Genomic DNA, 57,671 nt, shown 5'->3' on the forward strand with positions numbered 1-57,671 from the left:
AATCTCTCTTTCGTTTGTATGGCATCAATTAGAAAGGCAGGTACATATCGAAGGTACGGCTGAAAAAGTCCCCCCGGATGAATCGGATCAATATTTCAAAAAACGCCCGTATAAAAGCCGGGTCGGAGCTCGTATATCCCCACAAAGTCAACCCATCGGCAGCCGTATGCAACTTATACGAGCTTTCATTAGAGAGGCAGCTCGTTGGATTGGAAAAGAAGTGGAGCGTCCGGATCATTGGGGCGGGTATGCCGTCATTCCCGAACGTATCGAGTTCTGGCAAGGTAGGCCCAACCGGCTTCATGATCGCATAGTATATACCCTTCAACCGGACAGCCATTGGAAAAAAGAAAGGCTCGCCCCATAAAATCAGGTACAAGTCCGATACCAAAGGATAAGAGATAGATAATTCATCGAAAACGATTATCTTTGTCTGTCAAAATACGTAAGACCTATGAATATTAGATCCATATATCTAGCCGGTCTATTTGCGATCATCGGCTCCCACATAATCAACACAAACGCCCAGCAACTTAGGAATCCTTTCGATTTCCCGATCTTACTGAGCGGAAACTTCGGTGAGTTAAGAAGTAATCATTTCCATTCCGGAATAGACTTCAAGACACAAGGGGTAGAAGGTAAACCCGTACATACGGTACAAGAAGGATACGTATCACGTATATCCGTAAGTCCATGGGGCTACGGTAACGGGCTTTACATCACACACCCGGATGGAACGACCACCGTATACGGCCATCTACAAAAATTCTCGAAGAAAATAGCGAATTATGTAAAAGAGCAACAATACGCACAAGAAAGTTTCAATGTAAATCTCTTCCTTACGCCGGATTTGCTTCCTGTCGAGAAAAATGAAGTCGTAGCGTTAAGCGGCAATACCGGAAGCTCTGGTGGACCTCATCTCCATTTTGAGGTACGAGACACCGAGACCGAGGAAGTCATGGACCCCTTGGATTATTTCTCGGATCGGATAACCGATACCCGTCCTCCTAAAATCCAAGGAATACAGATCGTCCCCATCGAAGGAAAAGGCGTAGTAAACGGCAAAAGCAAGAAGCTTGAGATAAAACCCGTCACGGCGAAAAACGGGAAACAGACAATCACTGGAAAAATCGAGGTATGGGGAGAAATAGGGCTCGCTGTAAAAGCCTATGATTATATGGATAATACGACTAACATTTATGGCGTACGAGAAATCACGCTCACGGCAGACAGCCAAGTGATTTTCCATAGTAATCTCGATAAGTTCGCATTTGACGAGACCCGTTATCTGAACACATTCACAGATTACGAAGAATGGAAAGATCATCGCTCTTTCTATATGCGTAGTTTCATCGAGCCGGGAAACCGTCTACGCTTCCTTGAAAGCGTAAACCGGGGAATCTTGCGTATAGATGAACCTCGTACCTATCATTTGACGTATACACTTGCTGACGCTTTCGGCAATGCCACCCGTTTATCCATCTGGATCGAGGGAAAGAAACAAGAGATCCCCCAGATCGATACGACTCATACAGAATTATTCCATTGGGGTGGCGAGAATAGGTTCGGCGCTAAAGGTATCCGTCTCGTCCTGCCTAAAGGTAATCTATATAATGACCTCTACTTCCGCTATTCGGTGAAAGAAGATAGTACCTCATTATCAGCCACCCACATATTGCACGATAAGCCAATCCCTTTGCATGGAACGGCCCAGTTATCACTATTCTTGCAAAGCGATACGCTTGAGAATAAACAACAATATGGTGTGGTTCGCTTACAAAACGGACGTGCCTCTTGGATGGGCGGTACATACCGTAATGGCTGGATCGACGCAAATATCAAGGAATTGGGCAGTTATAAGATACAACAAGATACAAAGGCTCCGGTTATCACGCCGATCAACCAACAGACGTGGATCAACAAACAGAACTTCATATTCCGTTTGTCCGATAACTTAAGCGGGGTACAAACCTACCGGGGAGAAATAGACGGGCAGTTTGTCTTATTCGAGATGAATAATAAATCGGTTATTACCTATCGCTTCGATAAAGAGAGGTTGCAAAGAGGCAAGCATGAACTTAAATTAATCGTAACGGATGCTTGTGGAAATGAGTCGATTTATACACATCCGTTTACTTGGTAGGACGATTTATCGTATTTTTTAGGCAAAATATAAGTCCTTTGATTGCTTTACTTTAAGAAATTCGTATATTTGTTTCTTGTATATTTATCGTATTGAGTAGATTGCTCAACAATAAACACAATAATATTATAAACATGGAAAACAACGACTTATTAGAAATGGTAAGAAGTAAGGCACAAGGATGGCTTACGAAAAGTTATGATGCGGAAACTCGTGCTCAAGTTCAAGCGTTACTTGACAACGAAGATCCTACTGAGTTAATCGAGTGTTTTTATAAAGACCTAGAATTCGGCACAGGCGGATTGCGGGGAATCATGGGAGTAGGTTCAAATCGTATGAATATATATACGGTTGGTGCGGCTACCCAAGGTTTATCCAACTATCTGAAAAAGGAATTCGCAGATCTTGAGCAGATAAAGGTTGTCATCGGTCACGATTGCCGTAACAACAGCCGTAAATTCGCTGAAATATCAGCCGATATCTTCTCCGCTAACGGTATCAAGGTTTATTTATTCGAAGACCTGCGTCCGACTCCAGAAATGTCATTCGCTATCCGTAAACTGGGATGCCAGAGCGGTATCATCTTGACGGCTTCTCACAATCCGAAAGAATACAACGGATACAAGGCTTATTGGGATGATGGCGCACAAATGATCGCCCCGCACGATAAGAATACGATCGCCGAGGTTAACAAGATCCGTAACGCTAGCGAGATTAAATTCAAAGGAAATAAAGAATTGATCGAGATCATCGGACAAGCGATCGATGATGAATATATCAAGGAATTAACAACGATTTCTTTGTCTCCGGAGGCTATTTCCCGCCATAAGGACATGAAGATCGTGTATACTCCAATTCACGGAACAGGTGTTAAATTGGTTCCTGCCGCTTTGAAAGCTTACGGATTCACGAACATTATCCATGTACCGGAACAAGATGTTGTTAGCGGTGATTTCCCGACGGTTATCTCTCCGAACCCGGAAGAGCCGGCTGCTTTAGCTATGGCTGTAGAGAAAGCAAAAGAGACTGACGCTGAATTGGTAATGGCTTCCGATCCGGACGCAGACCGTGTAGGTGCCGCCGTTAAGAATAACGAAGGCGAATGGGTACTTTTGAATGGTAACCAAACCGCTTTGATGTTCGTTTACTATTTAATCACTCGCTGGAAAGAGTTAGGTAAGATCAATGGTAAAGAATATATCGTAAAGACAATCGTTACGACAGAGACGATCAAGACGATCGCCGAGCGTAATGGCGTAGAAATGTACGATGTTTATACAGGCTTCAAATGGATCGCTAACGTTATGCGTGAGAACGAAGGCAAGAAAAACTATATCGGTGGTGGCGAGGAAAGCTACGGATTCCTTTGCGAGGACTTCGTTCGCGATAAAGACGCTGTTTCCGCTTGCGTTATCTTAGCCGAGATCGCAGCTTGGGCAAAAGATCAAGGTTTGAGTTTGTATCAATTGCTTCAGAAGATTTACGTGGAATACGGCTTCTCTAAGGAGAAAGGTATCTCTGTCGTGAAGAAAGGCAAGAGTGGAGCGGAGGAGATCGAGGCTATGATGAAAAAGTTCCGTGAGAACCCGTTGACAGAGATCGCAGGCTCTAAGGTAACTTATTTCTACGATTACTCTACATTGAAAGGTAAGGACTATGCAGAGAACGAAACCGTTACATTAGATATGCCTACTACCTCTAATGTGCTTCAATACTTCACGGAAGATAATACAAAAGTATCTATCCGTCCTTCCGGAACAGAACCGAAGATCAAATTCTATTGCGAGGTTCACTCCAAGGTAAAGAATATCGATGAATTGCCGGAGGCAGAGAAAGCGGCAGAAGAAAAGATCAATCAGATCAAGGCTTCTTTAGGGATCTAATCGAACATAATTATTACATATAGAGGCAAGGGCGAGAATCGTTCTTGCCTCTTTTTATTCTATCAGATCAAATCAGACTTACTGAAACAAAACGGCAACAAGGCCGTCGCGCTCGGAACGAGATACGCTTCTTCTTTTCCACAAAGAAGGACTTTCATTGGTTTGTTATAACGTTGCTCGGTTTCCAACATCACCTGCCGGCAGGCACCACAAGGCGTGATAAGATCCACACGTTCCCCATCCTTCATAGCCGCGATCGCCAAAATCTGAACTGCCGCATCCGGATAACGTGCTCCCGCATAGAATAAGGTGGTCCGCTCCGCGCAAAGCCCAGACGGATAGGCTGCGTTTTCCTGATTATTTCCGGAAAGTATCTCCCCATTCTCCAATAGAACCGCCGCTCCCACATGAAACTTGGAATAAGGAGCATAAGCTTTTTTCGAGGCTTGAAAAGCGGCCTCGTACAATTGCCTATATATATTGTCCAATTCTCCTACCGCATAGACCTCTACCCGGGTCTCTAATTTCAATTCTTTCATTTTCTTGATTGTTTTAATGTTTTGAAAGAAACCTAACTATAATTCTTATTAGGCTATAAATATAAAAAGAATATACCAGAAGCATTCACGCTCCGCACATTTAATTAGATACAGCGAATATGTTTTCTTGATTTACCTCGACATGATTATTGGAAGATAATTATTATATTTGTGTATTGATAAATAAAATGAGGTATGACAAGAGTAAATAATCCTTTTATAACTAGCGGATATATATCTGCTGATTACTTCTGTGACAGGGAGATCGAGAGTAAGCAGCTAATTCGTGAGATCGTGAATGGAAATAACCTCGCTATTATCTCGACACGTAGAATGGGTAAGACAGGACTGATCCAACACTGTTTCCACTCAAAAGAACTCTCAAAGGAGTATTATACATTCTTCGTTGATATTTATGCGACCAAGTCGCTACGTGATTTTATCTTCTCGCTGAGCAAGGTGATTCTCGAAAGTCTCAAGCCATTCGGCAAAAAGGCTGTTGAGATCTTTATCAATAGCGTCTTATCGCTTCAAGCAGGCATAAGTTATGACTTCACAGGTACCCCTTCGTTCAACATTCAGTTGGGAGATATTCAAAATTCGATGGCGACGCTTGAAGAGATTTTCAAGTACCTCGCAAAAGCCGACAAACCTTGTATTGTTGCCATAGACGAATTTCAGCAGATAACGAACTATTCCGAAAAGAATGTAGAAGCTCTGCTTCGAACACACATCCAGCACTGCAACAATGCCCAATTTATTTTCGCGGGAAGCCAACGTCATACAATGGGGAATATGTTCCTGAGCGCATCCCGCCCGTTCTATCAGAGTGTCTCCATGATGCACCTAGAGAGTATCGCTATAGAAAAATACATTGATTTCGTGCGCAACCATTTCAAGAAAGCCGACCGAACAATTACACCCGAGACGATTCGGATCGTGTATGAGAAATTCGATGGTGTGACGTGGTATGTGCAAAAGACGCTCAATGTGCTTTTCGCGTTTACACCCGTCGGAGCTACGTGTGACGAATCGATAGTAGAGCCCGCTATCGCGTCGGTGGTCGATTCATACCGATTCAACTACCAAGAGACACTGTTCCGTCTTCCCGAAAGGCAAAAAGAGCTGCTTGTCGCCATCGCTAAAGAGGGCAACGCTAAATCTATCACCTCCGGAGAGTTTGTAAAACGCTATTCATTAACCTCTCCCAGTTCTGTCCAAGCCGCCGCAAAAGGGCTATTAGAGAAAGACTTTATCACTCTCTTCAACGGCAGTTACAGCATATACGACAAGTTTTTTGAGATTTGGTTACGAGAGAATTATTAATCCTTATACATTTATATAGAACAAAGACATATGCATTCAATGCTTCTTACACCAGATAAAGACCCGATGGGCGCCGCTATCATCGATTATCTCGCACATGGGAAAGCGAGCAAACTCCGTGTATTCTCCTCCATGTTCGATGAGGATGAGATTCCCGTGAATCAATTATTCCGGACTTTCCAAGAAATGCCCTCCTTGGAACAGAAAGCCCTTCAACTCTGTACAGGCAAGATACTGGATGTAGGTGCCGGAAGTGGATGCCACACCTTGGCCTTGCAGGAAATGGGTAAAGAGGTTACCGCTATCGACATATCCCCTCTTTCCGTAGAAGCGATGAACAAACGTGGTGTGAAAGACGCTCGCTTGCAGAATTTTTTTGACAAAAGCTTAACCGGACCATTCGATACCATTCTTCTCTTGATGAACGGTTCCGGGATTATCGGAAAACAGGAAAATCTCCCGGCTTTCTTTCACCGCCTAAAAGAGGTTCTAGCCCGAGACGGACAACTTTTACTCGACTCTAGCGACTTAAGTTATTTATTTGAGGATGAGGATGGGAATCTGGATATCGCCCCCGAAAATGATTATTTCGGAGAGATCGACTTCCGTATGCAATATAAGAGTATCAAGGGGGATTCATTTGATTGGTTATACATCGATTTCAACACGCTCAATCTATACGCAAGGCAAGCCGGCTTCAAAGCCGAGAAGATAGAGGAAGGAGAACATTATGACTATTTGGCACGTATCACCCACCTTTAAGAATATAAAGGTACCGAAAACCCTCTTTCGGTACCACTCTAGCAAACACCTAATTACGATTTATTGCCTTTATTGCATCAACCCTCCTTCTATGAAGAAAAGCACCTCATTTAATCGGCTTTTATTCGCTTCTTCATTCTTAAAAATGGAAGGAATAGCTATTATCTGGTCTTGAATCAATTTGTCTACCAAGTTCCACATCACCTCATGGTATAAGATCACCATCGCCACTTTTTCATCTTTAATTCCGTATCGGGTAGCCAAAGAGTTACAATTGCTCTTTAGTTCCGCACTAATAGCATCCACCAGTTTATCTGTTATTTGATGAAAACGGTCTTGTTGTCTCTTGATGATAGGAATTAATACATCTCCCTTGTCATCTACCAACCCATAGGGTTTTAACCTTGAGACAAGTTGGGTATCCGTTATTTTTCCGAATTCAGCTATTTCCTCCGCATACCGCTCCATTATTGAGTCATTAGGGACGATATCACTATTGACGTAAGTCAGAATCAGATCCTGTTCTCCATAGCTATTCGTACCACAGGCAAGGTCAGTTCTTGGCTCATACAATACCCAATAACAACCACTCCACCCGAAATGACTGTCTATATCATCAAACAAGACAAGTTTTGTCCACATCCTTCCATCCAATAGATATGAAAAGATAAGCGAAAGCGCATTGTCTTTGAATCCCATCTCATCATGGATCGTTTGGGTTAGCGAGATAAAATCGGATTTTGTCTTTGCGTACATAGATCCGGCGACCTCTTCGCTGAAACTCCTTAAAGAACGGGTTTGTTCTTGATCGAGAATCGGTATTGTTGTCTGCCATTTACCTTTAGCTTTACTGATGAGTCCACCAACTTTCAATAACAGCAATTGGCTATCAGAGCACTTGACACCCATCCCTCGTAATTCGCCCAAGGTATGCGGAGTCCGCAAATTGTATAATATTTCCCAGTTATTATCCAGCGTCACATAGTCCTCAGGCTGATGTACGCTTACCGCAACAAACTGAGTAGCTTCCCATTGCCCATAAGGACGTACTGGGATTTGCGCTTTCGCTACAGTAAAAACAGACGATAGGGCTAAGACAAGAAATAGATTCAGCCAGTATTTCATAACATTGATTTTTAGTCGTAAAGATAAGGTAAAAGTTGGATCAATCCTAATAAAAACATTCATCCCTGCGCATATAAAGTCTCCTGCGATCCTATATATTCCATATTCGCCGCCACCGAACGATCATTCAATGACGGCGAATGAAGAATACAGGCTAATCTTACGAAAAATAAGATGGTTACAAAAGAGGAATATAAACAAGTACGGATTACTTTCATGCAAGGCTTTGACCATGTACGTTCTTTTCCTTATATTTGCCTCCCAATCGAATCAATACATTTATATATATAAGATATGCGGTTATCTTTTCATATCCTAAGCATACTGCTTATATCCCTCCTCTGTTTAAGCGCGGGGGCGGAAAGCCAGCGCAAGCTGACTTCCTATCAAAAATACATCAGTAAGTACAGCGATTTGGCGGTTCAGCACCAAAAGAAATATCGCATTCCGGCAAGTATCACCTTAGCGCAGGGATTACTGGAATCTGGAGCCGGGCAAAGCGACCTTGCCAAGCGTTCCAACAATCACTTCGGTATCAAATGCCATTCGGACTGGCGGGGCGGCAGGGTCTATCACGATGACGACCTGCGGGGAGAGTGCTTCCGGAAATACAAACGAGTAGAGGATTCTTATGATGACCATTCTCGCTTCCTCGCCGAACGCTCCCGCTACGAACGCCTGTTCAAATTAAACATCAAGGATTACAAAGGCTGGGCCAAAGGACTACAAAAATGCGGTTACGCCACCGATCGTGCTTATGCGAATAAATTAATCAAGGTTATCGAAGATTATGAGTTATACCGCTTTGACTCCGGTAAGGGAACAAAGAAGACCTCTACCAAGAAGCAAAATCTTCCGGTGTTCAATTATCAAGTCTATCGTACCCACGGTTTGATCTATGTATACGCTAAGGACAACGACAGTTTCGACCAGATCGCCCGAAGCATGGGATTCAAGGCCAAGCAGTTGATGAAATTCAACGAGGTGCCTGAGGACTTCCCGTTGCAGGCAGGCGATATCGTATATCTGGAAAAGAAAAAGAAGAAAGCGGACAAGCCGAATTACGACCATGTGGTACAAGTCGGAGAGTCTATGCACAGTATTGCGCAGATGTACGGAATCCAGATCAAGAGTCTGTATAAAATGAATAAAAAAGACAAAGATTACATCCCGGAGGAAGGAGATGTCTTAAAACTTAGATAAGTAACATAAAAAAGTATTACCTTTGCGGTTCAAATAATATAGTACAATGAGTGATCAACGTTATAACCTGCGAGGCGTTTCCGCTTCAAAAGAAGATGTTCACAATGCGATAAAGAACATCGATAAGGGAATTTTTCCGAAAGCGTTCTGTAAGATCATCCCCGATATCTTAGGCGGTGATCCTGAATATTGTAATATTATGCACGCGGATGGCGCCGGTACCAAATCGTCCTTGGCGTATATGTACTGGAAAGAGACCGGAGATCTTTCGGTGTGGAAAGGTATCGCCCAAGACGCTCTTATCATGAATATCGACGACCTGCTTTGCGTAGGTGCCGTAGACAATATCTTGGTCTCTTCCACGATTGGACGTAACAAGCTGTTGGTTCCGGGCGAGGTGATCTCAGCGATCATCAACGGAACGGACGAATTATTAGCGGAATTACGCGAGATGGGCGTTGGTTGCTACGCGACAGGTGGCGAGACCGCAGACGTTGGCGACTTAGTTCGTACCATCATCGTAGATAGTACGGTCACTTGCCGCATGAAACGTTCGGACGTAATCGATAATAAGAATATTCAAGGAGGAGACGTGATCGTAGGTCTGGCATCTTCCGGACAAGCCACTTACGAGAAAGAATACAATGGAGGTATGGGTAGCAACGGCTTGACCTCTGCCCGCCATGATGTTTTCTCTAAGTATTTAGCGAAAAAATATCCGGAAAGCTACGATGCCGCCGTTCCCGAAGAATTGGTTTACTCCGGAGGATTGAAACTTACGGATAAGATCGAGGAATTAGGGATCGATGCCGGAAAGATGGTGCTTTCGCCTACACGTACCTATGCGCCGGTAATTAAGGTATTGCTTGATAAACTACGCTCTCAAATCCATGGCATGGTACATTGTTCGGGAGGGGCTCAGACAAAAGTTATGCACTTCGTAGAGAACAAGCGTGTAACCAAGGACAATCTCTTCCCTATCCCACCGTTATTCCGCACGATTCAGGAACAGAGCGGTACGGACTGGAGCGAGATGTACAAGGTATTCAATATGGGACACCGGATGGAGATATACATCGCTCCCGAGCATGCGGAAGAAGTAATCGGCATCTCAAAAAGCTTTGGTATTGATGCGCAAATCGTGGGCTTCGTAGAGGAAGCCGATAAAAATGAATTGATTATCGAAAGCGAGAAAGGTCGCTTCACCTATTAATAAAGATAAATGGCCGAAAATAGTTTACTTGGTAAATTAGACGGATTAGTGAGCCGTTTTGAGGAAGTCGGTACCCTTATTACCGACCCGGCGGTGATCGCCGACATGAAACGGTTCGTAAAACTGAACAAAGAGTACCGTGATTTGGAGAAAATTGTGGGAGCTCGTTCGGAATACGTGAAAGTATTGAACGGGATCGAGGAAGCGAAAGCCTTGCTTGAGTCCGAGCAAGATCCGGAAATGCGGGAAATGGCCCGTGAGGAGCTGGATACCTGCAACGAACGTATTCCCGCTTTGGAAGAAGAGATAAAATTATTGCTCGTTCCCGCTGATCCGCAAGACGACAAGAACGCGATCGTTGAGATACGAGGAGGAACGGGAGGTGACGAAGCCGCCCTTTTCGCCGGTGATCTATATCGTATGTACGTGAAGTATTGCGAACTGAAGGGATGGAAAATAAGCGTGTCTAGCTTTAGCGAAGGCTCGTCCGGCGGTTTTAAGGAAATCATCTTCACGGTATCGGGCGAGAAAGTATACGGAACGTTGAAGTATGAGTCCGGTGTACACCGTGTACAGCGTGTACCGGCTACGGAGACGCAAGGACGTGTACATACCTCCGCCGCTACAGTTGCCGTATTGCCTGAGGCGGATGAATTTGATGTTGAGATTAATGAAGGGGAGATTAAATGGGATACCTTCCGCTCCGGTGGGGCCGGTGGTCAGAACGTAAACAAGGTGGAATCAGGTGTCCGTCTGCGTTATGTCTGGAAGAACCCCATTACAGGTGTGAGTGAGGAAATCTTGATCGAATGTACGGAGACACGAGACCAACCGAAGAACAAAGAAAGGGCGCTTACCCGTCTTCGTTCGTTTATTTATGACAAGGAACACCAGAAATACTTGGACGATATCGCCAGCAAGCGTAAGACCATGGTATCTACCGGTGACCGCTCCGCGAAGATCCGTACGTACAATTACCCGCAAGGGCGTATCACGGATCACCGTATCAATTACACGATCTATAATCTTTCAGCCTTTATGGACGGTGAAATTCAAGATTGCTTGGATCACCTGATCGTAGCGGAGAACGCTGAGCGACTGAAAGAGTCTGAATTGTAAACACATCCAATCATTTCATACTGAATAAGAAAATGAACAAACAACAGCTATTCGAGAATATTAAAAAGAAACAATCCTTCCTTTGTGTCGGATTAGATACAGATATAAAAAAGATCCCGCAGCATCTATTGTCGGAAGAAGATCCTATTTTCGCATTCAATAAAGCGATCATCGACGCTACCGCCGATTATTGTGTCGCTTACAAGCCGAATCTGGCTTTTTACGAGAGCCTCGGCACAAAGGGTATGATGGCTTTTGAGAAGACTGTGGCTTACTTACGGGAGAATTATCCCGATCAATTTATCATCGCCGACGCGAAACGTGGTGATATCGGAAATACCTCCGAGATGTATGCCCGTTCTTTCTTCGATCATATCAAGGTAGATGCCGTAACGGTCGCTCCCTATATGGGCGAGGATAGCGTAAAACCATTCTTGATCTACCCGGAGGCTTGGGTAATCTTATTGGCCTTGACCTCCAATAAAGGCTCACATGATTTTCAAATGACGGAAGACGCAAATGGTGAACGTCTTTTCGAGAAAGTACTAAAGAAATCGCAAGAATGGGCTAACGATGAGCAAATGATGTATGTAGTGGGCGCTACCCAAGGCAAGATGTTCCTTGATATCCGTAAACAGGCCCCGAATCATTTCTTGTTAGTTCCGGGCGTAGGCGCTCAAGGTGGAAGCTTGGCGGAAGTAGCTCAATACGGGATGAACGACCAATGCGGTCTTTTGGTAAATTCTTCCCGTGCGATTATTTACGCGGATAAGACGGAGGCTTTCGCCAACGTAGCCCGTGAGGCGGCACATGCCGTACAGAAAGAAATGGCCGGTTATCTACATGATAAGGGAATTATTCCCTGCAAAGCATAGGCTATATAAAGAATTTTCACCATTTTTGCAAACTAACTGTCTATAAACAGCGGACAGTCAACGAAGATACATATATAATTGAATAAGTAATGGAGTTTTCAGCCCAACAAATTGCCGGCTTCCTGAACGGAACGATTGAAGGAGATCCGAACGTTAAAGTCAGCAACTTCTCTAAAATAGAAGAAGGAAAGCCAGGTACATTGACCTTTTTGGCGAATCTTAAATATGCGCATCATATTTATAATACCGAGGCAAGCATTGTTTTGGTGAATAATGATTTCAAACCGGAACAACCGATAAGAGCCACACTTGTAAAAGTAGAGAACGCTTATGCGGCGCTCGCGATGTTATTAAATTTGGTAGAGCAATCGAAGAGCAAAAAGAAGGGGGTTGATTCTACCGCTTTTATCGCCGCTTCCGCGATCGTGAGCGACGATTGTTATGTCGGTAACTTCGCCTACATCGGAGAAGGCGTAAAAATGGGTAAGAACTGTATGGTATACCCGCACGCTTATATCGGTGATCACGTGACGGTAGGAGATAACTGCGTATTCTATCCGCATGCCACCGTTTACGAGAATTGTATAATCGGCAATAATTGTATCCTTCATGCCGGTAGCGTAGTCGGGGCTGACGGTTTCGGATTCGCTCCCGAAGGTGAGACTTACAAGAAAATCCCGCAATTAGGCAACGTTATTATCGAGGATGATGTAGAGATCGGAGCCAATACGACAATTGACCGTGCGGTGATGGATTCTACGATCATTCACCGAGGCGTTAAGCTGGACAATCTCGTACAAATCGCTCATAACGTGGAGGTAGGCGAGAATACCGTGATGGCGGCGCAAGTCGGCATCGCCGGTTCCGTAAAAGTAGGAAAGCATTGTATGTTTGGCGGACAAGTTGGTTTGGCCGGACATATCCATGTGGCGGACCACGTCGTATTCGGAGCTCAGGCTGGCGTTATCAGCGACGTGAAGGAAGCGACGACATTGCTCGGGGCGCCGGCGATCAACGCTAAGAACTTCATGCGTTCCAGCGCGATCTTCAACCGTCTTCCGGATATATACCGCTCGCTGGGGCAAATGCAACGGGAGATCGAACAACTCAAGAAAGAAATTAATAAACAATAAAGACCTATGCAAAAACAGAAAACGCTTGCGGCAAGTTTCTCCTTGAAAGGAAAAGGGTTGCATACCGGATTAGATATAGAGATTACGTTTAATCCCGCACCCGAGAACCATGGATACAAGATCAAACGTGTCGATATGGAAGGCCAACCGACGATTGACGCCTTGGCCGAGAACGTGGTTAATACACAACGGGGTACGGTGCTTAGCAAGAATGGCGTTCAAGTAAGTACGATCGAGCACGCGATGGCGGCTTTATACGCTTATGAGATCGATAACTGCTTGATCGAGGTAAACGCACCCGAGTTTCCGATCCTAGACGGAAGTTCTCGCTTCTTCTCCGAGGAAATCCAAAAGACAGGGGTTGTTGAGCAAAACGCTCCGAAGGATTATTATATCGTAAAGCACAAGATCGAGGTAAAAGATGAGGAAACCGGTTCTTCGTTGATCATCCTTCCGGATGATAAGTTCAGCGTGAACGTATTGATCTCATTCGATTCGCCCGTGCTTTCCAACCAATTCGCCACGTTGAACGATCTCAGCGAATTCCCGACAGAATTGGCGGCTTCACGTACGTTCGTATTCGTACGCGAAGTGGAGATGTTGCTCAACAATAACTTGATCAAGGGTGGCGATTTAGACAATGCGATCGTTATCTACGACCAGAAGATACCGCAAGAATCTTTGGACAAATTGGCGGATATGCTGAACATCCCTCACAAGAACGTGCAGGAATTAGGTTATATCAATAACAAGCCGCTTGTATTCGATAACGAACCGGCACGTCATAAATTGATCGACGTGATCGGAGATATCGCCTTGATCGGTAAGCCGATCCGCGGACGTGTGATCGCTACCCGTCCGGGACATAAGATCAATAACCAGTTAGCTCGTATGATCCGCAAGGATATCAAGATGAACGAGGTGCAAGCCCCGGTATACGATCCGAACCGTGAGCCGGTGATGGATATCAACCGTATCCGTGAATTATTGCCGCACCGCTATCCGTTCTTATTGGTTGACAAGATCATCGAGGTTGGCGGGAACTATATCGTAGGCGTAAAGAACATCACGACCAACGAACCGTTCTTCCAAGGGCATTTCCCTCAGGAGCCGGTCATGCCGGGAGTCCTGCAGGTTGAGGCTATGGCACAAACAGGTGGTTTGCTAGTCTTGAATTCCGTAGATGAGCCAGAGCGCTATTCTACCTACTTCATGAAAATAGATGGCGTGAAATTCCGCCAAAAAGTCGTTCCGGGCGATACGTTGATCTTACGTCTGGAATTATTGGCACCGATCCGTCGCGGGATCTCTACCATGAAAGGGTATGTATTCGTTGGTGATAAATTGGTTAGTGAAGCCGAGTTCATGGCTCAGATTGTAAAAAACAAATAATAAGATAAAGTACGATAATGAATATATCTCCTCTAGCAGTCGTTCATCCAGAGGCCCAGATCGGCCAGAATGTAACTATCGATCCGTTTGCCGTGATTGAGAAAGATGTCGTAATCGGTGATAATTGCCATATATATTCTCACGCCGTTATCTTGGATGGCGCACGGATTGGTAAAAATTGCAATATTTTCCCGGGAGCGGTCGTTGCCGGTATCCCTCAAGACATGAAATTCGCGGGGGAAACCACGACGGCGGAAATCGGAGATAACACGACGCTTCGCGAATGCGTGACGATCAACCGGGGTACCGCTTCCAAAGGTAAGACCGTGGTAGGTCGCAATTGCTTAATCATGGCTTATTCGCACGTGGCCCATGATTGCGTCTTAAAAGACCATATTATCATCGGTAACGCTTCGCAAATCGCCGGGGAGGTAGAGATTGATGATTTCGCTATCGTAAGCGGAGGTTCCTTGGTGCATCAGTTCACGCGTATATCCAAGCACGTGATGGTACAAGGCGGTTCTCGTATCGGAAAAGATATCCCTCCTTATACCTTGATCGGCCGTGATCCGATCGTTTATTGCGGTATCAATATCGTAGGTTTACGTCGCCGGGGATTCACGAATCAGCAGGTATTCTTGATTCAAGACATCTATCGCACGCTGTATACCCGAGGCTTGAATAATACGGAGGCGCTGAAAGCGATCGAGACCGAGTACGAGCCTAGCGAGGAACGGGATTTGATCCTCAATTTCATCAAGTCTTCCAGCCGGGGTATCGTAAGAGGTTCGATCGACGAATAAGCGACACAAACATCCGGACAACCAAAAACAAATCAGCGCAAATCCACATCTTACAATGAGGGGTTTGCGCCGATTCGCTATTTATGTCACCAAAAGGTTATTTATAGGGTAATTCCCGTGATCTGCCGGATCATTTCAAGATCGATCCCCATGGCTTTCATCTTCTTGGCGTTTTCGAGGTTCGCTTCTGTCTCGCCTTTTGCCAGTCCTTTCGCCTTACCTTTCTCCTTATTTTCCGCTCTACTTTCCGCTAGTCCTTCCAGGTATCCTTCAAGCTTCGCCGAATCCAATACGTCATTTTGTATCATGACCGCATTCAGGTGTTCGTCGTAAGCGTATCTATCCTCGGGGGGCATGGAGTAGTATCTCAATTTTTCTCGAGCCTCGCCTAATCCCGGAGTCATGGTGTCAGGACGAATTGTTCCTCTTTTAAGGTAGTCCATCCATTCTTCTAGGGAAGTGACGGCTATCTTATCGAACTTATTGGTCCGTATGAGTATATATTCGGGGAAAATCTCGGGGGATAGCTTGGAGACAATTACGCTCCTCTCTTTCGTGTTGACTACCAATTGATCCTTGGTATGTACGCCGATGAAATGATTCTGCCCGTGATAAAGGTAGTCCTCGCCCAGTGATATGTACTCGGTTATGGTTTTCGCCACGCCATAGAGTACCTGTTCGAGATAATATAGCTTGCGAATATTTTGTATTTTCACGATGATGATCTCTCCCTTGTCGTTAAGCGCCTTGATGTCCACCCGGTTGAACTTGTCATCCTCATGACAGTTGATTACCCTCGCTCTCCAGTAGCTCCACGATGGTAATCTTCTCTCCAAGAAAAACCGTGAGAAAACCCTCCAGCACACCGAAGTTGGCTTTTTGCCGGAGCAGTCTCTTGATCGCCCAATCGAAACGTATGTATCGGTCTTTTAATTCTTTCATGCGTTGATCCTCCTCTTTTTTATCCATAGTTGATAGGTTTTAAGTTACGGCCCAATAGCGGGCGGTGTCGTAAAGATATGTCTTTTCGGGCGAAATGCAAAAGATTGATATCTGATACTGTGATTTTTATTATTTACCCATATTACAATTACCTATTCAAGGTGACAACTGCCACTAATATCTCAGCCGCAGGTTCCGTCTCTTTGACGAAGGTTGAAGACGAAGCTACGACGGTCGCCTCAGATACAGGGATCAGACGCGCACCCTCTTTCATTATTTATAGCGACGTATATTGGGTATATCCATATTTTTACTACTTTTGAGGCAATAATAAAACTAAACGACTATGCTATTTAGATTTCTAATCCTATCAGATGAAGCAGATGACTTCAAGCGCGAGATCAAGATTGATTCCGAGTCTACTTTCTTGGATTTGCAAAACGCCATTCTCGACTCTGTAGGTTATACAAAGGATCAAATGACCTCTTTCTTCATATGTGACGATGACTGGAGTAAAAAGACAGAGATCACATTAGTGGAGATGGATACCTCTTCCGAGGAAGACAGCTATGTCATGGCCGATACTCAACTGGAAGAATTGTTGGAAGACGAGCACCAAAAACTACTTTTCGTTTTCGATTATATGACCGAACGTGCCTTCTTCATGGAACTTCGTGAGATCGTTCCGGGAAAAGACTTGGATGCTCCTATTTGCAGCAAATCGGTAGGTACGCCTCCCGCCCAAATAGTTTCTTTCGATGAGTTCGAGGCTAAGAACGGCAGTACGGACGTAGGAGAAGATTTTTACGGGGATTCCGAATACGATATGGACGAATTAGACAAAAGCGGCTTCGACGGTTTAGGCGAAGGCCCGATGGATAATCCTTACGACGACGAGCGCTTTTGATGAATTCCCTCGTTATATTACTTGGGCCGACAGGAGTCGGAAAGACCGAGTTAAGCCTCCAAGTGGCGGAACGTTTCGGCTCTCCGATTATCTCTTCCGACTCCCGTCAGCTCTATAAAGACCTTCCGATCGGCACGGCTGCCCCAACACCGGAACAAATGGCTCGTGTCAAGCATTATATGGTAGGCACTCTCTCGCTTACCGATTATTACAGCGCCAGCAACTTCGAGGAAGACGTGGTCTCCCTCCTATCCGAATTACATAAAACGATCCCGACCGTCGTAATGACCGGAGGCTCTATGATGTACATCGATGCCGTATGTAAAGGTATTGACGATATCCCGACAGTTACACCGGAGATCCGGGATGCCCTATACATGCAATTTGAAACCGAGGGACTAGCCCCTATCCTCGCTGAATTAAAAGAAGCAGACCCTGTCCATTATGAGGAAGTGGACCGGAATAATTATAAACGAGTGATCCATGCCGTAGAGATTTGCCGGATGACAGGCAAGCCTTACTCCTCCTTCCGCACGAACATTAAGAAAGAGCGTCCGTTCCGGATCATCAAAGTAGGGCTTAATAGAGATCGCGACGAATTATGCGACCGCATCAACCAACGTGTAGATCTAATGATGAGCGAAGGATTATTGGAAGAGGCTCGCCGGGCTTATCCCTTCCGTCATTTGAATTCCTTGAACACGGTAGGTTATAAAGAATTATTCAATTACTTCAGCGGAGAATGGACATTAGACCTCGCCGTGGAGAAAATCAAACGAAACTCCCGGGTCTACGCCCGGAAGCAAATGACTTGGTTTAAACGGGACCCAGAAATAACATGGTTCCATCCGGATGAGACCGAAGCTATATTTACACATCTGAGCCAACAGATCATATAGCGTTTTAACAATGCCCATTATAAGGTGCTTACAATGGGCATTATAAACATGCTTGAATAGGCATTGTAAGCATCTTAAAATAGGCATCAAGGTTTTCCGCTGATTATCAAAGCCAAACGCAACGACTTTATTTCTTGAAAACCAGATAAACCGCCGCTACCAAGAATACGAAAGCAAGCGCATGGTTCCATTTAAACGACTCCCCCTTAAAAGCGATGGTACTGAAGGCCACGAATACCACCAACGTAATCACCTCTTGGATCACTTTCAATTGAATCAAGTTGAACGGTCCCCCGTTATCCCGGAAACCGATGCGATTCGCCGGTACTTGGAAACAATACTCACTTAACTAAATAGACTTGCCCAAGTGAAATTTTATACCTATATTTACTTCATAATCAACATATTACATTATGATAAAAATTATAGGATACGCACGAGTTTCTACTACAAAACAAGACTTATCTCGACAAAAGCTAAAGATTAAGGAGTTCTGTGAGAACAACAATTATGAGTTAATTGAAATTATTGAGGACTTTGGAATATCTGGTGTGGTTGCAGACAGAAAAGGTTATATCGAATTACAAAGTAAAACCTACAAAGATGCAGACATGATAGTAATCTCTGAGTTATCACGTTTGAGCAGGCAAGAAGATGTAACAGAGACAGTTTACAACATTCAACAGATTATTAATAAAGGATTATCTGTAATACTCTTAGATAGTCCCAGTAAAATTTATGAAGCTAATAAACTTTTAGACATTACAGAAATACTTATCCTCACTATCAAAGCATGGGCAGCAGCACAAGAAAGATTGGATATTAAAAAGAAGAACCAAGATGGGAAGCAAGCTCTCTTCCAAGCTTATCCTTATGCAGTTGTAGACCAAAAAATACCTTATGGATATAAAGCAGTTCCTAACCCCAATGGGAAACGTCCTAAATATATTTTAGAAGAAGTACCAGAAGAAGTAGAGAATATAAAAAGACTCTTCGCTTTAGTAAACTCTGGTAAGACACTGGGAGCAGTAGCCAGATATTTCAATGAAAGGAATATTACTTTTAGAGGATATTACAGCACTGTTGCCATTCTAAGCAACTATATCCATAGTGATATTTATAGAGGAATCAGAAGAAGAACACAGAGATTAGGTAGAGAAGAACCTTATACCATCGAGGTTAGAATAAAACCTATTATCAGTGAAGAGGATTTTATGAAAGCACAAGAACTGATTAAAAACAACTATAAAAATACTCCAACTGGAAAAGTCAATCATAATCCATTAAAAGGAATCATCAGATGTAGATGTGGGAGAGCCATGACTGTAAAAGACAAAAAGCCAGCAGCAGGAATTTCAAAACTAACATATAGATGTAGCTGTGTTGATAGGAAATCTCATCCAGACTTCTGTAAATATAATATTGATGAAGTTTCTTACGACCTTACGAATGAAATATTATATAGTCTTTTCAAATCTATGCACACAGCAGAATATATCAACTTCTTTAGGAACCAAACAGACAATAGAGTTACAGAGCTACAAGAGGAAATAGCTGGAATTGAGAAACGTTTATCTACCCTATATCTTGATAAAGAGAACTTATCTAATGAAAGTCAAGAAAATGCCAACAAGTTTCTACTAACCACCAATCCTACCCTTTTAAACATTATCCAAGAGAAACAGAACCAGTTAGATGAGAAGATAAAATCTATTGATAAAGAAATTATAAGATATAAAAAATCACAAAGTAAAAAGATAGCAGACATCGAAAGGATTAAAGATAATAATGGTAAAGAGAAGCTTCAAAACCTCAGCATCGAAGAACAAGGAGAACTATATCATAAATATTTGGAGAGAGTGAATTATATTCCTGTCACTACTATGCAGGGATATTATATTGTACAGTTCCTTAATGGAATTAAATTCTATATAGCTATTACGAAAGTCAGAAGCATTGCAATGGCTTCTCTCCTATTAGACAACTGGACGATTGATGAAAAAGGAATTATAACAGCGAACTATGATACTTTAAAGTCCAGTGATATGAAGAACTTTAGCATAGAAATGATTAGGAAAACAAAGACTATGACTTTACAAGAATATCTTAAATCAGACCTTGCAAAAGAAAGAGCCTTGCATCTTGACCTTAGTTATAGAGAAAGATATTTAGAAGAACTACATAAAGCAGGGTTGGATGGTAGGCTCAGACCATTAAAAAAGGAATAACTTCATCCTTTTTAATTATCTTTGCTTCCAAACCATATAAGCAAAGATATGAGACCAATTGAAAGACTTGAAGAAACTTATTTCCCTAAAGGCATAGAGTTACTTGAATACATGGAGGAGGTAGCAGTACTTTATGTACCAGATTATGATATAGACCATGAAACAGGAGAACAATATATTTATGGTACAACCGCCTTGCCCTTATTCATAAGAAGATACAATCAGAATAAACTATATGGTAACTTCACATACGAAGATTATATAGCCAATGAGGACATACAAAATACGCTGAAAGGCTTGGGTGTTGATATAGATAAGTTTTGGTTTCTGCTTCTATTCATCTTTGACTATACTTGTGGAACGTGCTTAGATGGAATGAAAGCAACAGGCATTGGAATAGAACTGCTTACCAAATTTGCCAAAGCCATAGCTGACAACCATAAGGAGATTAACCAATTTGGAGTAAGTTTTAAGAAGCCTATTACAGTCTCTGTAAAGGTTGAAGGCAAGCATCAGATAGTAATTGACAATGCCAATGCCATAGGCTACTTGGCTACTACCATCATCAATAACCTAAAGGAGATAGAGGAACATCCTTGGATGCAGAGCCAACAAGTCAGCATGGACACCCATGCAGAAGAAAAGGAATCCGTTCAGATATGGCTGTTCTATAAGATGTTCAATGACTTCTTCAATTTATCCCCATACAATAAGCAGTTTAATGTCAGACAAAAGAAAGGAGGCACCATATCACTCAGTAAGACATTGCTCATATCAAGGCTTATCTACTTTACCAAGCTATCTAAACATAGTAAATTCTCAGATGATGAAGATGTCCTAAAAGGCTACATCAAGCAATATAAAGACAAGAGAATTAATACTGTGAATAGCATATACTTCTAATAACACACTGATAACCAATCAAGTCCTGCTCCGTACCATTAAGAGGGTACATAAAAGCAGGACTTTTTTTCTCTCTTTTAATCCTACCATTATATCCCATCTTTGCATCGTCAAAACGATAGCGGACGAGCTACCAATTTAGAGGGGAAATAAAACCACTCATTAATTTCTCTCTTTTAATCAGCCCAGAAGCCAGTAGCTTTGCAATATCAAAATTAACAAAAGCTGGAGCGCACCAGTCTAAAAACTGCAAAGAAGATATGATGACTATTTATTTTTATGGCAGCAATCGTGAAATCGTAGCAGAGAATGTAAAGAAGTGCTATTCAATGATTGAGAAATATGGCTTTAATGCTGCAATGGGTAAGATTAAGTTAGTTGGCAGCGAGGATTTAACAGGAGAGAAATTATTAAAGGTTTCCATTGTTCCTAAGTCCAATGCCAAACCTCTTTCAATAGACAACTGGATGCTGAATACAGAAGAGGTTACAGATGCCACTGAAAGAGCAGCAGCTAAAGCCCCAGTGGATGGACAACACAGGATGATAGCCATGTTCATACTGGAGGTAGAAGGCTATATTGATTTTAATGAAGAAGAAATGACTGAAACCATTAAGAAACCAGAGAATATGAGTTTGGCATTATTTACAGCCTCTATCAATAACGGCAGACCTTGGAATTACAAAGACTTTAGCAAATCAAAGTTCCAAACAGGAGACGAGAGAATTGATTATATTGAAGCACAAATTCAAGAAACAGGATTGAAGTCTGACGTAATCTATAGCTTTTATACATTAGGGCAACCAGAGGTTAAAGCTAATGTCGCCAAAGACCTTAAATTGGGCATAAATAGACTACCCAAATCTTTAAAGTTAAATGCAACCACCCAAGAGTTAGGCGATAAAGTTCTAAAGGCTTTTAAAAGCAGTAAAATCTCTGAATCTACATACGATAATGGAAGATTAGCAAAAGGATTTAAGCTGTTCTACAATGAATACAAACCAGAGATTAGCCAACTCCAGCAGTTAATCGCCATGATTAGCAAAGATGTGTGGTTTGGTAGTCAGAAGCCAGACGGTAGTGCAGAAGCCAAACAATATTACAAGAATTTTGAAAAATGGTTCCAATATATGAATGAGAGTAACAACAAGTCTGTAGAAACTGCATAACCAACTAACAATAAAGCCCATGTGACAGGTGGGCTTAATTCTTAACCAACTAAATAATAAAACAATGAACCCATATATCATACAATCCAGTTTATATTTAAGCACTATCTACGAAGCAATAATTGCTAAGCAAGAAATACTAAGAGCTAAAATGCAGCAATACAATGATGTCAAGCTCTACTTGTTCAGTTTCATTCTCCCAGAATATAGTTCTAATGAATATATTGCAAATAGCCTCAAACTTTATAATGAAAATGAACTGTTCCCCATTATTATAACTTCCATTACATATAAGGAAGTTAATAATCCAAGAATAGCTTTCAAGAATGAGAATGGAATTATACACTTAGTCCTATGTTTTGAACATAACAAGGAGGATTGACAAGGAGCAGGGAAATGTGAGAGGTTTCCCTGCCTACTTAATACTTCTGAATTGTGGTCTTATCATTAGTTCCCCACTTGTGGAATTACTACTTTTACAGTAGCACAGACAGATAATCCCACCACACAGATTGACGGACTACAAACTATTCAGAATATCAAAATGGAAGAATTTACCTATGAGCAGATAAGGGCTAAGGCTCTTAAACAGGGAATAAAAGATAATAAGGTTCATATTGGATTATGGGCTAATTTTAATAACTATCTAAAGACAAGGAGAAAGAAGAATGGAAAGGTTACTACCTATTATATCTCATTGCAAAAATTGGCTTATTGACAAGATAAAAATTGAAGCAGAGAGATTCATATTGTTAAATCTTTGGGGTGTGCTTATTCACTTTTTACTGCGTGTCTAAACACCCCCTCTCTACACTCCTACGCTACATTCCAATAAGACCCATGCAATGTCCTTACGGACACCGCAAAGGTAATCTGTAAGCTGGGAGTGACTAAAATCAATGATATGTGGATTTATAACAATCATTTCTATAACAAGCTGAGCGAACTTAGAAAATCCAACAGGTTAAGTTCCTCTAAAGTGAGATTCTTATTAAAGACCAACCAAATCATTTTAATTAAACATATTGAGCGATTGCCTTATGAGTTACGAGAAATTACCATTCAAGGAATATACAGTAATGAGCAACAATCTGATTCAGAAGTTAGGTTGTGCTGATGTTTACAGGACATATGTGTTACTATTGACAGCAGACAAATATACATTGACCACTGACACTACAATAGACCAACTTGCATCATTCGTTGGTGATAAACCTGCCAACTATAAAGGTGGTAAGAGTTCCAAATCATTCAATGACAAGTTAAGAGCCACAGGAGAAGTCAGCATACAGGATAAGGACAGTGGTAAGAAAGATAGGACTTGGACTGATTATATATTCTTTCCTGTCAGCTTTGGACATTACAGAAGAATCAACAGGGAGTTTTACGATTCATACAACAATACTCTGGATTTAAAGCTCAGAGGATTTATACTTAAACTGTTCAGTGCAGCAGAGCCATACAGTCATACTATTACCTTATCTGTAAGAATACTGAAAGAACTAATCCACATGGGACATGGCACTATCTCCAGCTACATAGACCAACTAAGGGAGATGGACTTATTGGATGAAGTTGGAGATTCAATCATTTTAAAGGCTAAAGGTTTGCTTATAGACCTACCCAAAGATAAATATGTGGAGGAAGTGAAAGCAGACTTTGAACACATGATAGCATTTAATGAGAGCAGAGGAAACCCCATTTCAAGGGAGTGCATGATTTACAAGAAGTACAAGGAGAATAATTTTGAGGAAGTAAAGGATATGCACGCTCTTATGAAATCATTATCAAGTGGGTTGGTAGGCAGAAAGCAGGAGGTAAAAGACAAGGAAGAACTGCCAGATTTAACCTTATAAAGATATGGCAATAAAAGCTCCAGACTACTAAAAAGATTTAGAGTTCTTTCTTTTAAAGGCATATTAGTTATATATTTGCAATATAACCTTATACATCAATTCAATGGCACAAATTTATCCTGACTTCTATACAATCCAGCATCTCCGCCAACCAGCAACAGAAGGAGAACTAATCCTATTAGACTTTTTACAAAAGAATCTAAATATGGAGTTTGAGATATATTACCATCCTTTCATAAATGGTGACAGACCCAATATTGTTATTCTTAAAAAGGGATGTGGAGCTATAATCATATCTGTAAATGATTGGGATTTAACTGACTATGCTATTAATGATGATTTGGATTGGTGGAATAATTCAACTTCAACAAAGGTTCAATCACCTTTCTCTCAAATAAATTACTATAAAGAGAATCTTGTCTCATTACACATAAGTACTTTCTTAGAGAAGAAAATGAATAAGTGGTACTATTCAAATATTATATATACACTTGTTTACTTCCATAAGATGTCCCAAGATAATATTGAGAAGTTTATACATGAGAATATATCCAAGGAAGATAATAAGACCAAATTTTTAAAAGACATAAAATATATACAATATTGGGGATATGATTCTCTTACACTGCAAAACTTAGAAGAATATTTCAGCAAGATAAGAATAGAACAACCTTCTTTCTTATTTGATGAAGATATTTACAATAATTTCAAACGCTACCTCAAGCCACCTTTTCATCAATTAGAAGAAGGGATTGATATTAAGTACACTAAAGCACAAGCAGAACTTATTAGAAGTGAAAGCAGACCCAGACGTAAAATAAAAGGGATTGCAGGAAGTGGTAAAACTCTTGTCCTTGCAAAGAGAGCTGTCAATGCATATCTAAGAACTAATAGTGAAATATTAATTCTAACATTTAATCTATCCCTTAAGAATTACATTCGCGACAAAATCAATGATGTAAGAGAGAGTTATCCTTGGGAGAAATTCTATATCACCAACTATCATCAGTTTATTAAATCAGAAGCAAACAACTATAACCTACCCATAAAAGGATTAAAATCTTATACGGATATTAATTTCTTTGAGCCTGTAAAGAATCACATTAAGAAGTACAAGGCTATATTCATAGATGAGGTACAAGACTACCAAACTGAATGGCTGGAAATAATTACCAAATATTTCTTATACGAGGATAGTGAATTTGTTGTGTTTGGAGATGAGAAACAAAATATTTACAGAAGACCGTTAGATGAGAACAAAGAACCAATAATTAAAACAATCGCAGGAAACTGGAACAAGTCTCTCAACGCTTCCAAAAGATTCACAAGTGAAATAGGGAAGTTAGCGATGAAGTTCCAGCACCATTTCTTAGAGAATAAATACACCATTGACAATATGATTGTGTTAGATAACCCTATGCTTGATTTTGAACAAAGGAATATTAAATATGCCAATATTGGAGCGAAAGCCAGCACAGAAAGGATATTCAATATCTATAAAGGGACTTGTAAGAAATATTGCCTTAACCCAGCAGACATTACTATTCTATCTGGTACTGCTGATATTTTAAGAGAAATAGAATACTCTATAAGGACTCAATTAAAAGAGAATACAACCACTACATTTGAAACTAAAGAAGAATATGATAAAAGCGAATTAGAGACCAAATCTAAAAACAACTTTGAAGAGAGGATAAATACAATCAGACGATACAGAAGAAATCATTTCTCAATAAAAACAGGAACTGTAAAGCTATCTTCTATACACAGCTTTAAGGGCTGGGAATCACACACAATCTTTTTAATCATTGAGCCACATAAAAGTGATTCTATACAAGATTTTGAATCTGTTGAGCTTATATATACTGCGATAACAAGGGCACAAGTTAATTTATTCATTCTCAATATAGGTAATGAAAAGTACGATTCATTCTTTAATGACAATATCCAAAATTAATCTAACAGAACCACAAGCGAGACACCCCTACCCACATAAACACCCCCTTATAGCTCTTAAATAAAAAAGAATGCTTTAACAATGCAGTCTGACTGCTGACAGAAATAAGCATTCTTTTTAATCTGAGAGGGGGCACGATGTACTATTGCCACAGCCTACCAATAATTTACTAATGCTCCTCATTCCCTTTGAAAGAATCTTTAGGGAAAGACATAGAACAGCCTAAGATGCAAACGAAGTAATTCACTTGTGTTTTAGGTTTGTTCTTGTTAAATCCATTCAATCAATAACCATTTAATTCAATTTCATTATGAGAGATTTAGTAATTATGCCAGCTATGGCACAGCGTAGAGAATCATTAAACATGGGTGAGTTTGCAGAAGAAGCAATTATTGTGGAAGAAGTTGCAGCACCCAAAAGAGTAAATCATTTCATTGAAGCCAATACACAGGAAGTAACCTTGCAGCATCTACAACAAGACTGCATCATTCCAAGTTTTGCATCAATGGAAGAAACCATTAGTCACCAATCCTTTATAGGTGCAGTAGTGGATGCAGCTAAGGATTACTTTCATGGAGAACAGTTTGATATGCCAGAGATTAGAATCTCACACCCTATCAATGGTAGAATACCAAGTGCATTAGGTAAGAAGGCTTCTGAACTGACTGATGAAGAGAAAACTTTGTTCTATCAGAGAATGTGCTTCTGCTTTGAAATTCCATCCATTGTACACGATGAATACGGTAATCGTTTAGCATTATCCATTGGTGGAGTGAGAGCATATAACGAGATTAACCTGTACAGTAAGAAATCTGTGGAGAGATTTAAAATCTTCATAGGCTTTCGTAATCGTGTGTGCTCGAATTTAATGCTTACTACTGACGGTTTACAGGATAAGATAGAAGTCCTAAGCGTACAGGAACTATATGCAGCAGCATTGAATCTGTTCCACGCTTACAACCCATCCAAAGACCTGCACCTGTTAAGAACACTTGGACAGATGTCAATCTCAACAAGCGAGTTTTGTCAGATAATAGGTAGGATGAGATTATATCAAGCTCTTACACCCAACCAACAGAAACGCTTACCTCGTCTATTGTTGGGTGACAGTCAGATTAATGCTGCTTGCAGAGCATTCGTTTCTGATGTGAATTTCAAGAGTACAGGGGACAGCATTACAGGCTGGCAGCTCTTAAACCTGCTCAATGGTTCTGTAAAGTCAAGTTACATTGATAACTTCTTGGAAAGGAATCTTAACTGTACAGAGTTTGTACAAGGCATTCAACGTGCCAAATTAGGAGATAGTGAATACGCTTGGTTCTTAGGCTGAGTGGATTGTTGATTGAGAGAGGAAAGGGCAGCTATTCAATTAGTTGTCCTTTCTTTATATCTACCAGCTTATTAAGACATCAAATTATGGATATAGATTATACTGTGGGAGAAGTGGAACTGTCCTACAAACCCAAATTTAAAAGTCTGCATCAAGTAAGTTGTTCAGAGGATGTTTATAAATACTTACTTCCTACCTATAAGGAAGGAACTATCTGTTACAAGGAATATTTTAAAGTCTTGTTTCTAAACCAAGCCAAACAAATTTTAGGTTACACTCTCATATCAGAGGGAGGAATAACAGATACGACCGTAGATGTCAGAGTAATTCTACAAGCTGCATTACTCACCAATTCAGTAGCTATCATTCTTGCACATAACCATCCAAGCGGTAACACGAAACCAAGCAGGCAGGATATGGAGATTACTAAGCAGGTCAAAGAAGCTGCAAGACTTATAAGGATTACAGTAACAGACCACCTCATATTAACAGATACAGGATATTACAGTTTTGCTGACGAGGGATTGATATAATAAGGTAAAGGGCACTCAATTTCTAAGTTGGGTGTCCTTATCATATTCACTTTTGCTATTAGTGAATGTTCCTTTAGTAATCAGTGAGTTAGCAAATCCAACTCAGAATTAATATTCACTTCTATTCATTAACTTATAAAACAGAATATTATGTCACTTAAATATTCAAGCACAACGGCAGACTATCTTGTTTGGTCTGATGCAATGAACCTCATAAGGAAGTTAGCCAAAGACGAGAATTATAAAATCTCACTCCTTATAGCTTTAGGATGCTTCACAGGATTAAGAATATCTGATATTCTATCTCTAAGATGGAAGCAGATATTAAATGCTGACGAGTTTACAGTAATTGAGCAAAAGACAGGCAAGGTAAGAACTATCAGACTGAATCCCCAATTACAGCAGCATATTAAAGAGTGCTACGAGCATATAAATCCTGTTGGAATCAATGCGCCTATCTTAGTAAGTCAGAAAGGCACTATCTTCACAGTTCAGAGAATCAATATCATTCTTAAAGAGGTGAAGAAGAAGTACAGGTTAAAGATTAAGAACTTTAGCTGCCATTCGCTTAGAAAGACTTTTGGTAGGCAGGTCTATAACATGAACAGTGATAATGCTGAACTTGCCTTAGTAAAGCTGATGGAACTATTCAACCATAGTTCTGTTGCCATTACTAAAAGATACTTGGGGTTAAGACAGGAGGAAATATTGCAGACTTATGACTGTTTGAGCTTCTGATAATTGGGACAGGATTATTAAGATTCACCTTATATGGTGGTCTGAATGGTTCTGTCCCCAATCCATGAAATATTGAGCTTAGATACATCTAAAGTCCAATCTTGGTAGTTTGGCATTTCAGCCTTATAGAAGTAAGTCAATTCCATTAATTTACAGAGTTTAGAACGATTTCAACTCTTATTAGTTAAGCCACAGGTAGCACTTCTTGAATATCCAACAATATGCTGACTTAAAGATAGTAATTCAAGGCAGGTTAGAATATTCAGAATTCAGTCTTTATATAGGGAGAAGTGAATTTGATACCCACATGGATTTACAGAGTTCAGATGCAACTCTGCTTAAATACCCTATTAATTCCCTGTTTAGTAACACAATAATTACTATTAATCTTCACTCCATGCTGATTGATTTAAAACCTTTTGTTATCTTTGCACCAATTCCAATGAACTAATGAGATAGGGAGTTGGAAGGACATATTTAACGAAAGGTGTTATTGAAATTATCTTCTACTGACAAATTCTCGCAAAATTTGAAATGGAGTGAAGATGGTAGCAATAGCACCCACATCATTTGTTATATACCTACCTTTTATAAGGTTTCTATATCTCAAACTGGTGTGGGGCTATTGTTTTATCCACTCCAAAGGCAATGCGAGAAGCCAGTCAGTAGGGTAAAACATATATAGTTCCCACACCTTTTTTATTTTAAATAGCTTATCCATAGGGAACAGGTAGGCATAATATCATTATTATGGAATTAGTTAATAGTTTAAGTGCCAAAAGTCCTCTATGCTATGATACAGGGTGTAGATTATATATGCCTTCATCATTCTTAGAGAAATCCTTTAAGTTACCATATATCGAATACACTACTAAAGGCAGAATAAGTAAGAAAGAACGAGAAGAAAAATATATTCTAAAAGAATGGGATAAACTTAGATTCTTATATAACTGCATGAGTCAATGTACAGACTTTTGCATATCTCAAGATGAAGTAGATTACTTATTATCTGATTCCTTCAAGACTTTATGTAACATATTTCAAAAAGCATACCCACCTGTTATTGATGAAGATGGATGCTTAATCATTAAATCTTTTGATGAGCCACCTAGAACTTATGTCCCTATAGCTAATCATGTGGGAGAATATTGTAGATATAAAATAGAATATTTTCCAGAAGAGGGTACATTATATGTTCAAACCACTAAGAAAGGAGATACTAAGAGTGAAATTAGAAATCTTAAAGTTGAATGCTCATTCGAGTTTTATAAATATCTACAAATATATTGGGGCATAGCATATATTGAATACCTGTCTGAAGGGGGTGAATATAATTGTTGCCCTAAATATGAAACACGCAGAATTTATGACGCTATAGATAGAGGCATGATTAGAACAATGAAATCAATATAATAACAATGAAATCAATTAGATTATTGGCAACCTCACTATTGGTTGCATTAAGCATGGGAGTTTGTTCCTGTGGGGACGATGAATTGGAGGTAAATCCACCTTTAACCAATGTAGAACAAATGTGCTTGGAATATGGAATTACAGACTATAAGAATATCGAATTGCTAAGTCTGTTTGAACATGGAAATAATACTATTATCAATTTAGGTCAAGCAAACTTCTCTGGACTAAAGGATGATAAGCTATGGCTTGCATCATTCAACGTAGAGAACAAATCACCTATTATTAATTGGACTGACGAGTTGCCATTTAACAGGAATCGCAGAATTTACAAAGGCTATGGAGAATATGAAGATGTTACGATTCAACAGATAACTCTGTTACAAGTAATGCCATTCAATCAAGACTTTGTCGCATCATTAAGTTACAGCTTTGGAAAAGACTATAGCTACTATGCCTTACTTTTCAAACAGAGTTCACAAACTAAAGAAGTTCAAATTAAAGAGGGTGGTTTCGGCATAGGCTTATGGTACGAAAACTCTATCATAAACAACAGATGTTGCTACTCGCTGTTTGGAGATACTATCTATGTAGCAGAGAAAGGTTTTGGATTTTCCAATAATGTAGGAACTCTCTATACTTCTGAACTTTTATCTTATGAAGAAGCAATCTACAGTCATAGAGATAATAAAGGCTTCTTCGTGGGTAAAAGAAGTTTTAAATTGGGAGAGGATTTATGGCATATCCAAGTACCACAGCTTAACGATGAACCTGCTGATGCCAAGATTGAGGTCAGTGTAGAAGATAAATCTACGCCAGTTTGGAAGTTCAATGTCAATATTACACATTATGATGGGGCTAAGAAGAATGTAACATTTGAAGTAGATACTGATAATGGTACAATCAAAGGACAGGATGATTATGCTTCCCTCATTATAGGTAAATGGAAGATGACAAGTGGTAATGCTGTTGCCACCCATGTAACTTATAAGAATGATGGTACATTTGAATACACAAGTACAGAAGATGGCTCTTATAACGAAGTGGGCAAGTACAAGATAGACGGTAAGAAACTCTATGAAATGTACAGTGATGAAGATGAATGGATTATCAATGATATCCTGTTACTTAATTCAATGACCTTATCAGTGCAGGAATTGGAAGCTGATGGAGTTACCCCCACAGGTCAGAAGTACTCTTATCAGAGAGTGGAATAAAGGGCTTATTCATACTAAAAGTGAGCAGCATTTGAGAAAACTCTTATGCTGCTCTCTTCTATAACTATTTCATAAATACAAAATAGACAGCCAATATTAAGCAAACAAAGGCAGCTACATGATTCCAGTGCAAAGCTTCACCTTTAAAGAATACAGTTGTAAAAACTGTGAATATAATAAGAGTTATTACTTCTTGAAGAACCTTCAACTGCATCAAGGAAAATGGTCCTCCATTACCAATATATCCAATGCGATTCGCTGGAATTTGACAAGAATACTCAAGAAAAGCAATTGACCAACTAAAGGCTATTACCCCTATCAATGGAAGACCAGCAAACCAAGAATATTCCTGTTTCATCTTTAAATGACCATACCAAGCAAAAGTCATGAAGACATTCGATACTATAAGCAATAAAATTGTGTAGAGAGCTTTCATATTATTCTAATTCTACTATACATTATTATATATCAACGTAAAGTGTTAAATACCCAGTTGGGTTTTTCTATTTTATTATACTCAAAAAAAGCGAGAAACCAACTAAACAGGATTACGCCAAACAAAGGAAGATGCTCAAACCAACTGAATTGTTGCTTCATCTTCAAATGACCATACCAAGCGCATGTCATAAAAATATTAGACACGATCAACAATAAAATCGTATAAACACTTTGCATATTATCTTATTTTTCGAGGTAAATAATCTTCTTGTATATTCGTCATGCTCCCCCAAAGACTGTAACGAGCCTCCGGATTGATCGCTTCCAGACTTCTCAGCAGCTCTTTCATATCCGAACGACTGGAACCCGACTCATAAGGACAGTTCTTCAATTGTTTCCGGTACCCTTTCCATGCGGCGACCTGAATCAACTCCCTCTCTTCCACCAGACACATCGGACGGATAATCTCCATATCAAACTTATCCATTTTCAACCGGGGAGGCATTGTTCCGAAAGCCCCTTGGTGGGTCAGGTTCATCAACAGTGTCTCTAGGATATCATCTTGATGATGCCCTAGCGCAATCTTATTGCATTTATGAGCCTTAGCGATCTCAAACAAAGCTTTCCGGCGAGTCCAAGAGCATAAAAAGCAGGGGGATTTGCGAGTGTCCGTAGAAGGATCGAAACTTGTCTCATGGACAATGAAAGGCAAATCATGCTCCTCCGCGCAACTTCTAAGATATTCCCGATCCGAACAATAAGGGATATTCGTCATCACGATATGCGCTACCACGACCTCAAACCGAGGACAATAGATTTTCGACCTGCGCCCCAGTAAATCCACCAAGGCCAAGGAATCTTTTCCTCCGGACAACCCGACCAAGATCCGGTCGCCATCATTGATCAAGCCATAGTCGAAAATCGCTCTCTTTACCTTATCCTCTATCTTGCGAAACAAACGTTCGTCCTCTGTCAATTTTGCCATATACTTCCTTTACGGGCGCAAAATTATATATTTATCTTTTCGATTTGTATGCCTCTACAAAAATATTCTTATCTTTGAAACTGCATAACTATATAATCTAGAATAGACAAAATGAAACGGTTATCCAAAAAGCTGCTTTATACGCTAGGAGTTACACTCCTATGCGGAGGAATGCAACTACATGCGCAAAGTCTTGATCAGGCAAAAAAATTATATAACGACGGGAAATACGCGGAAGCCAAACCTGTGTTCGAGAAACTAGTGAAACAAGCGCCAAGCAATGCCTCTTATAATCAATGGTATGGTGTTTGCTGTTTCGAGACCGGAGATTTAGCAGGAGCGGAGAAACATCTTAAGGTTGCCGTAAAGCGTAGGGTACAAGACGCTTATCGATACCTTGGAGAAGTATACTACCAGACCTATCGTTTTGACGAAGCCGAGGAGATGTTCGACGAATACATCACCCTCCTAACAAAAAAGAAACAAGATGTGGAACCTTACCAGATCCGTATGGACTTGGCGAACAAAGCAAGCCGTATGCTTGATAAGGTAGAGAATGTCCAGATTATCGATAGCTTGGTCGTTGATAAAGATGATTTCTTATCAGCCTATACCTTAAGCGAGGAAAGCGGTACGTTGACCACTTACCAAGATTTCTTCCAGACAAACGATCCGGGCAACTCATCGGTATACATGAACCAGAAGGGGGATAAGATTTATTACGCCCACTCGACAGACGGTAACCACAATTGTCTTTTTACCCAATCCAAGCTCATGGATCAATGGGGAGACGAGAAACAGTTACCGATGAATATCAATAGTGACGCCGACGATGGGTATCCATTCGTGCTATCCGATGGCGTAACGATTTATTACGCATCCAAAGGGAACGGCTCTCTGGGCGGATATGATTTATTCGTCACTCGTTACAACATCAATTCCGATACTTATCTTACACCGGAGCAATTGGGCATGCCCTATAACTCCCCGTTTAACGATTATATGATGGTGATCGACGAAGCCAAGCAATTGGGATGGTTCGTTTCCGATCGTTATCAACCGGAAGGAAAAGTCTGCGTATACTTATTCATCCCGAACGACAACCGCGAGCGAGTAGATAGCGAGGATGTCGAACTAAAACGTGCCCGGGCCTCTATTGCCTCGATCAAGGATTCATGGAAACCCGGATCGAATTACGAAGAGCTTATTCATTTAGCTCATACCGAGATTCCTTATGGACGTATAGAAATAAAGAAAGATTTCACGTTCCCGATCCATGATGATATCGTTTATTACACCTTAGACGATATCCAAAGTCCGGAAGCGAAGAACTACTACGAGAAAGTAGTTTCCATCCATAGACAGATCAAGGAGCTAAATGAGAAACTAGAGAGTTTACGAGCCAGCTACATCAAAGGGAATAAGGCGAAGCGAGAACAACTGAAGCCTACGATTCTTGATGCGGAAGAAAAGTTAAACAACCTGCTCGCTCAACCGGACGAATGGGAGAAAAAGGCACGTAACGCAGAGATCGTATACCTAAGAAACAACCATAAATAAGAAGAACTATGCTACTGGACATAGCCATCATCGTCTTCCTCATGGTAGCGGCCATCCTACTGATACTGGCAGAGATATTCCTTCTTCCGGGAATAACACTCGCGGGTATAGGCGGGGCTATTTTCGCTATCGGCGGAGTCGTTTTCGCTTATACGGTAGGTATATGGGTAGGGCATCTGACTTTATCCTTATCAATCATTACATTCGGAATAATCTTCGCTTGGTTATTGCGTTCCCGGTCTTTTAACAAGATCGCTTTAAAGACAGATATCGATTCCAAGCTGACATCCAGCAGGGATCTCGGAATAGAACCCGGAGACGAGGGGATCACGCTCTCACGCTTAGCCCCTATCGGCAAGGCCCGGATTAAAGGTATTAACGTGGAAGCGAAATCTCAAGACGAATTAATCGATGAGAACACGCCGATCGTAGTGATCAGGGTAGACAGTTACAACGTAATTGTCCGTCCTAAAGAAGAAACAAATATTCACGCTTAATTTTTTATATATGGAAATAACCTTTTTGCCACTTATCCTATTGGGGGCCGCAGTACTTCTGCTGGCAATCTTTTTCTATTATGTGCCGTTCCTGTTATGGATCTCGGCCAAAGTATCAGGAGTCAATATCTCCTTGATCCAGTTATTCTTGATGCGTATCCGAAAAGTTCCTCCCTACATCATCACTCGTGCGATGATCGAAGCGCATAAGGCAGGAATAAAGACGCTTACACGCGACGAGCTGGAAGCGCACTATTTAGCGGGTGGACATGTCGAGAAAGTAGTGCATGCGCTGGTTTCCGCGTCAAAAGCGAATATCGACCTTCCTTTCCAGATGGCTACCGCTATCGACTTGGCCGGACGTGACGTATTCGAGGCTGTACAAATGTCGGTAAATCCGAAAGTGATCGATACCCCTCCGGTAACAGCGGTAGCGAAAGACGGAATCCAGTTAATCGCCAAGGCACGTGTCACCGTTCGTGCGAATATCAAGCAATTAGTGGGTGGTGCCGGAGAAGAGACGATCTTAGCCCGTGTAGGTGAAGGTATCGTATCTTCCATTGGTTCATCCGAAAGCCATAAGACTGTATTGGAAAATCCGGATTCCATCTCGAAATTAGTGCTTCGCAAAGGGCTTGACGCCGGAACAGCTTTCGAAATCCTTTCCATCGATATCGCCGATATCGATATAGGTAAGAACATCGGCGCTTTCTTGCAAATGGATCAAGCTCAAGCGGATAAGAATATCGCTCAGGCGAAAGCCGAGGAACGCCGTGCGATGGCTGTCGCCCTCGAGCAAGAGATGAAGGCGAAAGCACAAGAAGCCCGTGCCAAGGTGATCGAGGCAGAAGCGGAAGTTCCCAAGGCAATGGCAGACGCTTTCCGCACAGGAAACCTAGGCGTAATGGACTATTACAAGATGAAGAACATCGAGGCGGACACTTCTATGCGTGAAGCGATAGCTAAACCGACCGGTACTCCATCAAAACCATTAAAGGACTAAAATAGTTATATACATGGAACTATCTCCAAGGGCAGGGTCGCACCTTGCCCTTTTATGATTAAAAGTAAACTTAATTAGCTGATCGAATATGAGAACAATCCCCGCTTCAGAATTAGCGATCCATTCAGATGGTAGTGTTTTCCACCTGCATTTAAAACCAGAACAACTCGCGGATCGTGTGGTACTTGTTGGTGATCCCGCACGGGTTACAACCGTCGCTTCCTATTTTGAGTCTCAGGAATGTGAGGTTTCCAGCCGGGAGTTTCATACCATCACGGGCCAATACAAGGGAAAACGTATCACGGTTGTATCCCATGGCATCGGTACAGATAATATTGATATCGTATTAAATGAGTTGGACGCTCTCGCTAATATTGACTTCTCAACCCGTACGATCAAGCCGGAATTCAAGCAACTTTCCCTAGTTCGTATCGGGACTTCCGGAGGGTTACAGCCATTTGTCCCGATTGGGACTTATGTAGCTGCGGAGAAATCGATCGGATTCGATGGAGTCATTTATTTCTACGCAAATAGTAATTCCGTTCGTGACGCAGACTTGGAATCTGAATTAATAAAACAGCTTGATTGGCGGCTTAGCGGCATATGGCCTTATGTCGTATCGGCAGATCCATCGTTGATCGAGCAAATCACCCGTAATGATATTATCCGGGGAACGACTATCGCGGCCAATGGCTTCTATGGGCCGCAAGGACGTGAGCTCCGATTGCCCTTGACCGATCCAGAATTGAACCGGAAAATAGAAGCTTTCGATTATAACGGGCGAAAGATTACGAACTTCGAGATGGAGAGCTCCTCTTTAGCTGGTCTGGCCGCTCTCATGGGACACCGGGCAATGACCGTATGTTGTATTATCGCCGGACGTGTGGATAATCATATGAATACGGATTATAAAGGTTCTTTGGAGGAACTGATTGAAACTGTATTAGACCGTATATAATAATATCAAGACTATGAAGTGGGATCATTCACTAATCGATACGTTGGAATGGGGGAATCAGATCTCCCATAAGGAAGATAAAATAAAGATAGCGGACCTTATCGCATCTAAAGTCGAAAACGGACAAGTCATAGGTGTTGGCTCCGGTTCTACCTCCTATCTAGCGTTAATTCGCATAGCGGAACGTATCCGGACGGAACGTCTTTCCATCTTGGCGATCCCCACTTCATTAGAAATCCGGATGACTTGCGCCCAGCTAGGCATTCCGGTTACCAGCCTGTTTTCCCACAAGCCGGACTGGACCTTCGATGGGGCTGATGAAGTAGATTCCCACTTTAACTTGATCAAAGGGCGTGGAGGCGCCATGTTCAAGGAAAAGCTATTAATCAGCTCCAGTCCGCAGACCTATATACTGGTCGATCCTTCCAAGAAAGTGGAGAGGCTGGGAGCTAAATTCCCGATCCCGATAGAGATTTTCCCGGAAGCTCTCACCTATGTAGAGGACAGACTCCAGCGTTTGAATCCCGGTGAGATAAAACTTCGTATGGGGCAAGGTAAGGATGGACCGATCATTACCGAGAATGGCAATATGATCCTAGACGTATGGATGGACTATATCCCTGAAAATACAGAATCCACTCTCAAGTCGATTACGGGCGTACTCGAGAGTGGACTCTTTATGAACTATAAGGTAGAAGTATTAGGGCTTACTTCATGAATCCTTGTTGTTTCAATACCTTCAAGAGCACCTCGGAGAAATGTTCACTATTTTTCTTCGTATAGCGTACGTCCGTAAAGACCTGCGCCAGTGTTTCCTTATTATTCTCCCTTACAAACTGCTTATTCACCTCTAATGCCTCTTTCTCACTATACAAGGCATCGATGGAAGCCGGAGTAAAGTCCGTATAAGTCTCGTTTTGTACCACAGCCGCCAATGGTAAACGTTCTACTTGAGCGGGTATAGGCTCTGCCGGATAACCCACCGTAACCGTAACGATCGGGACAACCAGACGGGGAAGAGAAAGTGCCTCAATGATCTGGTCCGCATTATAAGCCGTCGTACCCAGATAGCAAATGCCTAAGCCTTTTTCCTCAGCGGCATTGCAGAAACTCTGGGCGAACAACATCGCATCTATCGTCGAAGCGATAAACGTTTGTAAATTATCGAATCCGGCCTCCGCTTTCCTGCACTCCGCCCATTTCACGAAACGGTTCGCATCCGCACAAAAAGTAAGTACCACCGGGGCTCCCGTAATCATTGGTTGGTTAAAATGAGCCGGAGCCAGTTTCTCCTTGTTCGCAGGGTCGCGGGTAACCACGACACTATACAATTGCATATTTCCTGTATTCGAGGCACGAGTAGCCACTTCCAATAATTCATTCAGCAAAGACTCCGGGATATCCTGATCCGTATATTTACGGATACTTCTTCTATTCTTCATGCATTCTAACATAGCAATCCTATTTTTAAATTCTCAATAACTAAATCCTAATATCCATGCCGGCATACGGTTAAACACGCTTTTCGGTAACCCGTAGATAGCCGCATAAGCGTCGGGTACGAAGCGGAGACGATCATATCCCCTTAAGGGATCACCTACGGCGAAGATATATTTACCGCCAATCAAGAAATCTCCGTTCTCCATGAATTCCACGTTCGCCACGGAACGCATCTGGCTTAAGAAATAGGTTTCACACATCAATTGCCGATTCTCCTTATCTCCGAAAAAAGAGATCAGCAAGTTGGTATCCCCCATAAAGACTTTCTGCTTGGCCGGAGTGGTTCCCAGTTGGTCTGCCGAGTAATAAATAAGCCTCACATCATGAAAGAAACGCAACAGGCTATCGCTTTGCTGACGAAGCATATTTGTCTTACGGGTTACATCAATCGATTTCGGACGTAAAGGAGCCGACTCAGCCACCATCATAAAATATTTTTGAGCTCGTTCCAGATTACTCATCGAAATAGAAACCACCGAAGGCAAATCCCGGCAAATCTCTTTTCTCACTAATTCTTGCAGACGGAAATAATACATATCCGGGTCTTGCCAATAAAAAGGATAACATCCATGTTCCAGATAGTTCCGGTAAATCGGCACAATATTCATCTCCGCATTGATCTCCTTCACCAAATCATGATGGTTCGCTAAGATATCCTCCAACGGAATGGGATCTTTATCCAGAATGCTTTCGTAAGAAAGGAATTCACGGAACGACATCGGATGCATGGTATAAAAAGCAGCCTCATGCCTTAACCCGTTCCGCACCTCTGTCTGCGAGTACAAAGAAGTGGTAGCGAAAACAATCTTTAAGGCGGGGTTGGCATCCAATAAAGTTGAGACCTCTTCCATCCAGCCCGAATAGAAATGGATCTCATCCAAAAACAAATAATGCCCCCCGGCTTGCAGGAACTCCTTAACCGCATCGGTCAATGAATGTGTCTCAAACCAGAAATCATCCAGATTCACATACAGGGCTTCCCGCGAATCTTCAAATTTCAACTTAATATGCTGTAACAACAAGGTAGTCTTACCAACCCCTCGAGAGCCGAAGATGCCGATTAACCGATCCTCCCACTCTATCCGTGCATGCAAATAACGCAGGAATGTACAATTTATTCCTTTCAACAATAGCTGATGATTCCGCTGAAGCAAGTCCATATACAAATCTGTTTTACGCGAATATAAAAAATGTTCCGTGTTTTTCGTACCTTTGTCAACACTAAACCAATAAAAAGATGAATACATCCAAAGTCTACTTTACTAATTTACGCACGACCCCCAGCAGCAACCTGCTGGATAAGATGGAACGTCTGGTAAAACGTGCCGGTATCGCCAATATCGACTTCAAAAATCAATTTGTAGCCATTAAGATCCACTTTGGCGAACCGGGGAATTTGGCATACATTCGTCCTAATTACGCCGCTCGCTTGGTAAGCCTGTTACGTGAATTAGGCGCGAAACCGTTCCTTACCGATTGTAACACCTTATACTCGGGCCGTCGCTCCAACGCTGTCGATCATCTTCAAAGCGCCATGGAAAATGGGTTCAATCCCATGTCCGCCGGTTGCAACGTTATCATCGCCGATGGCGTGAAAGGTACGGACTACCGGGAAATCGAGATCGACGGGCAATATTGCAAGGCCCCGAAAATAGGTGCCGCTATCGCCGATGCCGATATCATCATTTCCATGAACCATTTCAAAGGTCACGAGCAAGCCGGTTTCGGCGGTGCGCTGAAAAACCTCGGGATGGGATGCGCCAGCGTAGGCGGTAAACTGGAATTACATTGCGCCTCACAACCCCGTATCGATACGGAGGCTTGTAAAGGCTGTAACATCTGTGTAAAGCACTGTGCTCACGATGCCATCCATTTGAATAACAACCGAAAGGCCGAAATTGATTACGAGCGTTGTGTAGGTTGCGGGCAATGTGTGGCTCTTTGCCAATACGACGGTGCCGTAATGGGCGAAGGTGATACTTCCGAGCGATTGAATTACAAGATCGACGAGTACACCAAAGCCGTATTATCAGACAAGCCCCATTTCCATGTTAGTTTTATCATGAACGTATCTCCGGAGTGCGATTGCTGGAATCATAACGATGCCGCCATCATCCCTGATTTGGGGATCGCCGCGTCTTTCGATCCGGTGGCCTTGGATAAGGCTTGCGCCGATATGGTTATCAACGCTCCTATCATCGGAGGTAATAAATTAGCCGAGGCTCATCCTCACGAACACCTTGAGGGAGAGGATAAATTCCATTTGATTCATCCGGATACGAACTGGCAAGCCGGCCTACATTATGCGGAAGAAATCGGACTGGGTTCTCAAGCGTATGAATTAATAACGGTTTAATAGACGGAATGAGTACAATTTGCGCTATATCTACAGCTCCGGGAGTAGGAGGAATCGCAGTGATTCGTGTCTCCGGACCGGATACTTTCAAGATTTGTGATCGGATATTCCGGCCGAAGAAGGCAGGTAAAAGTTTATCTACCCAAAAGGCTTATACCTTAACGTATGGTTCCATCGTCGGTAACAATGACGAAACCATAGATGAGGTGATCGCCGCTGTTTTCTGTGCCCCCCATTCTTTCACGGGGGAAGATACGGTGGAAATCACCTGCCACGGCTCGACGTATATCCAACAACAAATCCTGCAATCCCTTATCTCCAGCGGATGCCGTATAGCGCAACCGGGTGAATATACGCAACGTGCTTTCATGAATGGCAAGATGGACCTTAGCCAAGCGGAGGCCGTTGCGGATTTAATCGCCTCCACTTCGGCTGGCCAACATCGTTTGGCTCTAAGCCAGATGCGAGGTGGTTTCAGCAAGGAACTTGCCGAACTTCGGAACCAGCTGCTCCATTTCACCTCTCTCATGGAGCTGGAACTGGATTTCAGTGACCATGAGGAATTAGAGTTCGCTGATCGTAGCGAGCTTCGCACGCTTGCGGATCATATCGAACAGGTCATCTCCAAACTCGCCCAATCTTTCAGCGTAGGTAACGCTATCAAAAACGGTATTCCCGTCGCCATCATCGGTGAGACGAATGCCGGCAAATCTACTTTACTAAACGCCTTGTTGAACGAGGATAAAGCGATCGTCAGCGACATCCACGGAACGACCCGTGACGTTATCGAGGATACGATCAATATCAACGGCCAGCTCTTCCGTTTCATCGACACCGCCGGTATCCGTGAAACAAGCGATACGATCGAAGCTCTCGGTATTGAACGTAGTTTCAAGGCTCTAGACCAAGCGCAAATCGTCATCCTCATGTACGACTTAACCCGTGACCTCAAAGATTTCGAGGCTTTCTATCAAGAAATAGCTCCGAGATTAACGAATAAGTCTGTTATCTTAGCGATGAACAAATGCGATGTATTACCCGCATCCTCTCTCCCAACCTTCTCTTTCCCCACCGAAGGCTGGCATCAAATCGCTATTTCCGCCAAAGGCAAGCTGCATATCGCAGAGCTACAACAACTCCTCACGGAAGTCTCTTCCATCCCCACCCTCCACCAAAGCGACATCATCGTAACGAATGCCCGCCACTTCGAGGCACTTACGCATGCGCTGGAAGCTATACATAGGGTACAAGAAGGTTTGAACTCCAGCCTTTCCGGGGATTTCATCTCGCAAGATTTACGGGAGTGTATATTCCATTTATCGGATATCGTAGGAGAGGTTACGACGGATCAGGTGTTGGGGAATATATTTCAGCATTTTTGCATCGGCAAATGATAGCTTGTAAACAGCCGTAACCAACTATAATCATTTAGAATAAAGTCACTGTGTATCAGTGACTTTTCTGTTTTAACACTTTCCAGTCCGTATTTGGAGATAACGGTTTTTATCCATATTTTTCTATCATATTTCTACCGCGACAGAAATTCACGGTTAGCCCGAATGTCACAATGACGCATTAGTTGACGTGTGTTGACAATGGTTTACATGTGTAGACAAAAAGGGAAATTAAAAAACAGAGAAAATGATATAGGAAATATGGAAGTAAAGAGAATTTGTCAATGGTGTGGAAAACCGTTCATTGCACAGAAAACAACGACCTGTTATTGTAGCCCTCAATGCTCGAAGCGAGGTTACAAACATCGTATCAAGGAGCGCAAAATGGAACTGCGCCACATTCAGGAAATGCAGGAGTTGCGCTCCAGTTTGGAGAAGCAGGAATATTTCACTTTTTCGCAGGCTGCCCGATTGATGGGCGTGAGCCGTCAGTACATTTATAAATTAGTCAAAGAGGATAAACTTAGAGCATCCCGAATTAGCGGAAGAATGGCTTTGGTAAGGCGTGCAGACATAGAGTTAATGCTCAAAAGCAAACCTTACGAACGACTGGTTGCGAAAAACGACTTCAACATCTCCGAGTATTACACAGCCGAAGAGATTGCGGAAAAATATAAGGTCAACGCCAAATGGGTGTGGACTTACACTCGGCAACATAAAGTGCCGAAAGTGAGAATCCGCCAGTTCAACTATTACAGCAAGAAACATATCGATGCTGCCTTTGCCAAATACGAGGTAGATTCCGACCTTACTGAATGGTACACACCGGAAGAGATTCAGGAGAAGTACGGTATGACACGTGTCGCCATCCGTTCGCAAGTGTATCGGAACAACATTCCCTCCAAGAAAGAGCATGGGCAGATATTCTACTCAAAGCTCCACTTCGACCTCTCGAAGAGTTCCGAACAGGAGAGCAAGGCGGAATACTACACCGTCAAGGAGGCGATGGAGAAATTCAAACTCTCTCGTGATTCGGTTTACGGTATTCTGCAATTCCATCAGATCAACCGGGAGAAGAACGGACGGTTCGTCAGATTCCTGAAAGTGGAGTTTGACCGGGTAATGGGTGTCCGCAAATAGTCTAATTTATGGCTATCCGCAAATTATTCAAAAATTAATCCCTGCTGTAGGTAATCTGCATGACTACATTATAGAGTTTCGCCGACGAATTAATAATAACCATAAAAATATAACATTATGCATGAATGCAAGACTGTGACATTAAGGACACGTCCGCTAAAAGGCAGGATGATGTCTTTCTATCTGGATTATTATCCGGGGTATCGAGACAAAGAGACAATGAAAGTTATCCGTCATGAATCGCTTGGTATTTATATCTATGCCAATCCGAGGAACAAACGTGAACAGAATTTCAACGAGGTAATGACCGAGAAAGCCGAAGCCATCCGTTGCCGCAGGTTCGAGTCGGTAGTCAATGAACGGTATGACTTCTTTGACAAGTACAAACTCAAGGCAGACTTTCTGGAGTATTATCGCAAGCAGCTCCGTAAGCATGACCAGAAATGGGAGTTTGTCTATCTGCATTTCAATAACTTCGTACATGGCAAATGCACCTTTGAAGAGATTGACATCGACCTCTGTAACAAGTTTCGGGAATATCTGCTGAGTGCCAAGAAGCTAAGGCGTAACGGACGTATCACACGGAACTCCGCATCAGGATATTGGTCTACTTTCAGAGGTTTCCTGAAAATACTCTACCGTAATGGGATGATAAAGACCAATGTCAATGACTTCTTGGAAAAGATAGAGACAGAAGATGTAATGAAAGAGGCCCTGTCTGTTGAGGAACTGTACAAATTGGCCGAGACACCTTGTAAGAAGCCTATTCTGAAAACGGCATCGCTGTTTTCCTGTATGACCAGCTTGCGTATCAGTGACATTCTCTCGCTATGTTGGGAAGACATCGTGGACTATTCTGCTGGTGGGAAATGCGTACACATCATTACGCAGAAGAACAAAGCGGAAGACATCATTCCCATCAGCGAAGAAGCATTGGGATTGATAGGCTATAGTTCTGAAAAGAAAGGTTTGGTATTCAAGGGACTTATGCGTAGTTGGACACAAATACCGATGAAAGAATGGATTCGTTCTGCCGGAATTACCAAGAACATAACATTTCACTCGTACCGGAGAACATTTGCAACGCTACAAGCAGCTGCCGGGACGGACATCCGTACCATACAGAGCATCATGGCGCACAAGAGTATCACCACCACGCAAAGGTATATCAAAGTCGTGGATGCCAACAAACGTGAAGCCAGCAAAAAGATTACTTTGACAAGGAAAGACTGACAGCCGTTTCGTCCTCGATTTCTGCGGTCAGAGTATGATTTTATGTGAAAAATCATACTCTGACCGTGATATTTAGCATGATACGTGGTAACTATCAGTCTTTTTATTGCAACTATCTGGAACATCGATTATATCTTTAGCGCAAAACGATTCCAAATACTTGCAGACCATGACGAATAAAAAACAAATTCAGACTAAAAAGATAAGTTTTATCCTCGCACTGTCCGTTATCATTTATGCGGCCATAGATACTTATCTTTTCCTTTGCCATGACATCAATATCATGCGCATAACGACTCCTGTCATCCTTGGACTGGTAATAGCTATCATATTGTGCGGGCTCCTGCACAATTTTTTCTATAAATGGCTGACAAAAAATCCTATCAACTTCTCTTTGGGCGAGCCATCTACCCCTATTGTAGAATCAGAGAACGCCATAGAATCTATAGATGCCACTGAAATACTGACCATCGAGCAACCGATGGATTTGCCTGAACAGGAGTCTTTTCCGTCCCAACTGTCGAATCCAAATACAGTAAACTCTGATTGTCCACAAGATTCTCATTTGAATAAATATGATTCCATATTGGTGGAACTAAAAAAGAAAGAGATTGAAAGGCAAGTGGAAATTATGGATGCGATTCGGGAATATGTAACCGTCAAGACTGCCCCCTATCTCTCCAAAGAGGATATTGCCACCCTTATTTTCAATATAGAGTATATGGCTTACGATCAACCTGAATCATATAAACCGATTCGTTCCAATATAGACAATCCGCTGAGGTCGCCTGGGCTTCGCCATTTGGCATGGAATGTCGGTGAACGCTTGGGAGTGCCCTTAGCGAAAAGAGCCGTTTTTATCAAGAAATCATTTCCATACGAACTCGTAAACGCGACCCTTGAATATCTCAGACTCAATTTACGGGATAATGTTCCAAGCCAGATTCCCATTGATGTACCAGATAAAGGCGACTATCGCTTCCATTTAGATGTAGATAATGATGACTCGCAATAAAAAAAAGTATGCAGACGAAATAATTAATCCGGTCTGTATTGTTCTGCAAGGTTTCATTGAGTTGGTTCGCAGCATGTTAAACGATTAAAATAGTCATAATATGGAAAAAGACCAACTGACATTCAACGACCTGCCGACTGTGGTAGGCGAACTATGCGACAGAATCGCAAGTATGGAAAGCCTGCTTACGGAGAAACTTTCCAAGCAGTACGAAACCAAAGAGAACACGCACGTCCCCATGACCGTACAGGAGGCTTGCAACTATCTTAAAATGCCGTTGTCGACCTTTTATTACAAGGTCAAGAAGGACGATATTCCGGTTATAAAACAAGGAAAGCATCTCTACATCTATCGTGACGAACTGGATAGATGGCTGGAATCTTCCCGGAAGAATCCGGTTCCGCAAAGTTTCGAGGACGAGAATGAGTCCTTGCTCGCCTCCCATCGCCGTAAACCGAACTCTAAAAACTGGTAGCGATGGAAAAGACGGACACTATTATTCTTTCTCCGGAAGAATTGGTCGCTTATATGGCGGAGTCAACAATAAGCGTAACAAGTACATACGAACACTCCCCGGTGGTTCTGATGGTGGACGATACTGTTATCGGAACATTGGGAAACTTCAGCGCTTCCATCGGGAAAGCCAAAAGCAAGAAAACTTTCAACGTTTCAGCCATTGTCGCATCGGCATTGAGTGGCAGCACCGTTCTTCATTACCGGTCTATGTTCCCTGAGAATAAGCGGAAGATTCTATATATAGACACAGAGCAGGGGCGGTATCATTGCCAACAGGTATTGAAACGCATCTTACGTTTGGCCGACTTGCCGGAATACAAGAATCCGGATAATCTGATTATGCTGGCTCTGCGCAAGTTTTCCCCTAAACTACGTCTGGCGATAGTCGAACAGGCCATTGGCACAATACCGGATTTGGGATTGGTCATCATAGATGGCATTCGTGATTTCCTTTACGACATCAACTCCTCCAGCGAATCTACCGACATCATCTCCAAATTCATGCAGTGGACGGATGACAGGCAAATCCATATCCATACCGTCTTGCATCAGAACAAGAATGATGAACATGCCCGTGGTCACATCGGCACGGAACTCAACAACAAAGCGGAAACCATCATGCAGATCGAAGTGGACAAAGAGGACAAGACTGTAAGCGTGGTCGAAGCCGTCCATATCCGTGACCATGAGTTTGAACCTTTCGCTTTCCGCATAAACGAGGAAGCCATGCCCGAATCGGTAGAGTCCTATCTGCCCAAAAAGAAGAAGACCGGACGACCAACCAAAGGACCGTTCGATCCGGACAAGGAGATTCCAAAGAATGTACATCGTCCAGCATTGGATGCCGTTTTTGCCAATGGAAACATCAGCAATTACGATGATTATATAGAACGCTTGAAAGAGGGTTACGGATTACAGGGTATAAAACTCGGTTATAACAAGGCGGTAAAGGTCGCAACATTGCTAAGCGACAAACAAATGGTTATAAAAGAAGGGAAAGATTATGCCTTCAATCCAGAATACCATTATTGAGTTCAACTTTACTTTATTGTCGGGGCGTATATATAAGAATAAAGCAAAGTCGGCAGGAAGACATCATGTGAGATATTCATATTCTCCCCTCTTTTAGAGGCTCATATCATCCTATGTTTCCGATCCGAGTGCCAGTTCACTATACGCATCCGATATGGCTTGCCGTGAAGCATCAACAGGTAACTGTTGCGAGATATGCCAATGTATAACCTCACTGCGTTACGGTTGTACATTGGCACTCTCGCTTGCTCAGTTCCCTCGCCGGTGTGGTACTCGCAAGCTCGCACCTATTCAACCATTATAAAACGATTCAAATGAAAGAAAATATTGTAAATACATCGGACTCTTCGAAAGAAACCAGAAACGTCTTCATCGGAGCGAAAGTCACTCCTACTCAGAAGGAACATATAAAATCACTGGCCGGACAATGTGGCATGACTGTAAGCGATTACCTATTGTCGTGTGCCTATAACTTCAAACCCAAAGCGAGGCTTACGAAAGAAGAAGCAGCACTGTTGCAGAATCTGGACGATTGTCGGTCAGACCTCGTAAAATACACCTCCGCCCTACACGGAATGTCCACAAAGCAGCGCATGGCAATGTTCAATCAGATTCCGTTTATGGTGGGCTGGCTGAAAGAATTAGGCAATGTAGCCGAAAGTGTCTGCCAGTTCCTGAGTGCAGTAAAAGAGAAGAATAAAATTCCGTCTAACCCAAAATCCGAAGAAGAATGATTGCAAAAGCCAAAGCCATATCGCACGGTATAAACGACATCCGTTACATTACCGGCGAATCACAGCATAAAAAGCATCCGGAGAAAATCTATCGGGTATTGGACAATCTGTTACCCTCAGAACCGGACGCTATGGGAATATGGAACTCCATGCAGTTGACCCTATCCCAATATCGGCCTATAAAGAATTCCATAATCAGAATAGAGTTGAGTCCATCGCCTGAGCATACCCAATTCTATGACATCGAAGATTGGCAAAATCTTTGGCAGGAATTCGCCGAGGAGTTCGACAAACTGGTGATTACCGGCAAGGATGGAAAAGTCCGTTCCCGTCCGACCAATTTGGCGGGTAGCAAATACTCGGTTTGGCTTCATACGGAATCTAAAGGCGAAGTTCCCCACCTTCATGCCGCGGTTTGCCGTTTGGATGAAGACGGCAATATCAACAACGACCACAACATTCATCTTCGTGCGCAACGTGCTGCCGAGCGAGTGGCAAAAAAACGAGGCTGGACGACTGCGGCACAAGTCCGAAATCGCAACATGCCACAAGTGAACCGAGACTGCATGAATGTATTGAAAGCAATGCCATCGTGGTCATGGGATGAGTACAAGAATGCTCTTATACGGAAAGGTTATACCGTCCATGAAAGAGAGGACAAGAAAGGTATTCTTCGTGGATATGCCCTCATGAATGGAAACACCAAATACAAGGCTTCAGAATTGGGAATCGGCAGGAACCTGATGGTCTCGAAACTTCCTGCGACATGGAAGAAACTGCACCATCAGCCAGCTACCGTCATTAGAAATAATACTCCCCAAACCGTTCAACAGGCAGCGATACATAAGGTTGCTCCTATTGACTATACCCAATATCTCACAGATTGTCAGGATATGATTTCCTATACCCTCAGTCATGAAGGAAAGGATTACAAATTCTATATCCCGGAAAAAGTACTTGACTGTTTCAATGACGAGTTTGATTACAGGTTTATTGCCAACTGTCAAGAACTTACCGATATGGCTGTAGCTATATTTGTCGGACTGCTTGATACGCCAAATGTAGCGACTGGAGGTAGTGGCGGAGGTTCGCAAAGCGATCTTCCGTGGAGAGACAAGGACGAAGACGATTTACAATGGGCTCGCAGATGCGCTCGTGCTGCCAGCCGCTTAATAGGAAAAAAGCCGAAAACAAGATTAAAACGCTAAGCCCATGAAAAAGAAATTTGATTTTTCCGCAGAAATGAGTGAAGTGGAATCCATAAAAACCACTCCCAAGAATGAATATCTGGAAGAAGAAAAACGACTACTCGATGTAAATGCCAAGGAACTTGCCAGCCTGAATAACAATGTATATAAGCTGAGAACAGAAGTTGAAAATCTGTCCGGTTCTATACGTGAGTGCAAACCTATTATTTCTGAAGAAATGCATAAGTTGGCAGTTGAATTTGGAGCCACACTTCTCTGCAATTTTCTTGGTCAGATTGAGAGCAAATGCAAGGAAGCCGAGCGAAGAATGAAGAAAGCCGACAATGCCATCCATATCCCGGCTACCGCATTCTACATCACAATTATAATACTGGTTGCCCTCTCTTCTTTTTTCGCCAGCATCATAATAGCAAATGTCGAGATTTTACACTCGGCATTGATTTGGAAGGCTGCTTTATGGACTATTCTGATTGCTACGGCTGGAATTACCATAATGATACTTCTTTCGAAAGTATTGAACAAGCCCAAATAGCAGATTACTACAAAGCGACGAGTCTTAAACCTGAAAATCAGGATTGAAACTCGTTGCTTTTTACTCTATATCATTCAATCAATATCCAAAGGGGGAGAATTACCATCGCTGAATCGGTCAAAGTCGGATTGAAACAGTTGGTCTTGAATAACCCTGTACTTTTCAAACTCTGTTTCTGCGAACTCTTTGGCAAATTCGGCTGACACGTTTCCGTTATCTTGTAATATCGGGAGGTCTGCCACATCAATGAATTTGTCAATACGCTTTGCCCAATCTTCCATTGTCATTGGAATGTGACGTTTAGCCATATTTTCTGCTATATCAAGAAACGCATTCACAATCCTGCCCATTGCTTCCAATTCGTTTTCTCGCAAATAGTTTTTGGCAATGGACACATCCGTTTTTACTATCTTCCCCTGCGGACCTTTCTCCCATGTAGTCAGTCCCATGTGTTCTCGTTCCGCATTGGCTCTATCAACAATCAGCTCGGCAGCCGTATGACCGTGCACCGCATAATGCATCTTGTTCTGAACCTTTTTGAAAAATGCACGCGTAGTTGGTGCATTGACATTATAATCAATACTGGTGGCATATATATCAGTGAGTTTCTGATAAAAGCGTCGTTCACTCAACCTTATCTCCCTAATTTCGGCAAGCAAATGTTCAAAATAATCCTCTCCGATAAACGAGCCATTCTCCATTCGTTTCTTGTCTATCACATATCCACGAATAGCAAACTGGCGAAGCACATATGTACACCATTGCCGGAACTGTGTGGCACGAGTACTATTAACCCGATAGCCAACACTAATGATAGCATCAAGATTATAGAATTTCAACTTACGATTTACTTGACGTTCACCTTCCACCTGAACAACCGAGAAATACTCGGTTGTTACCACTTGTACCAACTCTCCACTTTCATATATATTTTTCAAGTGAAGTCCGACATTATCTGTGGAGCAGTCAAATAATTGCGCCATAGCTTTCTGTGTACACCAGATAGTTTCATTTTGATACATTACCTGCACTCCATTTTCTTTTCCCTCAATTTGAAAAATCAGGAACTCTGCTGTACTATTTCGTATTTCTATATTTTTTGCCATAGCTCTCTTATTCTTTTAAGGTGACCTTTATTCCGAGATGTAAAACTTCAGAAACATTCTCGATAAAAGCCTTTTTCATACGATTGTTGCTATGGGTAATCAATAACCATCCTCCACCCAATTCTTTCTGACTTTTACCGTACTTTGCATCCCTTCGGTTTGAAATTACGGGTACTTTGCAGAATTTGAGATTATACTCTTCCACCACCTTGCGAACCTCAGCCACTCCTATTTTTTTGACAACATTTATAAGTGTTTCAACAGCAGTTTTCTCCGCTATTATAGTTCCGTCAGGAAAAACAACCGTCATATCTCTTGTCGGACCTCTTTCTATCTTTTCATCCAGACGAGAACCATTATTCCGATGTGTTACCTCCGGATCGAGCACCATCTCCTTGGCATCCGTCAACTCCGCTGCAAAGTTACGCTTACGGCTAAGATGAACGCTCAGGGGCTGTTCCGGCACATAATCCACAACTAAAACAAGTTCACGCTTTACAGGTTGCAAAGCCGGCTCTATTGTTTTGCTTAACACCGGAAGAATCTCTTTCTTGATAATTTCTTCTTCTAACTCATTTGCCTCTTGAATAAGATCTTCATTAATAGACAAACCTAATTCCTTTAGGTTTTCCATTGTCTGATATAGTTTGCTTAATCTGCTCATAACTTTGATTTTTAACTACTGATTAAAATGATTTTCTTTATCGTTTCCACATTCACCGTTTCTGTAGTGGAAATACGATGCGGACAAAGACCAAACTTTGTGAGCAATCGGTCTTTGAGGGCATCCCGTGATTGCTGTACATCGCTATTCTGGTGAAAATGCCAACCATCAACCTCAATCGTTTGAAGTGGTTGTTTAGTGAGCGAATTGTAAATAAGGAAATCTATATGAGAAAACGGACTTTTTGCAAAAGCCTTTTCTTCTTCACTAAGCAAACTCCAATCGCTAATCAATCGAGAGAGCGGATAATGACATAATATTTCAGCGTTAATCAAATTCAAATCAGCAATAGCTTTTACCAAAACCGTATAAACAAGGTTTTCAGATAGATGGTTCGATACCGAAGGATGGGCAGCTTCATACGCCAAACGTTCTGCAGTGTATTGCTTATAGAGCAAATCAAACACAGAGTGGAGTTTGCTTTCCTTGACCTCGAAATTATTGTATTGTATATAGGCTATAAGCTGGGCAAGATTCGATTCTTTCGGCAGCTCATTGCCATTGGTCACGATGCACAAACGAGTCTTGGCACGTGATATGGCGACATTGAGCAAGTTGGCATCGTCGGAAAACTCCGTTGGTTCGTTGTCTACTGTGCTTATGATGATGCTATCGCACTCCCGACCTTGATATTTATGTACCGTACTGGCAATATCATGCCCTAATGCCTTATTTGTTTCTTCCGCTTGGTTGCGATAGGGAGTAATGATGCCCACGCTATCCATATACTTATATTCAGGCATTACCTCCTGTATGATGACATCAATCTCTCGCTGATTGAAATGCTCTCTCGCATGATTGCCTTTAGTGGTACGGACTACCTGCAACACATTCTCTTCGCCGTTGTCAGTGGTCATGGCCACCAGCTCACCATTATAAAACCGTTGATTGCAGAACTCAATAATCTTGGGATGGCAACGATAGTGCTCCCGCAGCAACGTGACAGGAGCTTCCGTGAATACCTCCACACATGATTGCAGAAAGCTATGCGTCATAGCGTTGTATCTGTCATCTACATTATAGGTTGTCTGAATTGCATTTAGAGCAAGTGCTTCTTCACGGCTCACTACATTAGGTAATTGTTTGTCGTCACCAACAATCACGGCATTCATCGCACACGAGAGTGCCAATGCTCCGGTCTTAATGTCTACTTGTGACGCTTCGTCCATAATCACATAATCAAATACCATATCCTTACTGATACAACTTTTGGCAGAATAAGTGGTGCTGAGTACGACAGGATATTCTTTCAAGAACTCCTCTGTTTTGGGCTTGATGTCCCTAATAGAGAACCTTTTCCTTTCGCTGGTTCCATATCGTTTGGCAATCTTATTCTTCAAAATTTGCAAGGAAGAGGAACGCAGATCTTTTACAGACTGGTTAATATCAATGGATTGAAGCGTATGGACTATGAAGCCCAATTCTTGCTCGATTTCAGCCTTACGAGAGAAATAGTAGGCTTCTTCCAATCCAGCTATCACTTCGGTAACTTTACCGTTAAGGAACGAGAATATCTTCATTCCCATAGCAAATGACCACTTCAAACGAAACCAAAAACTGAGCTTTTGCTCCTTCTCTACCTTCATTTGGTAAAGGTTGAGCAGCGTTATCAGTTTGGCAGATGGTTTACCATGAAGCCAGTTGTTATCAGTACTGTTTGCGCCTAATAGCGCATTATATTTGCTCTCTTTCAGCAACGCATCATATTCCGTCTTTAGTTGAGCTTGACGTAACTGCCCGTCAAATCCTTGTGACACGTTTTGGAGAGAATCTTTCGCCAATTGATATATTGTTGATTTGTCCTCAATATTCCAATCTGTCATATCAGGATAACCTACTTGATTGGCAATAAACACCTCTTTATTTTTCGTACGACCGAGTTTGGCTACTATAAAACCAAGTCCTTCGCTCTCCAATTTTTCTGCTACATTCTCTACGGCAGAATTGTTGTTAGACACAACAAGCACTGTTTTTCCTACCATAAGCAAATTGGCTATGATGTTGAGAATCGTTTGCGTTTTACCTGTTCCCGGAGGTCCTTGTATGATGCTTACTTGATGCGTCAATGCCTTCTCCACCGCAGACTTTTGGCTGGCATTGCATCCGAAAGGATAATAAACCTGCTTTGGCAAGCGATATGTTGCTAATTTTGACTTGTCACCAAGATATTGAGCCAAAGGAACATTGTCGCGCATTGTATCTACCAATTCATACTGCTTGGATAAGATATTATCTTCATCCTCTGTCATCAGACCTGTTTCAGCAGCCAATTTACGAAGATATTCCCAAGTAGATCCACCATTTTTGTCAATGGGAGTACGAGTGATATAGACATCATTTCCCTCAAAGTTCTCATAGTAACCATTGGGATAGGTCACTCGATAGAATGTATGACGAGTGTCAGAAAACCGCAATACTTCTGCCACATTGTTGATGTGCTTATTCTTGATATACAATCCTTTTTCGCTGAAATCTATGGTCTCTGGATCGGTAAAATATAACAGACGGGCTTTGTTGTAATTGAACACACGAGTAGATGACGAGAACCGAACAGCCCAAAGACCGTTCTTGTTCTCGCTGATAGAGGAAACTTGCTCGGTGATAAACATACACTTATCGCCACATCTCTCTAAATCTACTATCATGTATAACTGCGAATCCATAGCAAAAGTGCCAAATTTTTATTTCTTATCTTTTATAAGTTTCCAATATTTTGCCAGCATCCAAATTTCTGAAGATTCGTTACCATTAGCTTCAGCTAACTGCTTGATTTTCCTCTTAAAATCATCAGGTTTTTTGAATGAAAGCATCTGTCTGTTTTTATTAAGGATACTAATTATTGCATCATCTTCTAACACCTCTGTAACTAAAAACTTAAACAAGTAATCCTGATAAGTCTCCAAGTCATTCCCTACATATTGGAAAATCCAAGGGGCTAATGCAATTACCTTTCCTTTGGTTGACTGATTTGTGTTGAATTTATTTAGGGTATCTATAAAGAAATTTTTCACGTCACAGCCTTGTACGTTACATATAGACAATAACTTACCAACAATGTCTTGGTTTGCAATGGCAGTATTATTAGTTACACAACCGAACAACACGTCAGTAGCGATCATCATCTCTTGGTTTGCAATGGCAGTATTATTAGTTACACAACTATTTATCTGCTCTTTTATCGCATCAAACAAGTTTTGATTAATTTCCGGATGATACATGACATAATAATCGGCTAAAGTGTGCGAGTTTTTCAAGTCATCACACCAAACCTCTTGCGATTTGCTTTGCAAGGTTGAATTTAGAGCATTTAATACTGCAACTGATAAATCATTTTTTACATTAAGGCAGTCTTTTATTAGTTCAGGAGAGAAAACATCTTCACCTTTATAGTTAGTAGACCATCCAGCAAGTTTAGTCAACAAAGCCTTGGCTTCAAGTGAATAATGAGCTTTTATAGATGTATAATTTTTCAAGCAATTTGTGATTGATGCTCTACTATGAGCATTATAGCTATTGGTCAAATGTCTTACAACACTATTTGTTAGTTTACTATCATATGAACTATAACTTACTAATAGATCACCATAATTGATATACCATTTAATGGTGTTTGAGATAGAAATAATATCTTGGTCAGAGGGTGAAGATAGCATTATAGAATATGGGCTGTATCCTCTATACTGGTACGAACCGCATTTGGACATACCAATGCATATTAAATCATAGAATATTGGATTCTTACTATCGATGCTACCCAATATATTATAGATAGCCGAGTCGGCCATTATAGAATCTGCATTATCTATATAGGATCGAATCTCTTTCAGGCGTTCAATACATACTCTAACATCATCTACGTTGTTCCCAGAGGATTTTAGATTTTCGAGCAGTTTTTTCTCAAAGCGATTCAATTTATATTCATCAGCTAATGTCTTATTGATAAATATGGATTTCCAATCCGAAATGCTTAAATCAGAAAGGTATTCGTCTAAATCTTCTTCAGGACAATAATATCCATAGTCATTGTATGAATCTTTCGTGATTTGAGTAAGTTTCACGAACAATGCAGGTGATATTTGCCATAAACATTCAAGGACACAATCTAAATGAAATGAGTCTACTTTCCGCAAGGCATCAATGCCTTGTATATAAGTCTGGCAATCAAAACTATCTTCCTTTATGCTTTGGTATTGTTTAATCAGCATAGAAATATAGTTTTTCCTACCTGTTTGTGATATATGAGAAAGTAAGATTGAGTGGAAAGGTTTGTAACGTGTGAAGTCTGCTTTTAATGAGTGAATACGATGGTATAGACATTGCCAAATATAATCGAGAACGCCTTTCTCAATATTAGATAAATCAGCCTTTTCGAGTGCTATTGTCGCATTCTCAATGTTAGTGACATCTAGAATAGCTATTTCTGCAATACTCTTAAAGGTAGAGTTATCTTTGGCTAATTGGTTAATTGTCTCCACTTCATTATTATCGAGAGCTGTTTTCATCTGCCGAGTAAAAACAATATCCATTGATTTCTCTACAGGTAGCTGATAATGTATAGCCGACATAAATTTAGGCATATCGGTATCATTACTATAAAGGCAAGACAAATTCCCTAAAAATGAAGGAGACAAAAGTTCTATTGACGGTTTAGCTGAAATTTCATCCTTGCCAAAAATGTATAATGCTAAGTATCTATCAGGAATAGATAAATCAGAGTTAAACTTCAATGTAATTAGTTCGTTTATAAAAGCAATGATGTTGCGAGGTGTAATTTCTGGGGTCATAGCATCATATATTTGCGTAACCTCCTTATCTGGAGAAGCTTCTTTACCAAAGGCATCTTTCCATTTTTGATAGAAAAATGCTTTCCAATCAGACATGATGGGAGGAGCTACACGATGTACCACACTAAATGTCTTGTTAATAAAGTCATTGCCGTAACAATGGCTATTATCGGTATTATCTTCCGATTTGAAGGCATTTATGATATGTGAGCGGTCAAATGGAACAATTATAACAAGATTATCAAAAGACTCTTCTGCAAAAAAAGAGTGTATAGCAGCCCAAAACTCTTGTACTTTAGCAATAGGAAGCCTATCCATGTTGTCAAAAACAAGGATTACTTTTTTGCTATCCCTGATACTCCCATCTAACTGATGCATCCATTCCTTAAATTGTGAAGATGAAGGTTCTTTTTCAGAAATCACTTCATAAGTTGATTCTTCAGAAATTTTACCCTTGTACACAAGAAATAATTCCTCAAAGTAAGACGAGAATGATGCGGTTCCAGTTATTCCATATTTTTTATCATCGCAATGCTTTTTATAAACAACATAAACGATACCAACAATGTAAGGTATCATAGACGTAAGAATCTTTCCCAAAACACATTTGTCTGGAACTAAAGAAACAAGCCAATTGATTAGTGGGGTTAATGCCACTAATAACATGCCGACTTTAATAGTTGTGCTAAGTCTAGGAACTTTTTTGTTATGAGTGCTTTTCTTTTTGGAAAGAAGTTCGTTAAGTTTTAGTTGCCAAGAGTTATCAAGACATTCATAGTCAGTAATCAGAGATTTTGTTATTTCCTCTAATATGGTACGACGTTGTAAATCGGAACTGTGCCCCCAAGCATCATAGGTGATAAATGGAAACATTTGTTTCTTTTTATCACTTATCCCTGCATTGAGTTCATTAGAAATGAGCTTTACTAAATTTGATTTACCTGATCCCCATCCACCATCAATTCCAATCATTTGGCAATGGTTACCATTTTTAATCTGTTGAGCAATTCTTTTAGATATTGCTTCATGAGATTTACCTATAAATAGGTCTTCACCAACAGGTGTCGTTCTTAAATACGAAGGATGCTCTGTAATCATGTTCCTATTCAAAGAATCAAATACCATGTAGGGAGTGGCTCCTCTACATGGATGATTGTGTTATTTCGTTACCGCATTATACAAATCCTGATACGTTTTCACCACGCTATATACCACTTCGCCTGTACTGATGGCTGCAAAGTGACGACGGGCACATTCAATCTTGGCATCTTCGGCTTTTCGCAGCTGGGATGCTTCGATGTCGTTACCTTTGGTTTCTGCCACAAAGTAAACGTGTTTCACGCTACCT

Annotated in this window: 51 protein-coding genes and 3 pseudogenes (2 of these 54 cut by a window edge); 39 read left to right on the top strand and 15 right to left on the bottom strand. The window is 41.6% G+C overall.

The window, feature by feature from the left end; genetic code table 11:
- The 3 genes from pdxH to NBH07_RS07355 form a co-directional block, all read left to right on the top strand.
- Positions 1 to 367: the 3' portion of a pyridoxamine 5'-phosphate oxidase gene (gene pdxH / locus NBH07_RS07345; RefSeq protein WP_156682440.1), read on the top strand. Its footprint begins 278 nt before the window's first position; only the last 367 of its 645 coding nucleotides appear in the window; the start codon falls outside the window, past its left edge; the stop codon is at positions 365 to 367.
- An 87-nt stretch (positions 368 to 454) separates the two neighbouring features.
- Positions 455 to 2,143 carry a M23 family metallopeptidase gene (locus NBH07_RS07350; protein WP_156682441.1) on the top strand — a complete coding sequence of 563 codons (1,689 nt, stop codon included), beginning with the start codon at positions 455 to 457 and terminating at the stop codon, positions 2,141 to 2,143.
- A gap of 134 nt (positions 2,144 to 2,277) precedes the next feature.
- A complete protein-coding gene (locus tag NBH07_RS07355; protein ID WP_005854401.1) occupies positions 2,278 to 4,026 on the top strand; it encodes a phospho-sugar mutase in 1,749 nt (582 codons plus the stop codon).
- A 62-nt stretch (positions 4,027 to 4,088) separates the two neighbouring features.
- Here NBH07_RS07355 and cdd read toward each other — a convergent pair whose 3' ends face one another.
- Positions 4,089 to 4,565 (bottom strand): cytidine deaminase, encoded by a 477-nt coding sequence (cdd, locus tag NBH07_RS07360; RefSeq protein WP_005854398.1) that lies wholly within the window; start codon positions 4,563 to 4,565, stop codon positions 4,089 to 4,091.
- Positions 4,566 to 4,760: 195 nt separating this feature from the next.
- Between cdd and NBH07_RS07365 the strand changes: the two genes are divergently transcribed.
- A complete protein-coding gene (locus NBH07_RS07365) occupies positions 4,761 to 5,891 on the top strand; it encodes an AAA family ATPase (RefSeq protein WP_009018105.1) in 1,131 nt (376 codons plus the stop codon).
- 30 nt (positions 5,892 to 5,921) lie between these two features.
- Entirely contained in the window at positions 5,922 to 6,653 is a 732-nt protein-coding gene (locus tag NBH07_RS07370; RefSeq protein WP_009018104.1) for a class I SAM-dependent methyltransferase, read from the top strand.
- Positions 6,654 to 6,722: 69 nt separating this feature from the next.
- Here NBH07_RS07370 and NBH07_RS07375 read toward each other — a convergent pair whose 3' ends face one another.
- On the bottom strand, positions 6,723 to 7,778 hold the full coding sequence (locus NBH07_RS07375) for a hypothetical protein (protein ID WP_005854392.1): 1,056 nt from the start codon (positions 7,776 to 7,778) through the stop codon (positions 6,723 to 6,725).
- A gap of 294 nt (positions 7,779 to 8,072) precedes the next feature.
- Here NBH07_RS07375 and NBH07_RS07380 point away from each other — a divergent pair, with 294 nt between their 5' ends.
- The 7 genes from NBH07_RS07380 to lpxA all read left to right on the top strand — a co-directional run bounded on the left by NBH07_RS07380 (position 8,073) and on the right by lpxA (position 15,516).
- Positions 8,073 to 8,981, top strand: coding sequence for a glucosaminidase domain-containing protein (locus NBH07_RS07380; protein ID WP_009018103.1), 909 nt, complete (start codon positions 8,073 to 8,075; stop codon positions 8,979 to 8,981).
- 46 nt (positions 8,982 to 9,027) lie between these two features.
- A complete protein-coding gene (locus NBH07_RS07385; RefSeq protein WP_005854386.1) occupies positions 9,028 to 10,194 on the top strand; it encodes an AIR synthase related protein in 1,167 nt (388 codons plus the stop codon).
- A gap of 9 nt (positions 10,195 to 10,203) precedes the next feature.
- Positions 10,204 to 11,313, top strand: a complete 1,110-nt coding sequence (gene prfA / locus NBH07_RS07390) for a peptide chain release factor 1 (RefSeq protein ID WP_005854384.1) — start codon at positions 10,204 to 10,206, stop codon at positions 11,311 to 11,313.
- Between the two features lie 32 nt (positions 11,314 to 11,345).
- The gene (pyrF, locus tag NBH07_RS07395; protein ID WP_005854382.1) at positions 11,346 to 12,188 is read left to right on the top strand and encodes an orotidine-5'-phosphate decarboxylase; all 843 of its coding nucleotides are present in this window, start codon (positions 11,346 to 11,348) and stop codon (positions 12,186 to 12,188) included.
- An 89-nt stretch (positions 12,189 to 12,277) separates the two neighbouring features.
- Positions 12,278 to 13,321, top strand: coding sequence for a UDP-3-O-(3-hydroxymyristoyl)glucosamine N-acyltransferase (gene lpxD / locus NBH07_RS07400; protein WP_005854380.1), 1,044 nt, complete (start codon positions 12,278 to 12,280; stop codon positions 13,319 to 13,321).
- Positions 13,322 to 13,327: 6 nt separating this feature from the next.
- Positions 13,328 to 14,713 carry a bifunctional UDP-3-O-[3-hydroxymyristoyl] N-acetylglucosamine deacetylase/3-hydroxyacyl-ACP dehydratase gene (locus NBH07_RS07405; protein ID WP_005854379.1) on the top strand — a complete coding sequence of 462 codons (1,386 nt, stop codon included), beginning with the start codon at positions 13,328 to 13,330 and terminating at the stop codon, positions 14,711 to 14,713.
- A gap of 17 nt (positions 14,714 to 14,730) precedes the next feature.
- Positions 14,731 to 15,516, top strand: a complete 786-nt coding sequence (lpxA, locus tag NBH07_RS07410; protein ID WP_009018102.1) for an acyl-ACP--UDP-N-acetylglucosamine O-acyltransferase — start codon at positions 14,731 to 14,733, stop codon at positions 15,514 to 15,516.
- A gap of 101 nt (positions 15,517 to 15,617) precedes the next feature.
- Here the strand turns inward: lpxA and NBH07_RS07415 are convergent.
- Together NBH07_RS07415 and NBH07_RS22460 are read right to left on the bottom strand one after the other, a co-directional pair.
- A pseudogene (locus NBH07_RS07415) lies at positions 15,618 to 16,458 on the bottom strand (PD-(D/E)XK nuclease family transposase).
- Between the two features lie 148 nt (positions 16,459 to 16,606).
- On the bottom strand, positions 16,607 to 16,732 hold the full coding sequence (locus NBH07_RS22460; RefSeq protein ID WP_005854371.1) for a hypothetical protein: 126 nt from the start codon (positions 16,730 to 16,732) through the stop codon (positions 16,607 to 16,609).
- A 72-nt stretch (positions 16,733 to 16,804) separates the two neighbouring features.
- Here NBH07_RS22460 and NBH07_RS07420 point away from each other — a divergent pair, with 72 nt between their 5' ends.
- A complete protein-coding gene (locus tag NBH07_RS07420) occupies positions 16,805 to 17,365 on the top strand; it encodes an IS1096 element passenger TnpR family protein (RefSeq protein ID WP_005854369.1) in 561 nt (186 codons plus the stop codon).
- On the top strand, positions 17,365 to 18,264 hold the full coding sequence (miaA, locus tag NBH07_RS07425; RefSeq protein ID WP_005854367.1) for a tRNA (adenosine(37)-N6)-dimethylallyltransferase MiaA: 900 nt from the start codon (positions 17,365 to 17,367) through the stop codon (positions 18,262 to 18,264). The genes NBH07_RS07420 and miaA overlap by 1 nt, the downstream gene beginning before the upstream one ends.
- A 127-nt stretch (positions 18,265 to 18,391) precedes the next feature.
- Here the strand turns inward: miaA and NBH07_RS07430 are convergent.
- A pseudogene (locus NBH07_RS07430) lies at positions 18,392 to 18,607 on the bottom strand (DMT family protein); the annotation flags it as partial.
- Positions 18,608 to 18,677: 70 nt separating this feature from the next.
- On the opposite strand from NBH07_RS07430, the gene NBH07_RS07435 reads away from it, so the two are divergent.
- From NBH07_RS07435 to NBH07_RS07480, 10 genes are all read left to right on the top strand, one after another.
- A complete protein-coding gene (locus NBH07_RS07435) occupies positions 18,678 to 20,492 on the top strand; it encodes a recombinase family protein (protein WP_156682443.1) in 1,815 nt (604 codons plus the stop codon).
- 48 nt (positions 20,493 to 20,540) lie between these two features.
- The gene (locus NBH07_RS07440; RefSeq protein WP_156682444.1) at positions 20,541 to 21,395 is read left to right on the top strand and encodes a hypothetical protein; all 855 of its coding nucleotides are present in this window, start codon (positions 20,541 to 20,543) and stop codon (positions 21,393 to 21,395) included.
- A gap of 260 nt (positions 21,396 to 21,655) precedes the next feature.
- Positions 21,656 to 22,564 carry a hypothetical protein gene (locus NBH07_RS07445; RefSeq protein ID WP_005924455.1) on the top strand — a complete coding sequence of 303 codons (909 nt, stop codon included), beginning with the start codon at positions 21,656 to 21,658 and terminating at the stop codon, positions 22,562 to 22,564.
- Between the two features lie 1,040 nt (positions 22,565 to 23,604).
- Complete coding sequence (locus NBH07_RS07450; RefSeq protein ID WP_005924460.1) at positions 23,605 to 24,420, top strand: hypothetical protein; 816 nt, start codon at positions 23,605 to 23,607, stop codon at positions 24,418 to 24,420.
- 103 nt (positions 24,421 to 24,523) lie between these two features.
- The gene (locus NBH07_RS07455) at positions 24,524 to 26,377 is read left to right on the top strand and encodes an AAA family ATPase (protein ID WP_156682445.1); all 1,854 of its coding nucleotides are present in this window, start codon (positions 24,524 to 24,526) and stop codon (positions 26,375 to 26,377) included.
- Between the two features lie 310 nt (positions 26,378 to 26,687).
- Positions 26,688 to 27,707, top strand: a complete 1,020-nt coding sequence (locus NBH07_RS07460; protein ID WP_004310787.1) for a DUF3871 family protein — start codon at positions 26,688 to 26,690, stop codon at positions 27,705 to 27,707.
- Between the two features lie 86 nt (positions 27,708 to 27,793).
- Positions 27,794 to 28,240, top strand: coding sequence for a JAB domain-containing protein (locus NBH07_RS07465; protein ID WP_156682446.1), 447 nt, complete (start codon positions 27,794 to 27,796; stop codon positions 28,238 to 28,240).
- Between the two features lie 150 nt (positions 28,241 to 28,390).
- A complete protein-coding gene (locus NBH07_RS07470; RefSeq protein ID WP_156682447.1) occupies positions 28,391 to 28,978 on the top strand; it encodes a tyrosine-type recombinase/integrase in 588 nt (195 codons plus the stop codon).
- A gap of 750 nt (positions 28,979 to 29,728) precedes the next feature.
- Complete coding sequence (locus NBH07_RS07475; RefSeq protein WP_005924471.1) at positions 29,729 to 30,391, top strand: hypothetical protein; 663 nt, start codon at positions 29,729 to 29,731, stop codon at positions 30,389 to 30,391.
- A gap of 5 nt (positions 30,392 to 30,396) precedes the next feature.
- Positions 30,397 to 31,608 carry a hypothetical protein gene (locus NBH07_RS07480; RefSeq protein WP_156682448.1) on the top strand — a complete coding sequence of 404 codons (1,212 nt, stop codon included), beginning with the start codon at positions 30,397 to 30,399 and terminating at the stop codon, positions 31,606 to 31,608.
- A 64-nt stretch (positions 31,609 to 31,672) separates the two neighbouring features.
- On the opposite strand, the gene NBH07_RS07485 is transcribed toward NBH07_RS07480, so the two are convergent.
- From NBH07_RS07485 to NBH07_RS07495, 3 genes and pseudogenes are all read right to left on the bottom strand, one after another.
- Positions 31,673 to 32,044 (bottom strand): DMT family protein, encoded by a 372-nt coding sequence (locus NBH07_RS07485; RefSeq protein ID WP_125041144.1) that lies wholly within the window; start codon positions 32,042 to 32,044, stop codon positions 31,673 to 31,675.
- Positions 32,045 to 32,118: 74 nt separating this feature from the next.
- A pseudogene (locus tag NBH07_RS07490) lies at positions 32,119 to 32,283 on the bottom strand (DMT family protein); the annotation flags it as partial.
- A 1-nt stretch (position 32,284) separates the two neighbouring features.
- Positions 32,285 to 33,031 (bottom strand): tRNA 2-thiocytidine biosynthesis TtcA family protein, encoded by a 747-nt coding sequence (locus NBH07_RS07495; protein WP_130882377.1) that lies wholly within the window; start codon positions 33,029 to 33,031, stop codon positions 32,285 to 32,287.
- A 111-nt stretch (positions 33,032 to 33,142) separates the two neighbouring features.
- Between NBH07_RS07495 and NBH07_RS07500 the strand changes: the two genes are divergently transcribed.
- From NBH07_RS07500 to rpiA, 5 genes are all read left to right on the top strand, one after another.
- Entirely contained in the window at positions 33,143 to 34,591 is a 1,449-nt protein-coding gene (locus NBH07_RS07500) for a tetratricopeptide repeat protein (RefSeq protein ID WP_156682450.1), read from the top strand.
- Positions 34,592 to 34,599: 8 nt separating this feature from the next.
- Complete coding sequence (locus NBH07_RS07505) at positions 34,600 to 35,088, top strand: NfeD family protein (protein WP_009275728.1); 489 nt, start codon at positions 34,600 to 34,602, stop codon at positions 35,086 to 35,088.
- A gap of 10 nt (positions 35,089 to 35,098) precedes the next feature.
- Entirely contained in the window at positions 35,099 to 36,091 is a 993-nt protein-coding gene (gene floA, locus NBH07_RS07510) for a flotillin-like protein FloA (RefSeq protein WP_005854361.1), read from the top strand.
- Positions 36,092 to 36,179: 88 nt separating this feature from the next.
- Complete coding sequence (locus NBH07_RS07515; protein WP_057327239.1) at positions 36,180 to 37,049, top strand: nucleoside phosphorylase; 870 nt, start codon at positions 36,180 to 36,182, stop codon at positions 37,047 to 37,049.
- 13 nt (positions 37,050 to 37,062) lie between these two features.
- Complete coding sequence (gene rpiA / locus NBH07_RS07520; protein ID WP_005864338.1) at positions 37,063 to 37,767, top strand: ribose 5-phosphate isomerase A; 705 nt, start codon at positions 37,063 to 37,065, stop codon at positions 37,765 to 37,767.
- Here the strand turns inward: rpiA and NBH07_RS07525 are convergent.
- Positions 37,757 to 38,503 carry a nitroreductase family protein gene (locus tag NBH07_RS07525; protein ID WP_005854358.1) on the bottom strand — a complete coding sequence of 249 codons (747 nt, stop codon included), beginning with the start codon at positions 38,501 to 38,503 and terminating at the stop codon, positions 37,757 to 37,759. The genes rpiA and NBH07_RS07525 overlap by 11 nt on opposite strands.
- Positions 38,504 to 38,524: 21 nt before the next feature.
- Complete coding sequence (locus tag NBH07_RS07530; protein ID WP_005854357.1) at positions 38,525 to 39,709, bottom strand: ATP-binding protein; 1,185 nt, start codon at positions 39,707 to 39,709, stop codon at positions 38,525 to 38,527.
- 77 nt (positions 39,710 to 39,786) lie between these two features.
- Here NBH07_RS07530 and NBH07_RS07535 point away from each other — a divergent pair, with 77 nt between their 5' ends.
- The 10 genes from NBH07_RS07535 (at position 39,787) to NBH07_RS07580 (ending at position 49,709) form a co-directional block, all read left to right on the top strand.
- Entirely contained in the window at positions 39,787 to 40,905 is a 1,119-nt protein-coding gene (locus tag NBH07_RS07535) for a DUF362 domain-containing protein (RefSeq protein ID WP_094582512.1), read from the top strand.
- Positions 40,906 to 40,913: 8 nt separating this feature from the next.
- Positions 40,914 to 42,299, top strand: a complete 1,386-nt coding sequence (gene mnmE / locus NBH07_RS07540; protein WP_156682451.1) for a tRNA uridine-5-carboxymethylaminomethyl(34) synthesis GTPase MnmE — start codon at positions 40,914 to 40,916, stop codon at positions 42,297 to 42,299.
- A 261-nt stretch (positions 42,300 to 42,560) separates the two neighbouring features.
- Complete coding sequence (locus NBH07_RS07545) at positions 42,561 to 43,439, top strand: helix-turn-helix domain-containing protein (RefSeq protein WP_010992345.1); 879 nt, start codon at positions 42,561 to 42,563, stop codon at positions 43,437 to 43,439.
- Between the two features lie 117 nt (positions 43,440 to 43,556).
- A complete protein-coding gene (locus NBH07_RS07550; RefSeq protein ID WP_010992344.1) occupies positions 43,557 to 44,672 on the top strand; it encodes a tyrosine-type recombinase/integrase in 1,116 nt (371 codons plus the stop codon).
- Between the two features lie 169 nt (positions 44,673 to 44,841).
- On the top strand, positions 44,842 to 45,687 hold the full coding sequence (locus NBH07_RS07555) for a hypothetical protein (protein ID WP_041926182.1): 846 nt from the start codon (positions 44,842 to 44,844) through the stop codon (positions 45,685 to 45,687).
- A gap of 100 nt (positions 45,688 to 45,787) precedes the next feature.
- A complete protein-coding gene (locus NBH07_RS07560; protein ID WP_010992342.1) occupies positions 45,788 to 46,162 on the top strand; it encodes a helix-turn-helix domain-containing protein in 375 nt (124 codons plus the stop codon).
- A gap of 2 nt (positions 46,163 to 46,164) precedes the next feature.
- On the top strand, positions 46,165 to 47,235 hold the full coding sequence (locus NBH07_RS07565; RefSeq protein WP_010992341.1) for an AAA family ATPase: 1,071 nt from the start codon (positions 46,165 to 46,167) through the stop codon (positions 47,233 to 47,235).
- Between the two features lie 314 nt (positions 47,236 to 47,549).
- Positions 47,550 to 47,969 carry a plasmid mobilization protein gene (locus tag NBH07_RS07570; RefSeq protein ID WP_156682518.1) on the top strand — a complete coding sequence of 140 codons (420 nt, stop codon included), beginning with the start codon at positions 47,550 to 47,552 and terminating at the stop codon, positions 47,967 to 47,969.
- Positions 47,966 to 49,177, top strand: coding sequence for a relaxase/mobilization nuclease domain-containing protein (locus NBH07_RS07575; protein WP_010992339.1), 1,212 nt, complete (start codon positions 47,966 to 47,968; stop codon positions 49,175 to 49,177). Before NBH07_RS07570 ends, NBH07_RS07575 begins: the two co-directional genes overlap by 4 nt.
- Positions 49,178 to 49,181: 4 nt before the next feature.
- Positions 49,182 to 49,709 (top strand): hypothetical protein, encoded by a 528-nt coding sequence (locus NBH07_RS07580; RefSeq protein WP_010992338.1) that lies wholly within the window; start codon positions 49,182 to 49,184, stop codon positions 49,707 to 49,709.
- Positions 49,710 to 49,783: 74 nt separating this feature from the next.
- Here NBH07_RS07580 and NBH07_RS07585 read toward each other — a convergent pair whose 3' ends face one another.
- The 5 genes in view from NBH07_RS07585 to NBH07_RS07605 are tightly spaced (at most 60 nt apart) and all read right to left on the bottom strand, a layout consistent with a single transcriptional unit that may run on beyond the window.
- Positions 49,784 to 50,815, bottom strand: coding sequence for a virulence RhuM family protein (locus NBH07_RS07585; protein ID WP_010992337.1), 1,032 nt, complete (start codon positions 50,813 to 50,815; stop codon positions 49,784 to 49,786).
- Between the two features lie 7 nt (positions 50,816 to 50,822).
- Positions 50,823 to 51,479 (bottom strand): hypothetical protein, encoded by a 657-nt coding sequence (locus tag NBH07_RS07590; protein ID WP_010992336.1) that lies wholly within the window; start codon positions 51,477 to 51,479, stop codon positions 50,823 to 50,825.
- An 11-nt stretch (positions 51,480 to 51,490) separates the two neighbouring features.
- A complete protein-coding gene (locus NBH07_RS07595) occupies positions 51,491 to 54,202 on the bottom strand; it encodes an AAA domain-containing protein (RefSeq protein ID WP_010992335.1) in 2,712 nt (903 codons plus the stop codon).
- Between the two features lie 18 nt (positions 54,203 to 54,220).
- Positions 54,221 to 57,421, bottom strand: a complete 3,201-nt coding sequence (locus NBH07_RS07600) for a P-loop NTPase fold protein (RefSeq protein WP_250833492.1) — start codon at positions 57,419 to 57,421, stop codon at positions 54,221 to 54,223.
- Between the two features lie 60 nt (positions 57,422 to 57,481).
- A protein-coding gene (locus NBH07_RS07605) for a restriction endonuclease (protein ID WP_010992333.1) crosses the window boundary here: on the bottom strand, positions 57,482 to 57,671 show its 3' portion. Its footprint extends 2,873 nt past the window's final position; only the last 190 of its 3,063 coding nucleotides appear in the window; its start codon lies beyond the right edge, outside the window; the stop codon is at positions 57,482 to 57,484.

It is taken from the genome of Parabacteroides sp. B2-S-102 (genome assembly GCF_023656665.1).
GTDB classification, from domain to species: Bacteria; Bacteroidota; Bacteroidia; order Bacteroidales; family Tannerellaceae; genus Parabacteroides; species Parabacteroides distasonis.

Bases quoted from the DNA above. Each gene is read 5' to 3' on its own strand.
- NBH07_RS07350 (WP_156682441.1), top strand. From the start codon at position 455: ATGAATATTAGATCCATATATCTAGCCGGTCTATTTGCGATCATCGGC.
- NBH07_RS07355 (WP_005854401.1), top strand. From the start codon at position 2,278: ATGGAAAACAACGACTTATTAGAAATGGTAAGAAGTAAGGCACAAGGA.
- cdd (WP_005854398.1), bottom strand. From the start codon at position 4,565: ATGAAAGAATTGAAATTAGAGACCCGGGTAGAGGTCTATGCGGTAGGA.
- NBH07_RS07365 (WP_009018105.1), top strand. From the start codon at position 4,761: ATGACAAGAGTAAATAATCCTTTTATAACTAGCGGATATATATCTGCT.
- NBH07_RS07370 (WP_009018104.1), top strand. From the start codon at position 5,922: ATGCATTCAATGCTTCTTACACCAGATAAAGACCCGATGGGCGCCGCT.
- NBH07_RS07375 (WP_005854392.1), bottom strand. From the start codon at position 7,778: ATGAAATACTGGCTGAATCTATTTCTTGTCTTAGCCCTATCGTCTGTT.
- NBH07_RS07380 (WP_009018103.1), top strand. From the start codon at position 8,073: ATGCGGTTATCTTTTCATATCCTAAGCATACTGCTTATATCCCTCCTC.
- NBH07_RS07385 (WP_005854386.1), top strand. From the start codon at position 9,028: ATGAGTGATCAACGTTATAACCTGCGAGGCGTTTCCGCTTCAAAAGAA.
- prfA (WP_005854384.1), top strand. From the start codon at position 10,204: ATGGCCGAAAATAGTTTACTTGGTAAATTAGACGGATTAGTGAGCCGT.
- pyrF (WP_005854382.1), top strand. From the start codon at position 11,346: ATGAACAAACAACAGCTATTCGAGAATATTAAAAAGAAACAATCCTTC.
- lpxD (WP_005854380.1), top strand. From the start codon at position 12,278: ATGGAGTTTTCAGCCCAACAAATTGCCGGCTTCCTGAACGGAACGATT.
- NBH07_RS07405 (WP_005854379.1), top strand. From the start codon at position 13,328: ATGCAAAAACAGAAAACGCTTGCGGCAAGTTTCTCCTTGAAAGGAAAA.
- lpxA (WP_009018102.1), top strand. From the start codon at position 14,731: ATGAATATATCTCCTCTAGCAGTCGTTCATCCAGAGGCCCAGATCGGC.
- NBH07_RS22460 (WP_005854371.1), bottom strand. From the start codon at position 16,732: ATGAAAGAGGGTGCGCGTCTGATCCCTGTATCTGAGGCGACCGTCGTA.
- NBH07_RS07420 (WP_005854369.1), top strand. From the start codon at position 16,805: ATGCTATTTAGATTTCTAATCCTATCAGATGAAGCAGATGACTTCAAG.
- miaA (WP_005854367.1), top strand. From the start codon at position 17,365: ATGAATTCCCTCGTTATATTACTTGGGCCGACAGGAGTCGGAAAGACC.
- NBH07_RS07435 (WP_156682443.1), top strand. From the start codon at position 18,678: ATGATAAAAATTATAGGATACGCACGAGTTTCTACTACAAAACAAGAC.
- NBH07_RS07440 (WP_156682444.1), top strand. From the start codon at position 20,541: ATGAGACCAATTGAAAGACTTGAAGAAACTTATTTCCCTAAAGGCATA.
- NBH07_RS07445 (WP_005924455.1), top strand. From the start codon at position 21,656: ATGATGACTATTTATTTTTATGGCAGCAATCGTGAAATCGTAGCAGAG.
- NBH07_RS07450 (WP_005924460.1), top strand. From the start codon at position 23,605: ATGAGTTACGAGAAATTACCATTCAAGGAATATACAGTAATGAGCAAC.
- NBH07_RS07455 (WP_156682445.1), top strand. From the start codon at position 24,524: ATGGCACAAATTTATCCTGACTTCTATACAATCCAGCATCTCCGCCAA.
- NBH07_RS07460 (WP_004310787.1), top strand. From the start codon at position 26,688: ATGAGAGATTTAGTAATTATGCCAGCTATGGCACAGCGTAGAGAATCA.
- NBH07_RS07465 (WP_156682446.1), top strand. From the start codon at position 27,794: ATGGATATAGATTATACTGTGGGAGAAGTGGAACTGTCCTACAAACCC.
- NBH07_RS07470 (WP_156682447.1), top strand. From the start codon at position 28,391: ATGTCACTTAAATATTCAAGCACAACGGCAGACTATCTTGTTTGGTCT.
- NBH07_RS07475 (WP_005924471.1), top strand. From the start codon at position 29,729: ATGGAATTAGTTAATAGTTTAAGTGCCAAAAGTCCTCTATGCTATGAT.
- NBH07_RS07480 (WP_156682448.1), top strand. From the start codon at position 30,397: ATGAAATCAATTAGATTATTGGCAACCTCACTATTGGTTGCATTAAGC.
- NBH07_RS07485 (WP_125041144.1), bottom strand. From the start codon at position 32,044: ATGAAAGCTCTCTACACAATTTTATTGCTTATAGTATCGAATGTCTTC.
- NBH07_RS07495 (WP_130882377.1), bottom strand. From the start codon at position 33,031: ATGGCAAAATTGACAGAGGACGAACGTTTGTTTCGCAAGATAGAGGAT.
- NBH07_RS07500 (WP_156682450.1), top strand. From the start codon at position 33,143: ATGAAACGGTTATCCAAAAAGCTGCTTTATACGCTAGGAGTTACACTC.
- NBH07_RS07505 (WP_009275728.1), top strand. From the start codon at position 34,600: ATGCTACTGGACATAGCCATCATCGTCTTCCTCATGGTAGCGGCCATC.
- floA (WP_005854361.1), top strand. From the start codon at position 35,099: ATGGAAATAACCTTTTTGCCACTTATCCTATTGGGGGCCGCAGTACTT.
- NBH07_RS07515 (WP_057327239.1), top strand. From the start codon at position 36,180: ATGAGAACAATCCCCGCTTCAGAATTAGCGATCCATTCAGATGGTAGT.
- rpiA (WP_005864338.1), top strand. From the start codon at position 37,063: ATGAAGTGGGATCATTCACTAATCGATACGTTGGAATGGGGGAATCAG.
- NBH07_RS07525 (WP_005854358.1), bottom strand. From the start codon at position 38,503: ATGTTAGAATGCATGAAGAATAGAAGAAGTATCCGTAAATATACGGAT.
- NBH07_RS07530 (WP_005854357.1), bottom strand. From the start codon at position 39,709: ATGGACTTGCTTCAGCGGAATCATCAGCTATTGTTGAAAGGAATAAAT.
- NBH07_RS07535 (WP_094582512.1), top strand. From the start codon at position 39,787: ATGAATACATCCAAAGTCTACTTTACTAATTTACGCACGACCCCCAGC.
- mnmE (WP_156682451.1), top strand. From the start codon at position 40,914: ATGAGTACAATTTGCGCTATATCTACAGCTCCGGGAGTAGGAGGAATC.
- NBH07_RS07545 (WP_010992345.1), top strand. From the start codon at position 42,561: ATGGAAGTAAAGAGAATTTGTCAATGGTGTGGAAAACCGTTCATTGCA.
- NBH07_RS07550 (WP_010992344.1), top strand. From the start codon at position 43,557: ATGCATGAATGCAAGACTGTGACATTAAGGACACGTCCGCTAAAAGGC.
- NBH07_RS07555 (WP_041926182.1), top strand. From the start codon at position 44,842: ATGACGAATAAAAAACAAATTCAGACTAAAAAGATAAGTTTTATCCTC.
- NBH07_RS07560 (WP_010992342.1), top strand. From the start codon at position 45,788: ATGGAAAAAGACCAACTGACATTCAACGACCTGCCGACTGTGGTAGGC.
- NBH07_RS07565 (WP_010992341.1), top strand. From the start codon at position 46,165: ATGGAAAAGACGGACACTATTATTCTTTCTCCGGAAGAATTGGTCGCT.
- NBH07_RS07570 (WP_156682518.1), top strand. From the start codon at position 47,550: ATGAAAGAAAATATTGTAAATACATCGGACTCTTCGAAAGAAACCAGA.
- NBH07_RS07575 (WP_010992339.1), top strand. From the start codon at position 47,966: ATGATTGCAAAAGCCAAAGCCATATCGCACGGTATAAACGACATCCGT.
- NBH07_RS07580 (WP_010992338.1), top strand. From the start codon at position 49,182: ATGAAAAAGAAATTTGATTTTTCCGCAGAAATGAGTGAAGTGGAATCC.
- NBH07_RS07585 (WP_010992337.1), bottom strand. From the start codon at position 50,815: ATGGCAAAAAATATAGAAATACGAAATAGTACAGCAGAGTTCCTGATT.
- NBH07_RS07590 (WP_010992336.1), bottom strand. From the start codon at position 51,479: ATGAGCAGATTAAGCAAACTATATCAGACAATGGAAAACCTAAAGGAA.
- NBH07_RS07595 (WP_010992335.1), bottom strand. From the start codon at position 54,202: ATGGATTCGCAGTTATACATGATAGTAGATTTAGAGAGATGTGGCGAT.
- NBH07_RS07600 (WP_250833492.1), bottom strand. From the start codon at position 57,421: ATGATTACAGAGCATCCTTCGTATTTAAGAACGACACCTGTTGGTGAA.